Genomic DNA, 55089 nt, shown 5'->3' on the forward strand with positions numbered 1-55089 from the left:
GGTTGAGGGGGTGTGAGCGGCATGGATGCCGCGACCAAGCCTACATGGACGTATTCACGGCGTCCCCCTCAACCGGACCCACCCCGCCAACCCACGGAAAGCCAGCTCTTGCTGTTGAGGTTGCCGGCCAGCGGCCGGCACTACCGCAGGTGCAGGGCTGCAAGCCCTGCAAACCCAAACCCCTCAGTGAGCAGCAGGACGCGACGGCGGCAGCCAGGCGGCAATGATGCCCAGCAGCGGCAGGAACGCGGTCAGCTGGTACACGTACTCGATGCTCGTCTTGTCCGCCAGCACGCCTAGAACCGCCGCACCCAACCCGCCCATGCCGAACGCGAAACCAAAGAACAACCCTGACACCATGCCGATGCGGTGCGGCATCATCTCCTGCGCGTACACCACGATGGCCGAGAACGCCGACGACAGCACGAAGCCGATCAGCACCGCCAGCACCGTCGTCCAGAACAGATCCGCATGCGGCAGCGCCAGCGCGAACGGCGCCACGCCCAGGATCGAGGTCCAGATGATCGGCTTGCGGCCGATGCGGTCGCCCAGCGGGCCACCGAGGAAACCGCCGGCCGCCGACGCCACCAGGAACGCGAACAGGTGCAGCTGCGCCTGCGCCACCGGAATGCCGAAGTGGTGGATCAAGTAGAAGGTGAAGTAGCTGCCGATGCTGGCCATGTAGAAGTACTTGCTGAAGATCAGCACCAGCAGGATCGCCATCACCCGGGCCACGGTGCGGGTCGGATGACGCGGGGCGACCGTGGCCTGCCCGACCGGGCGCGGGGCGCCCAGATGCAGCGCATACCAACGGCTGACGTAGGTCAGCAGAGCGATGCCGATCAGTGCGGCGCCGGCAAACCACGAGGCGGCGTGCTGGCCGAACGGCACGATCACCGCCGCGGCGATCAGCGGGCCCAAGGCAGTGCCGAAGTTGCCGCCGACCTGGAACACCGACTGGGCAAGCCCGTGGCGGCCGCCGGAGGCCAGCCGTGCGATGCGCGAGGCTTCCGGATGGAAAATGGCCGACCCGATGCCGACCATGGCCGCGGCCAGCAGGACCATGGCGTAGTTCGGTGCGAAGCCGAGCAGCAGCATGCCGCACAGGGTCGAGGCCATGCCGATCGGCAGCGAGTACGGTGCCGGCTTGCGGTCAGTGACCAGGCCGACCAGCGGCTGGAAGATCGAAGCGGTCAGCTGGTAGGTCAGCGTGATCAGGCCGATCTGGGTGAAGCTGAGGTTGAAGCCTCCCTTGATCACCGGATAGATGGCCAGGATCAGCGACTGCATCATGTCGTTGACCATGTGGGAGGTGGAAATCGCCGCCAGCACGCCGCGGGTCGAGCTGCGGACGGTGGGGGCGGGTGTAGCCAGGCTGGACATGGTGCGCAGTCAGGTTGGGGGCGAGCCCTGCATGCTACGGTGCCCTCCCCCTCCCTTCCGCCGCGTTCTGGTCATGCCATATCGCAAAAAGGACACTCCCTGCGCGATCAGGGAATCCGCGCCCTGGAATGAAGTGCCCGGCCACCGGCCGGTGACCTGCCGGGTCAAGGACTACCCGGCCGGCACCCGGGTGTCGCCACACCGCCATCGCCGCCACCAGCTGGTCTACGCGATGTCCGGCCTGATGGTGGTGCGCTCGGAAGTCGGCCGCTGGGTGGTGCCGTCCACGCGCGCCATCTGGATGCCGGCCGGCATGGCCCACGCGGTGGACTGCATTGCCGATGTGCACATGCGCAGCCTCTACATCGATCCGGCGTTCGCCCCGCAGCTGGCCACCGAGGCATTTGCGGTACAGGTGGCGCCCCTGCTGCGCGAGCTGCTGCACGCGGCCACGCTGATCGAAGGCGAGCACCACGATGACAGCCGCGATGGCCGCGTGGTGCGCCTGCTGCTGGACGAGCTGCACCGCATGGACGTGCTGCCGCTGCACCTGCCGACGCCCACCGACCCGCGCCTGCAGCGCATCTGCCAGCACATCCAGAAGCACCCCGGCGACGAAGCCACCCTGCAGGACTGGGCCGAAGCGCTGGCAGTGGACGTGAAAACCATCCAGCGCCACTTCGCCAGCGAGCTGGGCATGACCTTCGGCCAGTGGCGGCAACAGGCACGCCTGCTGGCCGCGATGGAGCGCCTGGCCGTGGGCGAAAAGGTGATCGATGTGGCGCTGGCAATGGGATATGACAGCCCCAGTGCGTTCGCCAGCATGTTCAAACGCCAGTTGGGACAGACCCCGGCGGCATTTTTCCGATGATCGCCTGCCGGTCCCGCAGGCAGCTCCACGCGCTAACGATCCACGGATACGGCCGGCACATGCTGATGACGAATCAACAGGAATTCCCATCTGTTGTTGAACATCAGGGGGTAATTCAGCGGTGGCAGATCATCAGGCACACGTGCCTAGGTGGGAGCTGCTTCGACGCGGCAGCCATCGGGGCGCTGGAAACCGACCAGCTCGGTGACCATCAGACGGGGACTGTCGGTTTCCGCAGTCGGGTAGCTGCGATAGTTTGGATTGGCCTTGATGCTTCGCCGCAACACCACCCGCCCAACGCTTGGCGCGTACCAGCTGATGCTGCGTTCCATTCCGTCCACCGCACCACTACCCTCCAGGCGCATGTGTTTCATGTCATCCGAGCGGGGATTGGATTTGTGCCACCGCGCATCTCTCTCGATCCGGTAGGCATTTACGTCACCCAGCGCAGTCCGTACCGTCTCGACGGCCACGACTCGGCTACTGCTCTCCTCCACATAGTCATAGCGATAGCTGCCAAACGAAGCGCGGATTTCGCCCGGCTCCTCGAACCTGTCCTGCCACTGCGCGCCGACGGATAACGGGAAGCGCAGCAGGATCTTTTCCCCTTTGCGCAGCGGATTCACGTCTGCATAGGTCTCTCGCCATTCGTGCCGAACGGCCTCTCCATCAATCGAAAGCCCCAGCTGCTGCGGTTCCACCGTCTGCAGCTGCAACGTCAGTTCTGGACGCGATGCGCCGATGGAGTAGGTCCAGCGTGTACCAGGCAAAGGCGCAGGGGCTCCCTGCGGATCGATGATCGGCTCATCGAAGCCGCAAGCCGGTGCTGCCGAGACATGGGGTACGGTCAACACCGCCACCAGCATCGTAATGCCGATGGCGCCCTGGCAGCGCAGTCTTTTCAGGATGGATGGATTCATGCTTCCATTTTAGGCGGCAGGAATCGCACAGACGAAACGCCGGGCGTGCCGTAGGCATTCTCCGCAACCGGGCATAAGAGCCAAGCGTGTCGCAGTTCCGCTGCGCAACGGTGTGCTTCGATGACCTCCCACTGGCGAGGAAGCACGATGCATGTTGGCCGTGGGCGAAAAGGTGTTCGATGGAGCGCTGGCGATGGGCTATGACAGCCCCAGTGCGTTCACCAGCATGTTCACGCGGCAGTTGGGGCAGACGCCGGCGGCGTTCTTCCGCTGATTCGGCAAGCCGCATCCACGCATGGCGTGGATCTACCAGAGAACAGCACCCCTGGTAGCGCCGGGCCATGCCCGGCGGAATGCGTGCGATGCGCGCAAACGAAAACGCCGGGCATGGCCCGGCGCTACCGTTCTACGTTTCCGCTCAAGAACTCAGGACGTCATCCGGTCCCAGAAGCCCTTGACCCCATCCATGAAGGTGGCCGACTTCGGCGAATGCTTGCGCGCTTCCTCGCCGACGAAGGTGGCTTCGAACTGTTCCAGCAGCTTGCGCTGGTCGTTGGTCAGGTTCACCGGGGTTTCCACCACCACGCGGCAGTAGAGATCGCCTTCGCTGCGGCTGCGCACTGAACGCACGCCCTTGCCGCGCAGGCGGAACAGCTTGCCGGTCTGGGTCTCGGCCGGAATGCGGATCTCCGCTTCGCCGCCAAGGGTGGCCACGCGCACGGTATCGCCCAGCGCGGCCTGCGAGATGCGGATCGGCACTTCGCAGTGCAGGTCGTCGCCGTCGCGCTGGAAGATGTGGTGCTCGCGCACGCGCACTTCCACGTACAGGTCACCCGGCGGCGTACCGGCCGGGCCGGCCTCGCCTTCGCCCTGCAGGCGGATGCGGTCGCCGGTATCGACGCCGGCCGGCACCTTCACCGACAGCACCTTGTCTTCCTCGATGCGGCCGTTGCCGTGGCAGGTCTTGCAGGGCTTGGCGATGATCTGGCCACGGCCGTTGCAGTTGTGGCAGGCCTGCTGCATGGCGAAGATGCCGCGCTGGATGCGCACCTGGCCGCGGCCATGGCACACGTTGCAGGTCTCCACCTTGCCGTCTTCCGAGCCACTGCCATCGCAGTCGCCACATTCGGCCAGGGTCGGGATCTCGATCCGGCGCTCGACGCCGCGCACGGCTTCTTCCAGGTCCAGCTCCATCACGTAGCCGATGTCGGCACCGCGACGGGCCTGGCGCGGACCACCGCCGCCACCGCCAAAGATGTTGCCGAAGATATCGCCGAAGATATCGTTCATGTCCGGGCCGCCCGGACCGCCGCCGCCGCCCATGCCGTGCTCGAACGCGGCGTGGCCGTGGGCATCGTACATGCGGCGCTTGTTGCCGTCGGACAGCGTTTCGTAGGCTTCCTTGCACTCCTTGAAGGAGGCTTCGGCCGCCGCATCACCCGGGTTGCGGTCCGGGTGGAACTTCATCGCACAGCGACGGTAGGCCTTCTTCAGCTCTTCGTCGGTGGCGGTGCGGGCAACGCCCAGCACTTCGTAGTAATCGCGCTTGCTCATATCGTGGATCGCATTCCGGAAAGTCGGGATTCGTCAAAGCGGAAGAGCGGAACCAGGTCCGCTCTTGCGTCGGGCGCCCCGACACGCCGGTGGGCGGTCAGGACCCTGGTACGACAACGGGACGCTGGTGGCCAGCGTCCCGTGTCGGTCCGGATCAGGACTTCTTGTCGTCCTTGACTTCGGTGAACTCGGCGTCCACCACGTCATCCTGCGCCTTGCCTGCGTTGCCGGCGTCGGCACCCGGGGCGGCACCGCCCTGTTCGGCCGAAGCCGCGGCGAACAGCGCCTGGCCTGCTTCTTCCAGCACCTTCGACTTGGCTTCGATCTGTGCCTTGTCGTCGCCCTTCATCGCGGTTTCCAGGTCGGCCAGTGCCGCCTCGACCTTGCCGATGACATCGCCGCCGACCTTGCTGCCGTGCTCGGTGATGGCGCTGCGGGTGCCGTGGATCAGGGCATCGGCCTGGTTACGGGCCTGCACCAGTTCCTGGAACTTCTTGTCTTCTTCGCGGTTGGCTTCCGCGTCGGCGACCATGCGTGCGATCTCTTCCTCGGACAGGCCCGAACCGGCCTTGATCTCGACCTTCTGTTCCTTGTTGGTCTTCTTGTCCTTGGCCGACACGTGCAGGATGCCGTTGGCGTCGATGTCGAAGGACACTTCCACCTGCGGCAGGCCGCGCGGGGCCGGCTCGATGCCGGACAGGTCGAACTTGGCCAGCGACTTGTTGAAGCGGGCCTGTTCGCGCTCACCCTGCAGCACGTGCACGGTCACGGCCGACTGGTTGTCTTCAGCGGTCGAGAACACCTGCGACGCCTTGGTCGGGATGGTGGTGTTCTTCTCGATGATCTTGGTGAACACACCGCCCATGGTCTCGATGCCCAGCGACAGCGGGGTCACGTCCAGCAGCAGCACGTCCTTGACATCGCCGCCCAGCACGCCGCCCTGGATCGCCGCACCCAGTGCCACGGCTTCGTCCGGGTTGACGTCCTTGCGCGGTTCCTTGCCGAAGAACTCGGTCACCGCCTGCTGCACCTTCGGCATGCGGGTCTGGCCACCGACCAGGATCACTTCGCTGATGTCGCTCGAGCGCAGGCCGGCATCGTTCAGGGCGACGCGGCACGGCTCGATCGACTTCCTGATCAGCTCGTCCACCAGCGACTCCAGCTTGGCGCGGGTCAGCTTGATGTTCAGGTGCTTCGGGCCCGACGCGTCAGCGGTGACGTACGGCAGGTTCACTTCGGTCTGCTGGGCGCTGGACAGCTCGATCTTGGCGCGCTCGGCGGCGTCCTTCAGGCGCTGCAGGGCCAGCGGATCCTTGCGCAGGTCGATGCCCTGGTCCTTGTTGAACTCTTCGACCAGGTATTCGATGACGCGGTTGTCGAAATCTTCGCCGCCCAGGAAGGTGTCACCGTTGGTGGCCAGCACTTCGAACTGCTTCTCGCCGTCGACGTTGGCGATCTCGATCACCGAGACGTCGAAGGTGCCGCCGCCCAGATCGTACACCACGATCTTGCGATCCTTGTTGTCGCCCTTGTCCAGGCCATAGGCCAGCGCGGCCGCAGTCGGCTCGTTGATGATGCGCTTGACGTCCAGGCCGGCGATGCGGCCAGCGTCCTTGGTCGCCTGGCGCTGGCTATCGTTGAAGTAGGCCGGCACGGTGATGACCGCTTCGGTGACCTTCTCACCGAGGAAGTCCTCGGCGGTCTTCTTCATCTTTTCCAGCACCTTGGCCGAGATTTCCTGCGGCGCCATCTTCTTGGCATCGCTGGTGGACACCCAAGCGTCGCCGTTGTCATGGGCCAGGATGCTGTACGGGACGTGGGCGATGTCCTTCTGCACTTCGGCGTCGGTGAACTTGCGGCCGATCAGGCGCTTCACCGCGTAGAAGGTGTTCTTGGGGTTGGTGACGGCCTGGCGCTTGGCCGAGGCGCCGACCAGGACTTCGCCGTCCTTGGTGTAGGCGACGATCGACGGGGTGGTGCGATCGCCTTCCGAATTCTCGATGACGCGGGCCTTGCCGCCGTCCATGATCGCCACGCACGAGTTGGTGGTGCCGAGGTCGATACCAATGATCTTGCCCATGGGGGAGACTCCTGAAGAATGCTTGTTGGTGTCAGTCCGGCCGGTCGGCCGGTGGATGAATGGGATGTGGGGGAGGCTCGTGGAACATTCAAGCCATCACCCGAACGCTGTGTTCAACCGTTCAAGAAACGCCGGGCATGGCCCGGCGCTACCCGACGGCGGTGGGCCGTTGCCAGCCCGGCGCGTCAATCGGCGGCCACTACCACCAGCGCCGGCCGCAGCAGGCGCTCGTTGAGCAGGTAGCCCTTCTGGAACACGGTCACCACGCTGCCGGGGGCGGCACCGGGGGCCGGCACCTGGCTGATGGCCTGGTGGTGTTCCGGGTTGAACGGCTGGCCGGTCGGGTCCAGCAGGACCAGGCCGTTGTCGGCGGCGACCTTCAGCAGCTGCTTGTAGGTCATCTCCAGCCCCTCGCGCAGCGGGTTGGAATCGTCGCCGGCAGCCTTCAGGCCGGCATCCAGGCTGTCAAACACCGGCAGCAGCTCGCCCAGCAGCTTCTCGTTGGCGAACTTGCGGGCCTGGTCGATGTCGCGGGCCACGCGCTTGCGCTGGTTCTCCAGGTCGGCGCGCTCACGCAGCGCATCGGCCTTGACCTGCTCGACCTCGGCGCGCAGGCGCTCCAGTTCGTCATGGGTGCCTGCGGCAGCGGCCGCATCGGCGGCGCTATGCTGGGCTTCGATATCTGGATGTTCTTGGTTCATGTCTGGGTCCCTGGCGGTCACTCTCCGCCTCCACCCACCCTAGTGTGGGCGGGATGCTGCGTTTCAAGCGTCTGCCGGCCCCGGACCGCGTCCCGGGGGCGAAAAGGCCGCCCCGAGCACGTCCGCGGTGGCCTGGACCAGCGGAATCACCCGGTCGTAGGCCATCCGCTTGGGCCCGATCACCCCCAGCACGCCCAGCACCTGCCCGTTGGCGGTATAGGGCGCGGTGACCAGCGAGACCCCCTGCAGCGGCATCATCCCCGTCTCTTCACCGATGAAGATGCGCACGCCCGGGGCCTGGATGGTCCGCTCCAGCAGCTGCAGGATCTCGCGCTTGCTGGAGAACAGTTCGAACAGTTCGCGCAGGCGTTCCAGGTCGGACAGGTCCTGCACGCCCATCAGCCGGGTCTGGCCGGCCACCAGCATGTCGTCGGCCGGCGGCTGCAGGGCCTGCTCGGCCAACTCGATGCTGTGGGCCAGCAGCAGCTCCAGCTCGGAACGGGCGTCGCGCAGCTCCAGCAGCAGGCGGGTGCGGATTTCGGCCAGCGGCAGGCCGGCAAAATGGGCATTGAGGTAGTTGGCCACCTGTTCCAGCTGGCCAGGCTCGAAGTCCTGGCGGGTCTCGATGACCCGGTTCTGCACCTCGTTGTCGGCAAACACCAGGATCGCCAGGACCCGGCGCCCGTCCAGCGCCACGAAATCGATCTGGCGGAAGGCGAACTGCTCGCGCCGCGGCGCGCTGACCACGCCCACGAAGTGGCTCATGGCCGACAGCAGCTCCGAGGCGCTGCCCAGCAGGGCCTGGGTACTGCCGCCTCCGGCCAGTTCGTGGCGCAGGCGGGCCAGTTCACCCTCGCCCGGCGGCTGCATCTGCAGCAGGCTGTCCACGAACACCCGGTAGCCGTGCGCGGTCGGGATGCGCCCGGCCGAGGTATGCGGCGAGGCCAGCAGGCCCAGGTCCTCCAGGTCGCCCAGGATGTTGCGGATGGTGGCCGGACTGACCTCCAAGCCAGCCACGCGCGCCAGCGTCTGCGAGCCGACCGGCTCGCCGTCCTGGATGTAACGCGCGATCAGCGTGCGCAGCAGATGGCGCGCACGCGGGGCAAGCTGGTCAGCGGAACCGTGCATGGAATCAACCTGTGAGACACGGACACTAGATAATGGCGGTGCGTCGCCTTGGCAAGTCATTGGACCACCCCGCCGCGCGTGCTAGCGTTGCGCGGCTCAGACACCCCTGTACCCATGCTCAGACATCTTTCGATCAAGGATTTTGCCGTCGTCCGCGCCACCGAACTGGAATTCGGGCCCGGCATGACCGTTGTTTCAGGCGAGACCGGCGCCGGCAAGTCGCTGATGGTCGACGCGCTGGGCTTCCTGTCCGGCCTGCGCGCCGACAGCGGCGTGGTCCGCCACGGCGCCGCCCGCGCCGAGCTGTCGGCCGAGTTCGCCCTGGACCAGCTGCAGGCCGCACGCCAGTGGCTGGCCGACAACGAGCTGGACGACGAGGACCAGTGCCAGCTGCGCCGGGTGATCCGCGCCGACGGTGGCTCGCGTTCCTGGATCAACGGCCGCCCGGTGACCCTGGCACAGCTGGCCGAACTGGCAGGGCGGCTGGTGGAAATCCACGGCCAGCATGAGCAGCAGGCCCTGCTGACGCGCCCGTCACAGCTGGCCCTGCTCGATGCCTATGCCCGCAACGAGGCCGAGCGCCGCCAGGTTCGCCGCGCCGCCGCCGCGTGGCAGGCGCTGGTCGATGAATCACTGGCGCTGTCGCAACAGGGCGACGTTTCCGACCGCATCGGCTTCCTCGAGCACCAGCTGCGCGAGCTCGACCGCGAGGACCTGGAACCCGAATCGATTGCCGCCCTGGGCGCCAGCCACCGTCGCCAGGCCCACGCCAGCGCCCTGCTGAGCGCCTGCCAGGCGGCCAGCAACCAGCTTAACGGTGACGACGGCAGCTCGGCGCTGGACCTGCTGCAGCAGGTGCGCCACGAGCTGTCACGCCTGATCGAGCACGACCCGCGCCTGGGCGAGGTGGACGGCTTGATCGAGAACGCCTCGATCCAGCTGCACGAAGCCCTGTCGCTGCTGGACCGGGTGCACGACGATCTCGATGCCGACCCGGAGCAGTTCGAGGAGAACGAGCGCCGCCTCGGCCGCCTGCACGACCTGGCCCGCAAGCACCGCGTGCCGATGGACGAACTGGGCGCGCAGCGCGAGCGCATGCATGCCGAAGTGGAGCAGCTGCGCGGCGCCGACGAGCGCCTGCAGCGCCTGGCCGGTGAGATCGAGAAGGCTGCCGCCGCGTGGCGCGTGCAGGCCGAAGTGCTCAGCGGCAGCCGTCGCCAGGCTGCGGCCGAACTGTCGGCCACCACCACCGGCATCATCGCCGAGCTGGGCATGGGCGGCGGCCAGTTCCTGATCGAGCTGGAACCGCAGGACAGCGGAAAGCCCGACCCGCAGGGTGCCGAGCGCGTAGAGTTCCTGGTGGCAGCCAATGCCGGGCAGCCACCGCGTGCGCTGCGCAAGGTCGCCTCCGGTGGTGAACTGTCGCGCATCTCGCTGGCCATCGAGGTGGCTGCGCTGGACCTCGATGCGGTACCGACCATGGTGTTCGACGAAGTCGACTCGGGCATCGGCGGCGCGGTGGCCGACATCGTCGGCCAGAAGCTGCGCGCGTTGGGCGAGAAGCGCCAGGTGCTGTGCGTCACCCACCTGCCGCAGGTCGCCTCCAAGGGCCACGCCCATTACCGGGTCAGCAAGGCCCCGGTGGAAGGCATGACCCAGAGCGCAGTGGAGAAGCTGGATACCAAGGCACGCGAGGAAGAGCTCGCGCGCATGCTGGGTGGCGTGGAAGTGAGCAAGGAAGCGCGCGCCGCCGCCCGCAAGCTGCTCCAGGTGTAACGCAGGCCGAGCCGAGCATGGGCTCGGCTCTACAGAACAGCCCGAACGAAACCGACATGTAGAGCCGAGCCCATGCTCGGCTTCCGTCCGCCGGCGGTCTCAGCCCAACGGCCGCGCCAGATCCACGTGCTCCACCAGGAAATCGAGGAACGCGCGCACCCGCAGCGGCAGGTAACCGCCCTGCCCCAGGAACACCGCGTGTACCTCTTCCAGGTCACCCGGATTGGCATCTTCCAGCACCGGCAGCAGGCGCCCACCGGCTATGTCGGCCTGCACCTGGAACGCGGCCAGCCGCGCCATGCCCAGCCCACCCAGCACCAGCTGGCGCAGCGCGTCACCATTGCTGGCGCGGGCATTGCCGTTGGGCAGCACCATGCGCTCGCGGCCGTCCTGCAGCACCGGCCAGCCCTGCATCGCCCGCGCGTGGCCGATGTCCAGCCGGTTGTGCGCCAGCAGTTCCTCCGCCGTGCGCGGCAGTCCCTGCCGCTGCGCATAGGACGGCGCCGCCACGATCATCATCCGGGTCGAGCCCAGCCGCCGGGCCACCAGGCTGGAACTCTTCAGCGGCCCTGCACGCACGGCGACGTCGGTGCGCTGTTCCAGCAGGTCGATCACCTCGTCGTTCAGCGTCAGGTCCACGCCCACCTGGGGATTGCGCTGCAGGAACCGCGGCAGCAGCGGCAGCAGGAAGTGCTGGCCGAAGGGCACGTTGGAATTGACCCGCAGCCGCCCACGCGGCTCGGCATGGGCACTGGCACAGCGCTCGGCCTCCTCCAGGTCAGCCAGCACCCGCAGCCCGCGTTCGTAGAACGCGCAGCCTTCCGGGGTCAGTTGCAGCTGCCGGGTGGAACGCTGCAGCAGGCGCGTGCCCAGCCGCTGCTCCAGCCGCGCCACCAGCTTGCTGACCGCCGAAGGCGTCATGTCCAGCGAGCGCGCGGCGGCGGAAAAGCCGCCGGTCTCGATCACCCGTACGAACACTTCCAGTTCGCCGGATCGGTTGATGTCAGGTCGCGCCATGTCAGTGAATCCAGTTCACAGATGATTGTCCATCCGCAGTCTAGTTCACAGATGAGGCCGCAATCACCATGGCACTTCCTCCTGCCGGGATTGCCCGATGCACCGCCTCCGCCATATTGCCGCCACTGTCCTGATCGCCCTGTCCGACACCGCCAGCGCTGAACCAGCCAGCCCCAGCCACTGGGTCGCCAGCTGGCAGGCCAGCCCGCAGGCGGTCTGGGGCGCGGACTTCCTGTTTCCGACCCTGATCCCGCCCGCCCTGCAGGACCAGACCTTCCGCCAGACCGCGCGCATCAGCCTGGGCGGACCGCGGCTGCGGGTGCGGCTGAGCAATGCCCATGGGCAGCAGCCGCTACGGGTAGGCGCGGCCAGCGTGGCCAGCGCCGCCGGCAGGGCTCCCCTGGCCCTGCAGTTCGACGGCCAGCCCAGCGTGCTGATCGCCCCCGGCCAGGAGCGCCTGAGCGACCCGTTGGCCCTGCCCACCCGCGCCCTGCAGGCCGTCCAGGTCAGCCTCTACCTGCCAGCAGCCACGCCGCTGCACAGCTTCCACTGGGACGGCCGGCAGACCAGCTGGATCGCCCCCGGTGACCAGAGCCGAGCGACCACCCTGCACGGGGCCGAACCCACCACTGCACGCCTGGTACTGACCGGCATCGACGTCGAGGCGCCAGCCAGCGCGCGCAGCGTGGTGGTCATCGGCGATTCGATCACCGATGGCGCGACCGCCAGCCTGGACCAGGACCAGCGCTGGACTGACCATCTGGCCGCCCGCCTGGCTCCGCGCGGGGTGGCCGTAGCCAATGCCGGCATCTCCGGCGGCCGCCTGCTGCGCGACGGCATGGGCGAAGCCGCCCTCACCCGCTTCCCGCGTGACGTACTCGACCAATCCGGCGTGGCCAGCGTGATCGTGCTGCTCGGCATCAACGACATCAGCTGGCCGGGCACGGCCTTCGCCCGCGACGAGGCCCGCCCCACCCTGGGCCAGCTGCAGGCCGGCTACCGCACGCTGGCGCGGCAGGCCCACGGCCGGGGCCTGCGGATCCTCGGCGCGACCCTGCCGCCCTTCGCGGGCGCCCTCCCCGGTACGCCACTGGAGGACTACTACGCTGCGGACAAGGACGCGCTGCGCCGGCAGCTCAACGACTGGCTGCGCAGCGACAGCCCGTTCGACGCCGTGATCGACCTCGATGCGGCCCTGCGTGATCCCGCTGATCCGTCGCGGATGGCCCCCGCCTTTGACTCGGGCGACCACCTGCACCCCGGCGATGCCGGCAACCGGGCGATGGCCGAGGCGGTGGACCTGCAGGTGTTCATGGGGCCATCCACGCATGGCGCGGACCTGCCCTGACAAACGAAAAACCCCGGGCATGCCCGGGGTCTTCGCATATCCACTGCTGGCGCCAGCGCCTTACTTGCGCTTCTTGCGCACGTACAGCACCAGCGAATGCTCTTCCAGCTCGTAGCCGTGGTCTGCGGCGATCTTGCGCTGCAGCTCCTCGATCTCGTGGCTTTCGAACTCGATGATCTTCCCGCTGTCCACATCGACCATGTGGTCGTGGTGGCCGCCGCGATCCAGCTCATAGACGGCCTGGCCGCCTTCGAAGTTGTGCTTCAGCACCAGGCCGGCGGCCTCGAACTGGGTCAGCACCCGGTACACCGTGGCCAGGCCGATTTCATCGCCATGCTCCAGCAGCTGGCGGTAGATGTCTTCGGCGGTCATGTGGTGCTGGGCGTTGCGCTGCTCGAGCAGCGCCAGGATCCGCATCCGCGGATGGGTCACCTTCAGGCCGACTTTACGCAGGTCGTGGGTTTCCATAGGTCTCCGTTCATTGGCGATTTAGCGCCAGCTGCCTCGGATTGGGTCGCGGTGGCACGCCGGGAGTGTATCATCGGTTTGATTTCCCCAACCGCCAGTACCGATGCGCAATCTTCTGTTGGTCGCCGCCGTCGCCCTGTCCACCACCGGGTGCGGCATCATCTACAAGCAACCCATCTATCAGGGCAACCTGATCCGGGAAGATGCCGTCTCCAAGCTGCAGGTCGGGCAGAGCAAGCAGCAGGTGAATGCGCTGCTGGGCACCCCGTCCGTGCCGGACCCCTTCCACGCCCAGCGCTGGGATTACACCTCCAGCCAGCGCGTGAACCGTCTCGGCCGTACCGAAGTGAAGAACTTCACCGTGTACTTCGAGAATGACGCCGTCACCCGTTGGGATGGCGACTACTTCCCGGCCAACGACAAGGCCCTGGCCCAGCAGACGGTCCGCCAGTTCGGCCGCAACCTGGCCAAGGACAAGAAGAAGGGTCGCTGAGCCCACCGCCCGCCCTGCGGGGCGGGACCCTGGAATCAATCGCCGCGCGCGCGACGCCGGCGGTTTTCCTTGGGATCGGCCTGCAGCGGCCGCAGCAGTTCCACCCGATCACCGTCCAGCAGCGCCTGCTGCGGGCGTGCCAGCACGCCATGCACGGCGGCGGCCGGACACCCGGCACTGCCCTCGAGGGCGGCTGCGGCAATGGCCTCGGCCACGGTCGCACCTTCCGGCAGCTGCAACCGGCGTGACTGCACCTGTTGCGGCCAGGCCAGTACCACCTCGACCTCGATCATCGCTCAGCCCTCGTCGGCAACGCGGACGAAGTCGTTGACCATGCGGTCGGCCAGGCCCTGGAAACCGATCGCCAGCGCCGGTGCGAGCAGGCGCGATTTCGGCTCGAACTCCAGGGTGAGGGTGACCTTGCAGGCATCCTCGGCCAGCGCATGGAACTCCCAGCGGCCATGCAGCTGCTTGAACGGACCGTCGCGCAGCTGCATATCGATGCTGTGCGGGCGCTGCAGGGTGTTTTCGGTCTGGAACCAGGTGCTGAACGAGCCCAGGCCCAGATCCAGGCGGGCGACCAGGCGGTCCTCGCCCTGTTCCAGGATGCGGGCGTCCGAGCACCAGCGGAAGCGGCGCGGGTAGGCCTGGACATCGTTGACCAGGTCGAACATGCGCGCGGCCGAGTGTTCGACCAGGGCGCTGCGGCGGATAGTAGGCATAAAGACGGCGCGTTTCGGCAATCGACCGGGCGGGCCCGAATCGGAGACAATACGGAAATGAGCAAGAACAGCGGCAAGGATAAAGCAAAGAACGCGACGGCCAACAAAACCATCGCGTTGAACAAGCGTGCCCGCCACGAGTACCACATCGAGGAACGCTTCGAGGCAGGCCTGGCCCTGCAGGGCTGGGAGGTGAAGTCGATCCGCGCCGGGCGCGGCAACATCATCGACGCCTACGCCTACGTGAAGCAGGGCGAGATCTTCCTGATCGGCGCGCAGATCACTCCGTTGATCCAGGCCTCCACCCACGTGGTGGCCAACGACCGGCGCGAGCGCAAGCTGCTGCTGCACCGGAACGAGATCGACAAGCTGGTCGGCAAGGTCGAGCGCGATGGCTACACGATCGTGCCCACCGCCATGTACTGGAGCAAGAACAAGATCAAGCTCGAAGTGGCGCTGGCCAAGGGCAAGCAGACCCACGACAAGCGCGATGCCGCCAAGGACCGCGACTGGGCGATCGAGAAGCAGCGCGTGATGCGTCGCGGAAACCGCGACGCGTAACAGCTGTCTGTAGAGTCGAGCTCGCTCGACTGCGCAGATCAAAAACAGCCGAGCATGGGCTCGGCTCTACAGGTCGCGGGGCAGCCGAGCATGGGCTCGGCTCTACAGAAAGGGGGGCGATCAGCCGGCCAGCATGCCCTGCCCGCGCATCCGCGGCGCCAAGGCCGCGTGCATCACCGCCAGGTGCATCACCACCGCCAGCTCTGGCGCATGCCGGTCATCGCCGGCCCGCCACTGCTTTGCCAGCTGGGCCGCATCATCCGGCAACAGGGCCAGCAGCTGCTGGTCATCGAGCGCGTCGGCCCGGTGCTGCAGCTGCTGCGACAGCGCCCAGCTGCGACGGACATGGGTCAGCATGCTCAACGAGGCCAGGGTCAGCAGGGCCACCGCCGCGCCGTGCTCGAACCATTGCGCGATGACATCTGGACCCCAGACCATCACCGCCAGCACGGCCAGGGCCAGCATGCGCCAGCCCGGCACCAGGGCCTGGTCGCGACGCGGCCAGTACACCACCACCGCACTGGCCACCAGGAACACCGCCGCCGTCGCCGGCAGCGCGGTCAGGCAGGCCGCAGTGACGATCGCGGCCAGTACCGCCCATACCCAGCCGGGCGGCAACGCGCGTCGGCGGTAGTCGGCGCCTACCGGCCCGACCAGCTGTCGCAGGCTGCGTTGTGGGATGGTGTCAGTCACCCGGGGGTCTCCGTGTCGTTCCTGGCTCGGATGTTGGCCGCCAGTGTGTCGCAAAATCGTGCCAATGAAGTTAGCAATCCGCTATGACAACCGCTCTACAACTTGTTGCGGATTGCCAAGGTGACTGTTCAGCTGTTTTGCCGTAGCATGACAACTGTTGGGCAGGCCCTGCACGTGGCAACACGCACTTGGCCTTGTACCTTGCAGAACTTGAAGAAACCGGGGGTGCATTGGTTTCGACGGGGGTTGTGAAGTCGCCTGGCGCATGCCGAGGGGGTAGCTGTCCTCGTAAATCCAGCTGCAAAACTCTAGTTGCCAACGACGACAACTACGCTCCGGTCGCTCTCGCAGCCTAAAAACTGCGGTGCGTGACCTTCTGCCGACTTAGGCGGAGCCTCGAAACTGCTTGTGTCCATGCTCGCAGCGTAGAGTCATTATCATGGAATCGCGCTGGGCGGCTGCCTGTCAGTCCGGCACTAGAACACAACAGGCTGGTTCCCGGGTGCGCTTTGCACACCGTGCTGCTCGGGGATGAGATTCAACGGTGAGCTAAGCATGTAGTGCTGGGGATGGAGTGCCTTCGGACGGCGGTTCAATTCCGCCCACCTCCACCATCTGTACCGCCCTTCGGGGCACGAAAAGCCGGACACTCCCGTCGATTGGGGTCCGGCTTTTTTGTTGCCTGCGCCCTGCCCTACAGCCAGCGCCGCACCCCGCGCCGGAAGGCGGCATAGTCCTCCCCGAACCGGTCGGCCAGCACCCGCTCCTCCGGCAGGATCTGGAAACGCGTGATCCAGCCGACGAATAGCGGCACCACCAGCAGCGCCGCAGCACTGCCCAGCCACAGCACTCCCCCCAGCAGCAGCAGCGCCTGCCCCAGATACATCGGGTTGCGGGTGTGGCGGTAGATGCCGCCGGTCACCAGCGACGTGGCGGCAGCCGGGCGCAGTGGATTGACCGTGGTCCGCGCGCGGCGGAAGGTCAGCTTGGGCAGCAGGTTCAGCCCCACCCCTGCCAGCCCCACCAGCACTGCAACCCAGCCAGGAACCGGCAGGACGGGCCACGGCCAGGCGCCGGCCAGCGCATAGCCGAGCGCCCCGCACAGCAGCATCACCAGCGGCGGTGGAATGCGCGTTTCCATCAGGTGCATCGTCATTCCCTGAAAAGCACTGCCAGCGATGGTGTCACAGTCCACCCAGCGCGCGTTTATCCACGTGCTTCCGCCTTGACGCTCCGCCCGCTAGAGTGGCGCCACCGCGCCGGAGGATCGCATGGCAACCACGGGCTTCGGCGTCATCCGCCACACGACCCTCGTCTTCATCGCGCTGCTCCTGCTGAGCGGCTGCGCCACGCTGCGCCAGTTCGGCCCCTCGGTGCAGGTGGCCACGGTCACCCCGGGCCAGTACATCGCCCTCAAGCGCGGCGACATCCTCACCAGCGGCAGGCTGAGCGCGGCGACCACCGAAACGCTGCGGGTGGCCGGCCTGGATGAAACCGCCTGCGCCAAGCCCGGCCCGTCGTGCATCGAGGCGATGGAAGCGAGCATCGTGGTGCGTGAGGAGGACAAGCGCTCGGCGCTGGCCGAACTGTGGCTGCAGCAGGCGATGGCGATGCCCATGCCGAAGGCCCGGCGCGGCACGACGCCGGAGATGCTGGTGGCCGATCCCGGCTTCCAGCCGCGGCTGGATGCGTGGATGCACGTCGCCCGGCAGGCCTATGCGTATCTGTTCTTCACCGAACGCACGGCCAACCAGCGCGGCTTCGAAGACCGCCAGACCCAGGTGCGCGACTACTACAACCTGGCCGTGCAGGAAGCTGCGGTGATGCTGTTCGATGCCTATTCCAGCCATCAGGTGGGCAACGACAGCGGCCGCTTGCGGCTGGGCCGCTGGACCTTCGTGCTGGCCCAGCCCGATGCAGACACCACGCAGGACACGCGCGAGCCGATCGAGCTGGTCGCGGCCGCGTCGATGTCCTTTACCGGCACGCTGCGCAGCGTGCATCGCCGCGATGGCTTCGGCGCCGAGCTGGTGGCGGTGATGGCCGACCCGGCCACGACCGGTCTGGCCGCTGCAGCGCATGCCGACCGTCCGGGCCAGGACGCCGCGCCACCTGAGCGCAGCTGGAGCGAGATGCCCTCGCCCTCGATGACCGTGCTGCTGCGTTTTTCCGGCGCCAACCTGTGGGAGATGCTGCACGACGACGAGCCGGAGCTGGAGATCCACGACCCGTACCAGATCTCGATGGTGCAGCTGCATGGCGAGCAGGTGCCGCTGGCTGCCAATTTCACCGCCGGCTATGCGCTGTGGCTGGCCCGTTCCAACTTCAGCCGGCAGTCGCTGCGCTCGCTGTTCGGCGGCAAGGGCGGCATCGACCGCCCGCATCTGTTCATGATGCAGCCCTACGACCCCAACCGCCGCGTGCTGCTGATGATCCACGGCCTGGCCAGCAGCCCCGAGGCCTGGGTGAACGTGGCCAACGAGCTGATGCGCGACGACGAGATCCGCCGCGATTTCCAGGTCTGGCAGTTCTACTACCCGACCAACATGCCGATCGCGCTGAGCCACGATGCGATCCGGCGCACGCTCGAGGACGTGATGCAGCACTACGATCCCAGCGGCAAGGCGGTGGCTTCGCATGACATGGTGCTGGTCGGGCACAGCATGGGCGGGGTGATCTCGCGGCTGATGGTGTCTTCGTCGGGCGACCACCTGGTGGACACGCTGCTGGCCACGACCCAACTGAGCCCGGCACAGCGCGAACTGCTGCGCAGCAAGGGCCCGCCGCTGCTGACCTTCCAGCCCGAACCGGAAATCTCACGGGTGGTCTTCATCGCCACCCCGCACCGTGGCACCGACGTGGCCGGCACGCGCCTGGGCCGCTGGATCGGCCGCCTGGTGCGGCTGCCGCTGACCGTGCTGGAAGACGCCGCCAACGTCGCCAAGGACGGCCACATCGACCGCGACGATGGCAAGCACGGTTACCAGATGAACAGCATCCAGAACCTCGACAAGGACGATCCGTTCGTGAAGGCGGTGGCCGATCTGCCGATGTCACCGCGGGTGCGCTACCACTCCATCATCGCGCGCGCCAGCGCCGACGGGCCACTGGAAAAAACCAACGATGGCCTGGTTCCCTACTGGAGCTCGCACCTGCCCAATGCGGTATCGGAGAAGGTGATCGTGTCCGGGCACAGCGTGCAGGAAGCCACGCCGGCGATTGTCGAGCTGCGGCGCATCCTGCACGAGGACATGCAGGCGCATGATGGCGGGCAGAAATAATCCTGCCCGCGCGTCGCGCCTCAGAAATCCAGGCTGTAACCCAGCGTCACCGTCCGTCCACGCCCGGCGAAGTACCGCGCCGGTTCGATCAGCGCGCTCTGCGAGTAGTAGGTGATGTACTGGCGGTCGAGCAGGTTGGCGATGCCCAGGTTCACCTTGCCCTTGGCGAGCCGGTAGTCAACGCCAACGTCGAACAGCGCGTAGCCGCTGAATTCCTTGGCAGCCTCGTCGAAGTTGCGGCTGAAGGCGTACTGCCCCTGCACGAAGGTCGACAGCTCCGGCGTCCACTGCGCCGACCAGGTCGCGATGACGCGGTTCGGTGCGATGTTCAGGCCATCCAGGCGCGCGTCGAGCCGGCCATCTGCATTGCTGTCGTAGCGCCCGCGGGTCCAGGCATAGGACAGCCCCAGCCGGTGGGCATCATTCAACCGATAGCGCACGCTCGCATCGAGGCCCTCGATGGCGGTCTTTTCGCGGGCGAGCTGGAACGCGCCGTCGACCGCGATCACGCGCGTGCCGTACTCCGAGCGTGACTGGAATGCACTGGCCTCGGCCTCCCACGACGGCGAGCGGTAGCGCACGCCGATCTCGCTGTTGCAGGTCAGCAGCGGCTGCAGCGAGCGCAGCGATTCCACGTTGGTGCCCGGCGTGTTGATCGAGCGCAGCACGCGGCCGACGTCGGGCATGCCGAAGCCTTCGGAATAGCTGGCGAAGGTGTTGAAGCGCTCGGTCGGCGCGTACACCAGGCCGATGTTGCGCAGGTTCTGCTGGAACTTCAGCTTGCCGCCCTGCACCGCCACGCGGTTGTAGCGGTACAGCGTGGTGTAGCTGTCGATGCGCAGGTCGGCCTCTTCGCGGCGCCAGCCACCCTGCACGGTCAGCTGCGGCAGCAGTCTGTAGTCGGCCTGCACGAAGCCGGCCACGCTGCTGTAGCGCGAATCGGGCACGTAGGTGCGGCCGGTGCCGTACAGGTCCTGCTTGCCGCTGTCGCGCAGCGTGTCCACGCCGGCGGTGATCTTCAGGTCGCCACCGAGCAGGTCATCGCGGCCCAGGCTGGTCTTGCTGCCCCACTTGGAAGCGGTCGAGCGCGACTGGTCGTACAACGTCCCGACCGGCGCGATGCGCGGGTCCTGGAAGGTGGACGAGTTGTCGGCGCCGAACAGGCCTTCGAACTCCTGGTTGAACACCATCGCCTTCAGCTCCATGCCGGCCAGGTCGTGGTGGGTGTAGCTGAGGCCGGTGGTCCAGGCATCGTTCCAGGCCGGCGTACCCGGCGGTGTGCCGCGCACCGAGGTGGTGGCAACGCCCAGATCGCGGTTGCCGGCAACCGGCACATACTCGGCCTTGGACTTGATGCGGTAGCGGTTGCTGCTGAACTGCAGCTCCTGGTTGTCGTCGATCCAGTAGCCCAGCTTGGCGTGCAGGTCGTAGGCACGGGTGGACATCAGGTCGCCCTGGGTGACGTCCACGCCGATCGGCGTGCCCTCGCCATCCACCCACAGGCCCTGGTCTTCATAGCCGGCGCCGACGAGGTAATCCCACTTTCCCTTGCTGCCGCTGATACGGTAATCGGCGCGGTAGCCGGTGGTTTCACCGCGCACTTCAGAGGTCGGCAGCGTCGTCTGCACGCCGAAGTGCTGGTTGACCGCACCCGGTTCCGGGCGCCGGGTGATGAGGTTGATGGTGCCGCCGGTAGCGCCCAGGCCGTTCATGGCGTTGGCGCCTTGGATCACCTCGATGCGCTCGACCAGCGCGTAGTCGATCGTATGCGCCTCGCGGCCAGTGGGGCGCAGCGGGTTCGACTGCGGGATGCCATCGACCAGGATCAGCGGCGTGCGCCCGCGCAGGGTCTCGCCACTGCCGTTCATCTTGCCGCGGCTGGGCGTGTACGAAGGCAGCAGGCTGGACAGCACATCGGACGAATTACTGCTGAGGCGCAGCTGCTGCTCGATCTGCTCCTTGCCGATGATCACCACCGTCTGCGGGGCGGTGGCGGCGTCCTGGCCGGTACGCGAGGCCGTCACGATGACCTTGTCCAGCGTCTGCGGCGCGGGCAGGGCCTGCTCGGCGTGGGCGTGGGCGCAGACCAGCAACGAAATGGCGACCGTCAGCCGCGAATATCTCAGCACGTGAACTCCTCTTGGGGGGAGGGCGTGGCGATATGGCTGGCCCGGAACAGGGGCGTATCTTTCCCGACGTGTCCGGATGCGTCAAATCGTGCCGCCCCAATCCATGCTGCCCTGCGACTACCCGCCCTGCCCGCCCCTTGCTACACAGGTCCGGCGCATCTGCGCGATTGCAGAAAGCGCGCTCAACATCCCTGACATAAGGAGTGTGTTCGATGCTGCACAGGAAGATGCTTGCGTGTTCGTTCGGCGCCGTGCTGGCGCTGGCTGCGATGGCCCCCTCTGCACCGGTGCAGGCGGCCGAGCTCGTCGGGCTGGACGAGCAGTGTGTTCCCTTCCACGCCGGCTTCGGCGTGCACCAGCGTTGCACGTTATATGCGATCTATGACGACGGCACCCGCGTCGAGCAGGATCACTACAACCGCGACGAGAACGGGATGATGTACGACCCCTGATCGCGCGTCCTGCGGTCTGCCGGGCGGTCCCAGCGTCCGCCCGGCCCTCGCCAGCCACCCATCCCGGCACACCCCCTGCCCTGCGTTCCGTGGCATGCTCCGTGAAACCGTTTTCATGGAATGGAGGGATTCCACGATGTTGTCGCGTCTTCGCCGGCCCGCACTGTGCGCGCTGCTGGCACTTGCTCTGCCTGCCGCTGCCTCGGCAGCCCAACCGCCCGCCCCACTGAAGGTGATGTCCTTCAACGTGCGCACCCCCGCCGATACCGAACCGGGCAAGCGCTGGGACGACCGTCGCGATGCGATGGTCAAGGTCATCCTCGATGCGCACCCGGCCGTGGTCGGCACCCAGGAACTGGTGCAGGAACAGGCCACCTACCTGGCCGCCCACCTGCCCGGCTACCGCTGGTTCGGCGAAGGCCGCCGCGGTGGCGAGGGCGATGAGCACATGGGCGTGTTCTACGACAGCAAGGTGCTGGCCATCGAGGAATCCGGCAACTTCTGGCTGTCCGATACCCCGGACGTGCCCGGCAGCATCACCTGGGGCAACCTGTACCCGCGCATGGTCACCTGGGCGCTGTTCCGCCGCCTCGATGATGGCCGCCGCTTCTACTTCATGGACACCCACCTGCCCTACCGCGACGAGGACGAGCCGCGCCGGATCAAGGGCGCCGAGCTGATCGCCAAGCGCCTGGATACGCTGCCCGCCGACCTGCCGGTGGTGCTGACCGGTGATTTCAACACCGAGCCGGGCAGCGAAACCTACAAAGCGTTCACCCGCGTGCTGCAGGACACCCGCACCCAGGTGAAGGCGCCGAAGGGCCCGCGCGAAACCTTCCACGATTTCACCGGCAAGGCCACCGTGCAGCTGGACTGGGTGCTGGTGCGCGGCTTCCATGCCCGCAGCTTCACCACCGATGACCGCCGCATCGGCGGCGTGCTGCCGTCGGACCACTTCCCGCTGGTGGTTGAGCTGGACTGGCCGAAGCGCTGACGGCCGCAGACAACAAGGGGACGGATGCCTGCGCATCCGTCCCCTCGTCGTTGTTGCAGTCCCGCGGTTACTGCGCCTGCGCCACGCTCGGCGCCTGCGGCGACTGTCCCCAGCCGCCCAGGGCCTTGTAGACGCCCACCACGCTGACGTTGACCTCCGCCTCGGCCGCGGCCAGTGCATCGTCGGCGGCCAGCTGCGTGCGCTGCGCATCCAGCAGGGTCAGGAAGTCCTCCGAGCCCTCGCGGAAGCGGATCTGCGCCAGCGACTCGGCACGCCGTGCCGCCTGCGCCTGCTCGACCACGATGGCCAGCCGCGCCTGCTGCTTGGAGTAGCGGGTCAGCGCGTTCTCGGTGTCTTCCAGCGCCAGCAGCACGGCCTGTTCGTACTGCGCGGCCACGCCCTCGGCCTCGGCCTTGCTGGCACGCAGGCGTGCACGCACGGTGCCGAAGTCGAACGCAGCCCAGCTCAGCGACGGAGTCAGCGACCAGGCCTTGTTGTTGCCGTTGACCAGGCCGCTGGCATCGCCGCCGAGGAAGCCGACGAAACCGGACAGCGACAGCCGCGGGAACAGATCGGCCGTGGCCACGCCCACGCGTGCGGTGGCAGCGGCCAGGCGACGTTCGGCCACGCGCACGTCGGCGCGCTGGCGCAGCAGCTCGCGGGTGTCACCCAGCGGCAGTGCCTTGGCAAAGGCCGGCACATCCTGCGGCGCCAGCATCGCGGTCAGCACTTCCGGACGCTGGCCCAGCAGCACCGCCAGGCGGTTGCGCGACTGTGCCTCGGACACTTCCAGCAGCGGGATGTCGGCCTCGATCGCCTTCAGGCGGGCGCGGCTGCTCTGCACATCCAGTTCGCTGCCGGCGCCCAGTTCCCAGCGCGCCTCGGTCAGCTTCTGCGTATCGCGCAGGTTTTCCAGCGTGTGCTGGGCCACCGCGATGCGCTTCTGCGTGCCACGCAGCTCGAAGTAGTTGCGCGCCACTTCGGCGGCGACCAGCACCTGGGCATCGGCCAGGTTGGCCTGCTCGGCACCGAGATCGGCGCGTGCGGCTTCTGCAGCGCGGCGCTTGCGGCCGAACAGATCCAGCTCCCAGCCGGCGTCGAAGCCGAGCTGGTAGCTTTCACTGAACACCCGCTGCCCACCCAGCTGCGGATCAGGTTGCTTGCGGCGATCGTAGCTGCCGCCAGCGGTGACATGCGGGGCCTGGTCGAAGCGGCTTTCGACGAACACCGCACGGGCCTGGCTGACGCGGGCCACAGCCACGCGCAGGTCCAGGTTCTCCGACAGTGCGCCGTGCACCAGTTCTTCCAGCACCGGATCATCGAACTGTGCCCACCAGCTGGCCACCGGCGAGGCGGTGCTGAACACCGCCTGCTGTGCGCCCTGCAGGACCACCGGCTCCTGCGCCGGGGCCTTGTAGTTGGGGCCGACGCTGACACACCCTGCCAGCACCAGGCTGGAGATGGCCATCGCCAACGTGCGGATCACCATGGCAGCACCTCACCCAGGTAGGTGAAGCTGCCGCTGGCACCGGCTTCGCCGATCAGCGCCATTTCCACGCTGGAACGCGCGCCTTCGCTGATCTCGATCTCGCCGTTGCCACCGTTCATGTCGGTCTTCACGTAGCCCGGATGCACGGTGTTGACCTTGATCGGCGTGTTGCGCAGCTCGTACGCCAGGGCCAGGGTCCAGCTGTTCACGGCCGCCTTGGACGCGTTGTACGCGGGAACCTTGAAATCGTAGATGCCCGAGTTCGGATCGGCATGCAGGGTCTGCGAGCCGAGCATGCTGGACACGTTGACGATGCGGCCGGACTTGGCCTGCTTGACCAGCGGCAGGAACGCCTGGGTGACTGCAACCAGCGCGTAGACGTTGGTGTCGAAGGTGCGGTGCCAGGTCTCCAGCGACTGCTCGGACGGCGCCTGCGCCGGGTTCTCGATCATGATGCCGGCGTTGTTGACCAGGATGTCCAGGCGGCCGTGGCGCTGGCGCACCTGCTCGACCGCTTCGGCGATGCTGGCAGCATCGGTCACGTCCAGCTGGATGGCTTCCACCGGCAGGCCTTCGCCCTGCAGCAGCAGTGCCTGCTCCACCGCGGTCTCGCGCTTGCGGCCGGCCAGCAGCGTGTGCACGCCGGCCTGGGCCAGCTGGCGCACGGTTTCCAGGCCGATGCCACGGGTGGCGCCGGTGACCAGTGCAATCTTGTTCTGATGGGTGTTCATGGATTCACGCCTTGGTTTGGGGGAAGCGGTCGCCAGCCAATGCCGGCGACCGCGGGGTGCATGTCAGTGGGGAATGGTGGGCTCGCCGTGCTGCACCAGCTGGCCACCGCCGTTGCGGGTGACGAACTTGCGCAGGGCCACGTAGAACACCGGGGTCAGGAACAGGCCGAACAGGGTCACGCCCAGCATGCCGGCAAACACCGTGATGCCGGTGACAGAGCGCACTTCGGCGCCTGCACCATGGGACAGGACCAGCGGCACGGTGCCGGCGATGAACGCGATGGAGGTCATCACGATCGGGCGCAGGCGCAGTCGGCAGGCTTCCAGGGCCGACTCAACGATGCCCTTGCCGCCCATTTCCAGTTCGCGGGCAAATTCGACGATCAGGATCGCGTTCTTGCACGCCAGGCCCATCAGCACCACCAGGCCGACCTGCACGAACACGTTGTTGTCGCCGCCGGTCATCCACACACCGAACAGGGCCGACAGCAGGGTCATCGGCACGATCAGGATCACCGCCAGCGGCAGCGACCAGCTTTCGTACAGCGCTGCCAGCACCAGGAAGGCCAGCATGATCGCCACCGGGAACACGATGAAGGCGGCCTTGCCCTGGGTGGCCTGCTGGTAGCTCAGGTCGGTCCATTCGGTGGTCATGCCCACCGGCAGCACCTTGTCGGCGATCTCGGTCAGCTTGTTCATCGCTTCGGCCGAAGACAGCAGGCGCGGATCGGCCTCACCGGCCAGGTCGGCCGCCGGGTAACCGTTGAAGCGCAGCACCGGGTCCGGGCCGAAGGTCTGCTTGATGGTGACCATCGAACCGATCGGCACCATCTCGCCGCGGTCATTGCGGGTACGCAGCTTGCCGATGTCTTCGACGCTCTCGCGGAACGGGCCGTCGGCCTGGGCGATCACCTGCCAGGTACGACCGAACTGGTTGAAGTCGTTGACGTAGGCCGAACCGAGGTAGGTCTGCAGGGTGTCGAACAGTTCGGTGAGCTGCACGCCCTGGGCCTTGGCTTTCACGCGATCCACTTCCGCATCCAGCTGCGGCACGTTGGCCTGGTAGCTGGAAATCGGGAAGGCCATGCCCGGGGTCTGCGCAACGGCACCCTGCATCGACTGCACGGCATTCTGCAGCGCGCCGTAACCCAGGTTGCCACGGTCCTCGATGAACATCTGGTAGCCGTTGCCGTTACCCAGGCCGAGGATCGGCGGCGGCATCAGGGCGAAAGCAAAGCCTTCCTGCAGGCCGGCGATCTTCTGGTTGATCTCGGCGTTGATCTGCGCGGCGGTACGGCCATGGCGCTCGTTGAACGGCTTGAGCGGAATGAACGCCACGCCGGTGTTGGGCGTATTGGTGAACTGCAGCGCGTTGAGGCCGGGGAACGAAATGGTGTGGGCCACACCATCGGTTTCCTGGGCGATCTTGGCGACCTTGCGCAGCATTTCATCGGTACGCGCGATCGACGAACCTTCCGGCAGCTTCACGCCGGCGATCAGGTACAGCTTGTCCTGGGTCGGGATGAAGCCCGGCGGCACCAGCTTGAAGATCACGCCGGTACCGACCAGCAGGATCGCGTAGACCACGAACACTGCACCGCGACGGCCGAGGATCTTCGACACGCCACGCTCGTACTTCTCCGAGCTGGACTTGAAGAAGCGGTTGAACGGGCGGAACACCCAGCCGAACAGGCGGTCGATGATGCGCGTCGGCGCATCCTTGGCGGCGTCATGCGGCTTCAGCAGGCGCGCGGCCAGGGCCGGCGACAGGGTCAGCGAGTTGATGGCCGAGATCACCGTGGAGATGGCGATGGTGACGGCGAACTGCTTGTAGAACTGGCCGGTGACGCCGGACAGGAAGGCCATCGGCACGAACACGGCGCACAGCACCAGCGCGATCGCGATGATCGGGCCGGACACTTCGCGCATGGCCTGGTGGGCCGCAGCCAGCGGGGTGAGGCCTTCCTCGATGTTGCGTTCAACGTTTTCCACAACCACGATCGCGTCATCGACCACGATGCCGATCGCCAGCACCAGGCCGAACAGGCTCAGCGTGTTGATCGAGAAGCCCAGCAGGTACAGCGCGGCAAAGGTACCCACGACCGACACCGGCACGGCGATCAGCGGAATGATCGAGGCACGCCAGGTCTGCAGGAACAGGATCACCACCAGCACCACCAGGGCGATGGCTTCGAGCAGGGTGGACACCACGGCCTTGATCGAATCGCGCACGAAGATGGTGGTGTCATACACCGCTTCATACTTCACGTCGGCAGGCATGGTCTTCTGCATCTCGTCCATGGTGCCGATGACCGCATCACGGATCTCAAGCGCATTGGCACCCGGCGACTGGAAGACGCCGATGCCGACCGCGTTCTTGCCATCCAGCTGCGAACGCAGGGTGTAGTCGCCGGCGCCCAGTTCCACGCGGGCCACATCGGACAGGCGCACGATCTCGCCATCGGTGCCGCTCTTGAGCACGATGTCGCCGAATTCCTTTTCGCTCTTCAACCGGCCCTGGGCATTGATCAGGGTCAGGAACTGGCTGTTGGGTAGCGGCTCGGCACCGAGCTGGCCGGCCGAAACCTGCACGTTCTGCTCGCGCATGGCGCGCACCACGTCGCTGGCGGTCAGGCCACGCGAGGCCACCTTGTCCGGGTCCAGCCAGGCGCGCATGGCGTAGTCACCGCCACCGAAGATCTGTGCATCGCCCACGCCCGGGATACGGGCCAGCGCGTCCTTGACGTGCAGGCGGGCGTAGTTGCGCAGGTACAGGGTGTCGTACTTGCCATTGGGCGAGGTCAGGTGCACCACCATCAGGAACGTCGGCGACTGCTTCTGGGTGGTCACACCCTGCCGGCGCACGTCCTCGGGCAGGCGCGCCTGCGCCTGCGCCACGCGGTTCTGCACCTTCACCGCTGCGGCGTCCGGGTCGGTGCCCGGGCGGAAGGTGACGGTCATCTGCAGCACGCCATCGGAGCCGGCCACCGACTTGAGGTACATCATGCCCTCGACGCCGTTGATCGCCTCTTCCAGCGGGGTGGCCACGGTTTCAGCGATGACCTTGGGGTTGGCGCCGGGGTAGACCGTGCGCACGACCACCGAGGGTGGCACCACTTCGGGGTACTCGCCGATCGGCAGCAACGGGATCGAGATCAGGCCTGCGGCGAAGATCACGATCGACAGCACCGCCGCGAAGATCGGCCTGTCGATGAAGAAACGGGAAAAGTCCATGGAGGAATTCCTGGGAAATGCCGCCGACGGGCAACAGCCGCCCTGCCCCTCGTCAAAATGACGAAGGCAGGGAAGGCTGTCGCTGGCGCCGACAGCTAAGCGGACACTTGGATCAGGAGACGGCGGATCAGTGGTTCAGGGCGGCGGTGGCATCGCGGCCCGGTGCGGGCGCCGGCGAGGGCTGCATCGCCACCGCCTTGGCCTGCACCGGCATGCCCGGCATGAAGACCTTCTGCACGCCGTCGATGATGACCTTGTCACCGGCGGCCAGGCCGCTCTGGACGATGCGCAGGCCTTCGGCGGTGCGGCCGAGCTGGATGTCGCGGCGCTGGGCCTTGCCATCCTTGTCGACCACGTAGACGTACTTGCGGTCCTGGTCGGTCAGCACGGCCTTGTCGTCGATCAGCATGGCCTGGAACTGGCCGCTGCCCAGCAGCTGCACGCGGGCGAACAGGCCCGGGGTGAACTGGCGGTCGGCGTTGTCCAGCAGTGCGCGGACGCGGATGGTGCCGGTGCTGCGGGCCACCTGGTTGTCGAGGAAATCGACCTTGCCGGTGTGCGGGTAACCTTCTTCACCGGACAGGCCGACCTTCACCGGCAGCTCGCTGTCACGCTCGCTCGGGCGTTCGCCCTTGCGGGCCATCTGGGCGTAGCGCAGGAAGGTGCTTTCGTCGGCATCGAAGTACACGAACACCGTATCCAGCGAGACCAGCGTGGTCAGCACGCTGGCGCTGTCGCCGGCGGTGACCAGGTTGCCGGCGGTGACCATCGCGCGGCCGGCGCGGCCGTCGATGGGCGCGCGCACCTTGGTGAATTCCAGGTTGAGGCGCGCGGCATCCAATGCTGCCTGCGCAGCCTGCACCGCCGCACCGGACTGGTCAGCCGCAGCGCGACGCTGCTCGGCGGTCTCGGTGGAGATGGCCTGCTGCTCGGACAGGCGCTTGGCGCGCTCGGACTCGCTGCGGGCCAGGCTGGCCTGGGTGCGGGCACGGGCCAGTTCGGCGGCGGCGCGATCGTACTCGGCCTGGTAGCTGCGGGCGTCGATGGTGAACAGGACAGCGCCCTTCTTCACTTCTTCGCCTTCAACGTAATTGACCTTGTCGATGTAGCCGGACACGCGCGGGCGCAGCTCGACGCTCTGCACGGCCTCGACGCGGCCGCTGAACTCGTCCCACTGGCTGATCGGCTTGACCAGCACCGGGGCGGCACTGACCTGCGGCGGCGGCGGTGCGCCGGCCTCTTCGGCATGGCCGCCACTGCAGGCGGCCAGCACCGCGGCTGCGAGGATCGACACGCCGGCCATCGCCAGGCGATGGCTGAAACGGTGTGAGGTGGTGTTGGGGGAAGTCATGGCATGCATCCGTACGGAAGGGGTGGTACAGCGTAGGAATCGAAGATCGGTAAATCGGCGGCGTAGCCTGCGACCTCAACGATGGTTGAGGTCAAGCAACGCCTGCGGTGTCGCGCCACAGCGGTGGCAGGTCGAGGTTCAACAGGCCGCGCGGCAGTTCCGCATCGCTGTTGTCGCAGCGGACGATGGCGCGGTTGTCGCGGCATCCGTCCAGCAGGGACACCACGCGGCGGCCAACCAGCAGCGAGCTCGGCCACTCGATGCAGGCATTGGCCGCATTGGCCGGCGTGCAGACCGGGCTGCACACTTCCAGCATCTGCGCACGCACGCCCAGTGCCTGCGCTTCCTGGTGCACCACCTGCGCGTACATGCGCAGCGCAGCGGTGGTGATGGAAGTTTCACCGTAGCCCGCCCAAGGCTTGGCACCGGCGGGGCTGCCGATCATCACGTAGCGGCGGGCATGCGGGTTGTCCTGCAGCAGTGGCATCAGGTGGCGCACCGCATGGGCGTGCGGCATCAGGTCGGCCTGCATCGCACCCAGCAGCGCATCGCCGCTGCGGTCGATGACACGGCCGCGGTTGTACGGCCCGCCCATCGCCGCGACCACCGCGGCCAGCGGGCGCGGACGCTGCGCCACGCGTTCGGCCAGCACCTTCGCCGAGCCGTCGTCACTGAGCGAGCCCAGCATCGTCTGCAGGCCCGGCTCATCGGCGAACTGCTCGTGCAGTGCCGCCAGTCGGCCCGGGTCGCGCCCCACCACCAGGACCGGACTGCCGGCCTCCAGCAGAGCGCCGACCACGCCCTGGCCGACGGCACCGGTGCCGCCGAGAACCAGGACTTCAGGCGTCAGAATCCCATTCACGGGACATTTCCTCCCAAATCCGGGATAGTCCCAATTCGACGCAGTCGATCGCCCTGCTGGGCGGACAGGCGGATCGAGCTGCCGCGCTGGTTACGCATGGGCGCGGTGAACTCCCGGAAATCCTTGTGTACCAAGGAACTGGGGCGGGCTTCGACGGTCATTGCCAGGTCCAGAGCGTTCTGGCCGGCACGCCGGAAGTGGGCAAGAATGTTGCGCAGGCTCATGGGGGACGAGCTCCATTTCACGAATGGCGCCACGATAGACCTCAAACCTTTACTTGATTAGTCCGGATTAAGGGGAATAATCATCCCGTCCCCGGTCCAATCGATCTGTCACGATTGTCCCATCCCCGCCGTCCAGGATCCCGACCATGTCCCACGATCTCAACGAGACGCTGATCTTCGTCAAGGTGGTCGAGCAAGGCAGCTTCATTGCCGCTGCCAAATCGCTCGGCCTGCCCAAGACCACGGTCAGCCGCAAAGTGCAGGAGCTGGAAACGCGCCTGGGCGCGCGCCTGCTGCACCGGACCACGCGCCGCCTCGGCCTGACCGAAGCCGGTTCGATCTATCACGAGCACTGCCAGCGCATCGCGCGCGAACTGGAAGAAGCCGAGAGTGCGGTGAGCCAGCTGCAGTCCGGCCCGCGTGGCTGGCTGCGTTTCACCGTGCCCTACTCCATCGGCATTACCTGGATCGCGCCGCTGCTGGGCCAGTTCCACGCGCAGTACCCGGAAATCCGCCTGGACATGCACCTGGGCAACGAGAAGCTGGACCTGATTGCAGGCGAAGCCGATCTTGCCCTGCGCGTGGGTGCGCTGCCCGATTCCAACCTGGTGGCGCGCAAGCTGGGCAGCCTGCGCACGCAGGTGTTTGCCAGCCCGGCCTACATCGAACGCTACGGCGAACCGCTGCACCCGGAGGAACTGCAGTTCCACCGCATCCTGGCCATGCGCAAGCCGTACCACACCGGCAATTCGCCGCGCTTCACCTGGCAGCTGGGCGAGAACGGTGGCGAGCTGCGCGATTTCCCGGTGACGCCGCTGATGACCGCCAACGACATGTCGGCGTTGAACGGCGCGCTGGTGTGCGGCGAAGGCCTGCTGCTGACCGGCGACGTGATGGCCAAGCCGTTCGTCGAATCGGGCATGGTGCGCCGCGTGCTGGCCGGCTGGACCGGGCCGGAAGTGGACTTCAACGCGGTGTTTGCCGGCGGCCGCCTGGTCTCGCCGAAGGTGCGTGCCTTCGTTGATTTCCTGGTGGAGAAGCTCAACTTCGACGCCAACTACATGCTGGCGCAGTGCCCGGCGGCGAAGCTGGCACGGCAGCAGCAGGAAAAGGAAGATGCCGCGCTGGAAAACAGCGGCAAGCGCATCCTCGAGAAGGTCACTGCTGCGGCATGATCGACGGTAGTGCCGGCCGCAGGCCGGCACGTCACCGCCCATCAACCCAATACGTGCTCGACCAGCGCGCGCAGCTTTGGTTCGGCCTGGCGGCGGCTCGGGTAATACAGGAAAAAGCCCGCGAAACGCGGGCAGTACGGCTCCAGCAGCGGCACCAGTTCGCCGCGCTGCAGCCACGGCCGCCACGTCTCTTCCATGCCGAAGGCGATGCCCGCGCCGGCCACCGCCAGGCGCGCCATCACGCCCATGTCGTTGCTGGTGATTTCCGGCTGCACATCGACACTGAACTCCCGTCCGCGCTCTTCGAATTCCCAGCGATACGGCGCCTTGCCCGGCGCACTGCGCCAACCGATGCAGCGATGATCGGCCAGCTCGCGCGGATGCGTGGGCAGCGCATGCTGATCGCGGTACGCCGGCGCGCACACCACCAGCTGCCGCTGCCGTGCCGACACCGGTACCGCCACCATGTCCTGGGCGATGACTTCGCCCAGGCGCACGCCGGCATCGAAGCCCGCACCGACGATGTCGAATTCCTCGTCGCTCACCGTGATGTCCAGCTGCAGCGCCGGGTGCCGCGCCGCGAAGCTGGCCAGCATCGGCCCGGCCAGAAAGGCTTCAGCGATGGAGGACACCGCGAGCCGCAATTGCCCGGATACGGCAGCCTGGCGACGCTGGGTCGCCTCCAGCGCGGTATCCAGTTCTGCCAGCGCCGGCCGCACCGAGGACAGCAGCGCCTGCCCTGCATCGGTCAGGTTGACGCTGCGCGTGGTGCGCAGGACCAGGGCGATGCCCAGCGCCTGTTCCAGCTTGCTGATCGTCTGGCTGACCGCAGACCGGGTCACGCCCAGCTGCTCGGCGGCGCCGGTGAAGCTGCGGCATTCGGCCACCCGCTGGAACACCGCAAGGGCATTGAGATCCACGGACATTGGTTAGCAGTCCTTAACAGGCTGATCGGCAATCGGCATCTTATCGCGACAACGTGGGGGATCTACCGTGGCGGCACCGGGTCCAGACCGACCCTTTCCCCGTCCAGGAGTCCTGCCATGAGCCTTTCCCGAACCATCCTCATCACCGGCGCATCCAGTGGCATCGGTGCCGGCATCGCCCGAGCACTGGCCCAGCCTGGCGCGCGCCTCGTGCTCGGCGCACGCCGCCTCGACCGGCTGCAGGCACTCGCCGACGAACTGCGCGGACAAGGTGCGCAGGTGCGGGTGCAGGCACTGGACGTGACCCAGCGCGCGCAGGTCGAAGCGTTCGCTGCGATGGCGCTGGCGGAGTTCGGCAGTATCGACGTGATCGTCAACAACGCTGGCGTCATGCCGCTCTCGCCGATGGCCTCGCTGAAGGTGGACGAGTGGGACCGGATGATCGACGTCAACATCCGCGGCGTGCTGCACGGCATCGCCGCCGTGCTGCCGCACATGCAGGCGCGTGGCCAGGGCCAGATCATCAACATCGCCTCGATCGGTGCGCTGTCGGTGGTGCCGACGGCAGCGGTGTACTGCGCGACCAAGTACGCCGTGCGCGCGATCTCCGAGGGACTGCGCCAGGAGCATCGCGACCTGCGGGTGACCTGCATCCACCCGGGCGTGGTGGAAAGCGAGCTGGCCGACACCATCACCGACCCGGTCGCCGCGGAGGCGATGGTGCAGTACCGCGCCATCGCGCTGCAGCCTGATGCGATCGGCCGCGCAGTGCGGTTCGCGATCGAGCAGCCGGGCGACGTGGACGTGAACGAGATCGTGGTGCGGCCGACGGCGGCGGGGTGATGTGTCGACGCTCTCGTAGTGGTCGAGCTTGCTCGACCGCTTTTTGTAGAGTCGAGCCATGCTCGACTGCAGACGCCATGGCGTGCCGAGCAACGCTCGGCACCCACAAAAATGCCGCCTGCAAGGGCGGCATTTTCGTTCCGGCCCAAGGCCGGACCGGCTCAAGCAGTAACGCTGCGCGTTACTGCTTGAGCGGAATCACACGAATCTCCACGCGGCGGTTCTGCGCGCGGCCGGCGTCGGTGCTGTTGTCGGCAATCGGATAGGCCTTGCCGGCGCCCAGGGTTTCAATGCGCACCTGCTGCACGCCCTGGCCGACCAGATACTGGGCCACCGAATCCGCGCGCTCCTTCGACAGGCGGTTGTTCACCGCGTCGCTGCCGATGCTGTCGGTGTGGCCGACCACTTCGATCATGGTCTGGTTGTACTCATTCAGCGTGCTGGCAACACCGTTGAGCGAGCCGTAGAACTGCGGCTTCAACGCCGACTTGCCGAAATCAAAGGTGATGCCGTCCGGCAGGTTCAGGGTGATGTTGTCGCCCTGGCGCTGCACGTCGATGCCGGTGTTGGCGGTGCGCTCACGCAGGGCGCGTTCCTGGCGATCCTGGTAGTTGCCGATGGCCGCGCCACTCAGCGCGCCGATGCCGGCGCCGACCAGTGCGTGCTGGCGACGTTCGGTGGCACTGTTGCCGCTCAGCAGGCCAGCGGCCACGCCGACGGCGGTACCGATCAGGGCGCCACGACCGGTGCGGTTCTGCTGTTCGGTCGGGTTGCCGTACTGGTCACTCTGCACATAGGAGCCGCCGGTGGCGCACGCCGTCAGCGCGGCAGCGGTCATCAGGGCCAGGGCGACGTTGCGGGTGGTATTGCGGATCATGGTGGTCTCCTTGGATGCCGGCCAGTGCGGCGTGCGAACGACCCGGAGGATATACAGCCCGGCGCGATGCCGGGATGATGGATGTGAAGGCCGGACGTGCTGCATTCAGCTTTCTGAGCCGGCCTTCATCGGCGACCTTTACGCGCCGCCCGTGCTCCGGTAGGCCGCCAGCGCGGCGTCGCGGCCTGCAGCCAGGTCCACCAGCGGGGTGCGCGGGTAGCCCGGCGCCTTGTCGGCAAGCAGCAGCGGATGCTGCCACGGCGCGAAGCGCGCCTTGACCGGCAGCGCCGCCAGTTCCGGCACCCAGCGGGTGATGTAACGGGCCTGCGGATCGAACTTCTCAGCCTGGGTGACCGGATTGAACACGCGGAAGTACGGCGCCGCGTCGGCCCCGGTGCCCGCCACCCACTGCCAGCCCATCGTGTTGTTGGCCAGGTCGGCATCGACCAGCGTGTCCCAGAACCAGCGCGCGCCGTGCAGCCAGTGCGCGCGCAGGTGCTTGCACAGGTAGCTGGCAACGATCATCCGCACCCGGTTGTGCATGTAACCGGTATGCCACAGCTCGCGCAGGCCCGCATCGACGATCGGCACGCCGGTGTTGCCACGCTGCCAGTCGTGCAGCTGCGCGCCACTGGGGTTGGCCCAGGGGAAGCGATCAAAGCGCGGATTGAGGTTCTCGTTCGGCGTCTTCGGGAAGTGGTGCAGCAGGTGATAGGCGAAATCACGCCAGCCGAGCTGGCGCAGGTAGCCGTCGATATCGGCATCGGTGCCGGCACTGCGCAGGCCTTCCAGCGCATGGGCGATGCGCCACGGTGCAATTTCACCAAAATGCAGGTGCGGCGACATCCGCGAGGTGCCTACACGGTCCGGCAGGTCACGCTGCTCGCGGTACCCGCGCAGGGCGCCATCCTCGAACACCGACAACGCCTCCAGCGCACCCGCTTCGCCGGGCTGCCAGTGCTCCCAGAAGCCGGTGTCCCAGTCCAGCGCCGGCGCCAGCTGCAGTTCCTCCAGCGCGAGGCTGGCGACGCCGTGCGATGCCAGCTTCTTCGGCGCGGGTTGCAGCGCAGGCAAGCGCCAGTGGCTGAGCACGTTGCGCCAGTACGGGGTGAACACCTTGTACGGCTGCCCCTGCTGGGTGGCGACGTCCCACGGCTCGAACAGCAGGCTGCCGTTGCAGCTCTGCGCATCAACGCCCTGCTCGCGCAGGGTGCGCTTGATGCTGGCGTCGCGCGGCTGGGTGGCCGGCTCATACTTGCGGTTCCAGTAAACGACCTCGGCGCCCGTCTCTTCGATCAGCGCCTGCAGCGCGTCCAGGCTGTCGCCGCTGCGCAGCACCAGGGCAGAACCACGCGCGCGCAGGTCAGCATCGAGCGCGGCCAGCGAGCGGTTTCGCCAGGCATCCGACGCTGCGCCAGGCACCCATTCGCCCTCTTCCTGCGGCGCATGAATGTAGACCGGCACCACGTCATGGCCGGCATCGAGCGCGGCCTGCAGGGCCGGATTGTCCTGCAGCCGCAGATCGCGGCGGAACCACACCAACGCTACCGACACGTGCATCGCCTTCGTTCTTGATGGCGCACATGATAGCCAGCGGCGGTGAAGGCATTGCACGCAGGGCCGTCTGCTAGGCTGCCGGGCCCATTACCGGAACAACGTCGCCATGGATGACCTGCACGCTGCCTTCGCCCGTTTCGGCCCGTTGCAGGCCCAGGACGGACAGGACTGGGACGGTCCCTTCCCGCTGCCGCCTGTGTTGGCGCGTTTCTACGCGCAGGTCGGGCCGCTGGGGCGCGAGATCAATGCCAAGGTCGGCCGTGCCGGCATCACCATCCCCGGCCTTGAGGTGTGGGTTCCCCCGCTGCAACGCCTGTGGCGCCACCAGGCGGGTTATCGCTGGAATGGCATCAGCGGCGAGCCGATCGACAGCTGGCCGTCGAAATGGCTGGTAATTGCCGACCGCGGCGCGGATCCCTTCATCCTCAACCTGGATGACGGACGCGTGTTGTTCAGCCACCACGGCGCCGGCCTGCTGGAGGCCGGCGAGATCGCTACGGATGTGCCGACTCTGATGGCAGCGCTGGCGGCGGCCGGCACGGTGTATCTGGAAGCCGGCGACGATCTCTACAACGATGACGACGACGGCGGCATCCGCGCCGAGCACCAGGAAGCGGCCCTGCAGGCGGTGGCCCAGGTGCTGGGCGACCGGATCGACGCGGAGTCATTCATCGAGACGCTGCAGGGCTGAATCCACGCAGGGCGTGGATCTACAGGCCGCGTTCGCGCTGGCCGTCCCAGGCATGGGCGATCATCGCCCGCCGATAGACCGAAGCCGCCTGCTCGGCCAGTTGCCGGTCATCGAGCAGCAGCAGGTAGCGCAGGAAACCACGCTGCAGCCGCTCGGCATGATCCAGCCCCAGCCCTCGTCGATCGGCAGCATCCATGACCTGCCAGTGGCTGCGCGCCAGTTCCTCGATCATGGCCGGGTCGGCAAGATCGATCTGCCCATAATCCCGCGACCGCGGCCTGATGGCTGCGACTGCCTGCGGCAGCACTGCGGGCTCCGGGTCCGGACCGGGTTTCCAGCGTCGCCCGCGAAGCACGCGCTGCAGGCGCACGGGGATGGTCATCAGCACCACGGCCAGGGGAAACGGCAGCAGCACGAAACCAGCGGGGCCATGCCCCAGATCCTGCAGGCCCTCGCCCAGTTCCGGGCGCAGCGAAGACAATCCGTTGCCCAGGTGCATCAGCAGTACGGCCGCGATGAGGTGGAATCACGGGTACAACACGGCACGGTTCAGCCAGCGCCGCCAGAGACGAGGCGAGGAAAGGTCCGCCTTGTAGCGCCCGCCGAAGAAAAAGCCCGGTAGCAGCATCCAGACGAGCACCAGCCCGATCACCCAGTTCGCATCCATCCGTGTGCCGCTCCCCCGCGGCACAGCACCGCGCTGCGGCAGCCTATCCGGTTGCCGCAGCGTGTGCCATTCCCTCTCAACGCGTCGGGACAGCCTCGAAGCGCTTCATCGCCTCGCTGATCAGCGCGCGGGCCTCAGCGGCATTGCCCCAGCCATTGAGCTGCACCGGGTTGCGGCCGGCCGGCAGGTCCTTGTAGACCCGGAAGAACGCCTCGATGCGCTGCCGTTCGATCTCAGGCAGATCGGACAGGTCGCGGATGTTGGCGTAGGTCGGGTCGACCTTGTCGGTGGGCACGCCGATCACCTTCTCGTCGTGCTCGCCGCCATCGATCATCTTCAGGTAGCCGATCGGACGGAAGCGCACGATCACGCCGGGGTGCAGCGGTTCGCGGGTCAGCACCAGCGCATCCAGCGGATCGTTGTCACCGGCCAGCGTGCGCGGCATCGAGCCATAGTTGGCCGGATAGGCCACCGGCATCGACTGGAAGCGATCCACGTGCACCAGGCCGTCTTCCTTGATCTCGTACTTGGTGAAGCTGCCGGCCGGGATCTCCACCGCCAGGTTCACTTCGGCCGGGGCCTGCTTCGGCTGCGCGGCCAGGAACGGGTGCAGCACGCTGTCGGCGGCGGTCACGGCACCGGCCACCAGCAGCAGGGCTGCGCCCAGGGCGGCCAGCGGGGCGATGCGTCGGGATGCATTCATGCGGTCACTCCTCCTCATTCCCAGCAACGGTCGGCACGGCCCTTGGCGGTCTGCGCACGCGGGCAGTCGCGCGGGGCGATGCGGTCTTCGCGCAGCTCCACCCGCTGCTTGCCGCCAGCGGCGTCGCGGCGCAGCTCGAAGGCATCGTACAACCGGCCGGTGACGGTGCGGGCTTCGTAGCGCAGGTGCTGCGGGTCGATCTTCAGCACCTGGAACAGCTGGGTGTCCTCGGCCACCGGGTCCATGGTCCGGCGTGCCTCGTCGGACAGGCGGTACTGCTTCGGGCCAGCCACCGTCACCACGTACTGCGGCGTAGCGGCCTGCCCTTCGCCGCGGCGGCCGTAGGTGTGGTCGTGGCCCTGCAGCACCAGGTCGACGTTGTGGCGGCGGACCACCGGCAGCAGCACGTCGCGCAGCGCCGCGTTCTCGCGGCCTTCGCGCGGCGAATAGAACGGCTGGTGCAGCAGCACGATCGTCCACGGGTGCGGGTTGTTGGCCAGCACCTTGTCCAGCCACTGCGCCTGCGCCTTGGCCGTACCCAGATCGAGTGCGGACGTGCCATCGAGCACGGCCACGCGCACGTCCTGCACGTCGAACCAGTAGGTGCTGCTGGCCGCGGCTGCGGCGCCGTTGCCCGGCAGCGCGAACGTCACCGGCCAGTGCTTGCCCAGCACGCGGCGTTCCTGCGGGGTGTCCTCGAACTCTTCGAAGTACTCGTGGTTGCCGATGGCCGGGGCCACCAGGGTTTCCTGCGCCAGCCAGCTGGTGGCGGCGAACCACTCGCCCCATTCGCTGTCATCGGCACCGTCGCCACCGCTGACCAGGTCACCGGCGAACAGGCTCATGCGTGCCTCCGGTGCGGTCTTCTGCGCGGCACGCACCACGCGGCTGACATGGCTGAGGTTCTTGTTCTGGGTATCGCCGAAATACAGCAGGGTCAGCGGCTCGCCGGCCTTGCCCAGCGTGCTTAGCTGGTTCCAGGCACTCCAGCTGCCATTGCCCTGCACGCGGTACACGTACAGGGTGTCCGGCTTCAGTCCATCAACTTCGGCGCGATGGTGGTGCGACACGCCGTTCTCGGTCTTCAGTTCCTGGGTCTTCGCGCGCACCTGGCGGATGCCCTCGATGGCCGGCGAATCACCGGCCAGGGCGATTTCCAGCAGCGGCGCCTGCACGCTGCCGTCGGTACGCCAGGCCACGGCGAAGCCCTGGCTGGGGTCGACCGACGGCGAGGCGACGATGCGGTCCGGCACGGTCGTAGCTGCATAGTGGTGGCTGCCCACCGGCACCTGGGTGTTCGGTTCGGCGGCGGCAAAGCCCAGCGCGGGCACCGCCAGCAGCAGGCCCAGCGCGAGGGCATTCATGCAACGACGGCTCATGCGCCACACTCCAGCGGCAGCGACAGCTGTTTGGCGATGGCCTCCCAGTCGAAGGCGACCACGCCCTGGTCGTCATGCACGGCGTAGAGCGCGCCATGCGGGAAGCGCGGGCTCGGCTGCTGCATCATCCAGATGCCATCGGTGTTGGCCACGGTATTGCCCTGGAAGGCACCCACCGGCTTCAGCGTATGGCGGTCGAACAGGTGGAACACGCTGCGCTGCTTGCCCTGCTCGGTGGTGATCCACCAGCCGTCCTTGCCGCAGGTGCGCAGCATCACGCCTTCGGCCTGCGCCTTGAACACATCGCGGCCAAAGGTGGTGCCGGTGAAACGGCCAGCCAGCGTGTAGACCTTGAACTCGCTGGCGTAGCTTTCGTCTTCCTCGGCGATCAGCAGGCGATCGTTGGCCGGGTCGCCCCAGATCGATTCGACCACGCGCAGTGCGCCGGCCTCGCTGGTATCGCCGATGCTGGCCGCCAGGGTCGCTTGAACCTTGGCGCCATCGCGGGTGACGTGGTACTGGCGCACGCGCTTGTCCAGCTCGGCCAGCGGCGGCAGGATGTCCTTGCCCTGTGCATCCTCGCCGTTGTCCCACGAATCGGTGACGTACACGCTGTAGCCATCGGCGCGGCGGTCGACCCACAGGCCATACGGCTTGCGCAGGTCGTCGGCACCGAACACCGCCAGCGGGGTGAAATCGGGCAGCGAGAACACCTGCACGCGGTGGTTGTCACGCTCGACGATCCACAGCAGGTCGTCGGTGACCGCGATGCCGTTGGGGCGGTCGAACTGGCCCAGCGCGGTGCCGGCGGTGCCGACGTCGCGCAGGTGCTGGCCGGTGCTGCCGTCATACACCACCAGCTTGTCGGTGGCCTTGGCCGTGGCGATCAGCCAGGTCTTGCCGTCCGGCGCCTTCCACGCAGCGGGCGAGTCGATGTTGTCGTCCGGGGTCATCGGGCTGAGGAACGCCTCGGCGATGGTCGACACCGAGCGCGCGGCCTCAGCCGGTGCCTTCGCGGCGGCACCGGTATCGGCACCGGCCGGAGCCTCCGCCGGCGTGCAGCCAGCGGCAAGGCAGGCAGCCATCGCGGCGGCCAGCAGGGTCATGCCACGCGCCATCACAGGGCCACCTTCAGGCCGATGGCGTAGGTGCGGCCGTACTCTTCCATCTGCAGGGTGCGCGAACGGGTGCCCTGGTAGAGCTCCAGCGGTTTGTCGAGCAGGTTCTGCGCTTCGAAGTACATGCTGATGCGCGGGGTGAACTTGTAATCCAGCGAGAAGTCGAGCTGGGTGTTGGGCGCGACGTAGATGTCGAACGCGCGGCCCGCACCGACGGTGTCCAGGTACTCGCTGCGGTAGACCGCGGCCAGGCGCGTGCTCAGGCCGTACTTCTCGTAGCCGATGTGCGCGCTGTAGACGTGCTTGGAAGCGCGCGGCAGCATGAAGTCCTCGCCCTCGCGGCCGTCGATGCCTGCATCGAACTTGGTGTCCAGCCAGGTGCCGCTGGCACCGACCAGCAGGCCGTCCAGCGCGCCGGGCAGGAACGCCAGCTGCTGCTGCCAGTTGAACTCGGCACCGCGCACGGTGGCCTTGCGGCCATTGATCGGGCGGGTCACGTCGAGGCCGTCATAGGCCGGATCGTTCTGGCTGACGGTTTCCACGATGTAGCCGTCGATGGACTTGTGGAATAGGCCCAGCGAGACGATGCCGGTGCTGCCGATGTACTTTTCGACCGACAGGTCGATGTTCTTCGATTCGTAGGGATCCAGTTGCGGGTTGCCCAAGCGCAGCTCTTCGTCACCGGCGTTCAGCGCGCGGCGCGGCGAGATGTCACCGAAGGACGGGCGCGAGACCGTCTTGTTGGCCGAGGCGCGCAGCACCCAGTCGTCGGCCGCGTCGTAGCGCAGGTGCAGGCCCGGCAGCACGTTGGTGTAGCTGCGGTTGGCCTGCACCGGGTTGACGGTGTAGCCGTCATCGTCGTCCAGCTCGACACTGTTGCCCGTGGCCTTGAAGCGGGTGTTTTCCACGCGCACGCCACCGATGATGCGCAGCGCACCGATGTCCCAGGTGCCCATCGCGTAGCTGGCGAAGATGTCTTCGCTGGCGGTGTAGTCCTCTTCCAGCGAGGTGGCGGCGTTGCCGGCAACGTCCTGCGGGCGGGCGGTGTAACGGCTGCCATTCTGCGCCCAGTAGCGGCGCATGGCCGCCGAGCTCATGCCCTGCCCCATCACGCCGTGGCGGTGTTCCGGGTCGGCGGCGGTCCAGGTGGTCAGGTCGATGTCCGGGCCGCGGCGCAGCTCGCTTTCGTCCACGTTGACATCACGGTCGCGCCAGCGGCCCAGCAGGCCGAACTTGATGCTGCTGCTGTCGCCGTCGAAGCGCACGTTGACCTGCGCGCTGCGTTCTTCGTCGTTGACCTGCTTGGGCGAGATCACGAAGCGGTCGAACGCGTAGTTCGCGTTGTCCATCCAGTCGTTGCTGCTGAGCGTGTAGGTCGGCAGGCGGCTGCGCTGGTCCAGGGTGCCGGACATGTCGTCGGCATCCAGTTCGAAGCGCGCTTCCATCTCGTCGTTGACGCGCTCTTCGGTACGGGTGTAACCGATCTTGTAATCGACCACCGCGTTGGTCAGCTTGTTCTCGCCACCCAGGCTGGCAGCAAAGGTGTTTTCCTTCTTGGTGCGGTAGCGCATGCGCTTCTGGATCGCATCCGACGGCAGGTCGTCCAGGCGGAACTGGTCGGTGCCGGTGGCGACCATGTCGGCGTCGTCGAAGTTGTAGATCACGCGCTGGCGCGTTTCGGCATCGTCGAACTGGCTGTACAGCGTGCGCAGGTAGTACTTGCTGTCCTCGTCCGGGCGCCAGTCCATGTTGAGGTTGGCACCGATGCGCTTGCGCTCGATCTCGTACTTGCGGTTCTGCAGGTTGATCGCGGTGACATCGCCCGGAGCGGCATCCTTCTCACCGTCGTACTCGACTTCGGTGTTGTCCGACTCGAACTTGCGGTTCTGGTAGTTCACGCCCAGCGCCACGCCGAAGGTATCGGCGAACACTTCGCTGTAGTTGAACGAGGCCTTCGGGCTGGTCTCGCCGGACAGCTGCTGGTGGCTGGCTTCGATCTTGCCACGCAGGCTGCGGCCGTCGCGGTCGAAGGCCGAGGCCGATTCAACCAGCACCGCGCCGCCGATGGCATCACCGGGCATGTCCGGGGTGGGCGACTTGACCACGCGCAGGCGCTCGGTCGAATCGGAGGGAATGACGTCCAGCGGCGCGGCGCGGCTGGAATCTTCCGGGGTACCCACGGCGATGCCATCGATGCTGACGCTGTTGAGGTTGGCATCCAGGCCGCGGATGACCACGAAACGGCCTTCGCCCTGGTCGCGGGTCACGCTGATGCCCGGCAGGCGCTGCAGCGATTCGGCGACGTTCTTGTCCGGGTACTGGCCCAGGGCATCGGAAGACACGGCGTCTTCGATGGCGTCGCTGCTGCGCTTGAGGTCGACCGCGCGGATCTGCGATTCGAGCTGGGCGCGCACTTCGATGCGGTCCAGGTCGACGGCATCGGCGGCAACCGCGCCGGTGGCGGCCAAGGCCTGCTGCCCGGCGGCCTGCAGCGGTGCTGCGGCCCCCAGCGCCAGGGTCACGGTGATGGCCATGGCCAGCGGAGTCTTGATGTGCACGGTGGAGTCCCATACCTGTGAAGAATGGGTCTGCACGGTATGTCCGCAAGATTGCATGGCGGTGACACTGTTCAGCACATTCATTGCATGCGGCGTGGGCTTCGCAGCGCCGATCCGGCAAAATGGGGGCCTCTCTCCATTCCCCTTCCCGACCATGAAGATCGTCGAAGTGCGCCACCCGCTGGTGCAGCACAAGATCGGCCTGATGCGCAACGCCGCGCTCAGCACCAAGGATTTCCGCGAGCTGGCCAACGAACTGGGCACGCTGCTGGCCTACGAGGCCACCGCTGACCTGGAGACCGAGCCGCACACCCTGCCCGGCTGGGCCGGCCCGGTCACCGTGCAGCGCATCGCCGGTGCCAAGATCACCGTGGTGCCGATCCTGCGTGCCGGCCTGGGCATGCTCAGCGGCGTGCTGTCGCTGATCCCGGCCGCGCGCGTGAGCGTGGTCGGCCTGCAGCGCGATGAGGAAACCCTGCAGCCGGTGCCCTATTTCGAGCGCCTGACCGGCCGCCTGGAAGAGCGCGACGCGCTGATCCTGGACCCGATGCTGGCCACCGGCGGCACCCTGATCGCCACCATCGACATGCTCAAGCGCGCCGGCGCGCGCCGCATCAAGGGCATCTTCCTGGTCGCGGCGCCGGAAGGCATCGAAGCGGTCAAGGCCGCCCATCCGGACGTGGAGATCTACACCGCGGCCATCGATGCCCAGCTCAACGACAAGGGTTACATCCTGCCGGGCCTGGGCGATGCCGGCGACCGTATCTTCGGTACCCGCGTGGTGTGATCCGGTTCAAGGGGTCGGAACCCTTTCGCAGAAAGGGCTCTGACCCCGAGTCTTTACAACCCGGCCGCCAGCGCTTCCAGCTGGTCGATGGCCATGTTCCAGCCCTCAAAGAACCCCATCTGTTCGTGTTGGTCACGGACTGTCTTGTCCGGGTGCATCACCTGCGCGGTGTAGCGGCAGCCCTGCCCTTCGTCTGCCAGGGTGATGATGGCGGTGAAGCCCAGCCATGGCGTCTGCGGGCGCCAGCCACCGCCCAGCATCGAGGTGAACACCAGGCGCTGCTGCGGCACCACCTCGACGAAACACCCGGGGTTATCGCTGCTGCCGCCCTCGGGGCCCTGCATGAAGGTGTGGAATGCCCCACCCGCGCGCAGTTCGAACGCGCGCACTTCAGTGGTCCACGGCCGCGGGCACCACCACTGCCGCAGCAGGTCAGGCTCGGTCCACGCCCGCCACACCGCCGCCCGCGGCGCGGCCAACACGCGGCTGATGACCAGGTCGGTGTCCGGATGCTGGTCGGCATCGGCAGTCATGGGCGTACTCCTGTGCGAACGGTCGGGTGCCCACCGATACGCCGATCGCCCCGCCCAGGCAAGCGTTACCGGGACGATCGCGGATCTTCACGTCGTTTTCCAGCCAGCAGGCGAATGCTCCGCGCACCCGCACCGCTCGCCCTGGAGATGCCATGAACGCCTCGTTCCTGCTGGCCGCCGCCCTGCTGATCGGCCTGCCCCTGGCGGCCACCGCCGCCACCCCGCAACAGCAGCGCATGGCCGACTGCTCGGCCAAGAACAAAGGGCTGAAGGGCGACGCCTACAAGACCGCGCAGAGCGCCTGCCTGAGCGGCCACGCCACCGAAACCAAGGCCGCCACCCCGCAGGAGCGCATGAAGCAGTGCAATGCCGATGCCGCGACGAAGAAACTCGCCGGCGACGCCCGCAAGACCTTCATGAGCAGCTGCCTGAAAGCCTCGTAAGAGAGTCCATCGACTTCACCCGACCCCATTTGAATATCGATATCTGACAGATGTGCCGACCAACGGTCGGCACCCACCAACAGCCACCGGCCAACTGTCAAAGGTGGGGCGGTGTGGGCTTGCAGGACCGCAGGCGCCATGGATGGCGCCTACGAGCCCCCATGGATGGGTTTACGGCGTGTCCTGCAAGCCCACACCGCCCCGCCATCCCACGGAAAGCCCGCTTCGGCTTTTGACGTTGCCGTTGCATTGAGCAGGTGCAGGGCTGCAAGCCCTGCCGAACGAACACCCCTCACCCCAGCGCGCGCGCCTTCAGCTCCCCCTGCTCATGCAGGGTCACAAAACGCCCCTTCTCATCCCGCCCCAGCTGCGCCAGCGCCACCTGCGGGTCATGGGTGAAGAACAGATGCACGTTGCGCGCCAGCTTGTCTTCCAGGAAGCGCCGCTTCTCGTCGATCAGCAGCTCGGCATTGCGGTCGTAGCCCATGGTGATCGGCACGTGCACCCACGAGCGCCCCGGGATCAGGTCGGCGCAGAACACCACGCCACCATGCGCATCCTCGCCGGCATGCGCATGGCCCACGATCTCGGCCAGCATCAGGCCCGGGGTATGCCCATCGCTGTAGCTGAAGCGCACGCTGTTGCCCAGCGCCTGCGAATACTCGCCATCGACCACTTCCAGGCGCCCACTGGCCTGCAGCAGGCCCGGCAGCTCCGGAATGAAGCTGGCGCGGTCGCGCGGATGCGGCTGCAGCGCCCGCTGCCAGTGCTGCGCACCGACCACGAAGGTCGCGTTGGGAAACAGCAGCTCCGGCCCGCGCCCTTCGCTCCACGCCGCCAGCAGGCCGCCCGCGTGGTCGAAATGCAGGTGGCTGAGCACCACCACGTCGATGTCCTCGTGCTCGAAACCCGCCTCGCGCAGCGAATCGATCAGCACGTGCTGGCTTTCCTGCACGCCGTAGCGGTCACGCATGCGGGGATCGAAGAACGCACCGATGCCGGTCTCGAAGAGCACGGTCTTGCCATCCAGCGGGCTGGCCAGCAGCGCACGGCAGGCCAGCTCGATGCGATTGAGCTCGTCCGGTGCCGCCCACTTTTCCCACACCGCACGCGGCGCGTTGCCGAACATCGCGCCGCCATCCAGGCGCTGCGAGTTCCCACGAATCGACCATAGTTTCATGCGGCAATTATCGAGGGCACCCCGTTAAATAATCGCTAGCCGCAAAATGCAGAACCCCGCCGGGTGGCGGGGTCTGGTGATTCCTGCTTCGCCGGGCATGGCCCGGCGCTACCGCCACATCAGTGCGCCGGCACGACCTGGGCGCTGCCCACCGGGTTGCGCGGATCGCTGCCACCGTACAGCTTGTTGGCCTTGCGGTCCCACTCCACCGTCTGCAGGTTGCCCCAGACGTGGCTGGAGCCGCGGCCGCCGGCGGCGACGTCGCCCGGCAGGTCGATCTTGTGGCCCATCGCCTGCAGCTGCTTCACGGTGCCTGCGTCGAAGGCATCGCTCTCGGCCTCGATCAGGTCCGGCAGCCACTGGTGGTGGTAGCGCGGCAGGGCGGCCACCTGCTGTGCGTCCAGGCCGGCGTCATAGCCGAGGATGCCCAGCAGCACCATGGTGATGATGCGGCTGCCACCGGGGGTGCCCAGCACCACCACCTTGTCGGCGTTCTCCATGAAGGTGGGCGTCATCGAGCTGAGCATGCGCTTGCCCGGCTTCGGCGCGTTGGCCGCGTAACCCATCACGCCGAAGGCGTTGGGGGTACCCGGCTTCAGCGCGAAGTCGTCCATCTCGTTGTTCAGCAGCACGCCGGTGCCCTTGGGAATCAGGCCCGAGCCGTACAGCAGGTTGACGGTCTGGGTGGCGCCGACGCGGTTGCCATCGCCGTCGATGATCGAGAAATGCGTGGTCTCGTCATCTTCCAGCGGGGTCGGGTTGCCCGACAGCAGGTCGCTCGGGGTGGCCTTTTCCGGGTGGATCGTGGCCCGCAGGCCCTGCGCGTAGTCCTTGCTGGTCAGCACTTTCTGCGGGATCTGCACGAAGTCCGGATCGCCCAGGAAGAAGGTGCGGTCGCGGTAGGCGCGGCGCATGGCTTCCACCACCAGGTGGGTACGGTGGGCCGCATCCATCTGCTTGATGTCCCAGCCTTCAAGGATCTGCAGCATGCTGGCCAGGGCGATGCCACCGGACGACGGCGGCGGCGCGGTGGTGATCTTCCAGCCGTTGTAGTCGAACACGATCGGTTCGCGCAGCTTGACCTGGTAGCCGGCCAGCTCGTCGGCCGTCCACTTGCCGCCGGCCTGCTTCACGCCTTCCAGCAGCAGCTTGCCGGTCTGGCCCTTGTAGAAGCCATCACGGCCACCTGCGGCGAGGCGCTCCAGGGTCTGCGCCAGCTCCGGCTGCTTGAACAGATCGCCGGTGGCGATCGGCTTGCCGTTGCGCAGGTAGACCTCGCGCGTACCGGGGAAGCGTTCCATCACCTCACGGCGCGAGGCGTAGCCCTTGGCCATGCGGTCATAGACCGGGAAACCTTCGCGGGCAATGCGGATGGCCGGCTGCAGCGAGGCCGACAGCGGCAGCTTGCCGTGCTTGGCCGACAGTTCCACCAGCGCGGCGGGCAGGCCCGGGATACCGGCCGACCACGGGCCGTTGACCGAACGGTCGCGGTCCAGGTTGCCCTGCTTGTCCAGGAACGCCTGCGGGGTCGCGGCCGCCGGGGCGGTCTCGCGCGCATCCAGCATGATGTCCTTGCCGGTGGCCGCATCGTGCAGCAGGAAGAAGCCACCGCCGCCCAAGCCCGAACTGATCGGCTCGACCACGGCCAGGGTGGAGGACACCGCCACGGCCGCATCGAAGGCGTTGCCGCCCTGCGCCAGGATGTCGATGCCGGCCTGGGTGGCCAGCGCATGACCGCTGGCGATGGCCGCGCCATCGGGGCGCTCGGCACGGGCGGTGGTTTCAGCCCACGCCAGCGGGCTCAGCACCAGGCCGAGCAGCAGCAGGGGACGGACGATCAGCGTCTTCATTCGGATGGGGGCTCCGCATAGAGTTCGGGGTGATCGTGCTGCAGTCGGCGCAACTTGGTCAGCAGCTGGACTTCCGTTTCCACGATCTCCGGGTCCGGGTCGATGCATTCGACCGGGCAGACGACCACGCACTGTGGTTCGTCGAAGTGACCCACGCATTCGGTGCAGCGCGCAGGGTCGATCAGGTAGATGGTTTCACCCATCGAAATGGCCTGGTTCGGGCAGGCCGGCTCACAGACGTCACAGTTGACGCAGAGCTCGTTGATTTTCAGCGACATGGCGATACTCCTCGCCCGCGCCTTGGGACAAGGACCGGCCCGCGCGGGCGCGCGGGCCGGTCAGGTCATCGGCAGTGCCACCGGGGTGGCAGCGCCCGGGCCATGCCGGAGCATGGCCGCCATGGCTCGGTCTTACTTGGCTTCGACGAAAATGTACTCGGCGCCGGTCGGCTGCACGACAGCCTGCACGCGGGCGTTGTCTGCGGACTGGCCGATGAAGACGACGCGCACGCCCTTCATCGAATCCGGCGAGACGTCCTTGAACACGGCCTGGATCATGTCAGCCATCTTGCCGGAGGCCGACGAACCGAAGGCCAGCATGTTGCCCGGCTGCACGCCACGGGCCACGGCCTGGGTCGCGCTTTCGGTCTGGCGCTCGTACTTGGCCTGGAAGTCCGGATCCGATTCCGGCGAGAGGTAATACAGGAACGGGCTGTTGGTGATGGTGCCCATGTTCTGGATCGCCACTTCCTGCAGGTACTTCTTCCAGCCTGCATCGTCTTCCTTGGCCGGAGCGACCAGGGCCTGCTTGGCGTCTTCGACCGGAGCGGCCTCTTCCTTCTTGCAGGCGGTGAAGGCCAGGGCAAACGAAGCGATCAGCATCGCGCGCATGGTGGTGTTCATGGGTTTCCTCCCGAGTGGTGCGTGTGGTTTACGTAATGGGGGTGCGTGGTACTACTGGCCCTGCCGCGGCGGGCAGGATTTACGACTGCGCCGACTTCGCTTCGCGGACCTTGCGCAGCGCCTCAAGCACGGCGGCCGGCACGAAACCGGACACGTCGCCACCGAGGCGGGCGATCTCGCGGACCAGCGAGGACGAAATGAAGCTGTGCTGCTCGGCCGGGGTCAGGAACAGGGTCTCGACCTCCGGGATCAGGTGGCGGTTCATGCTCGCCATCTGGAATTCGTATTCGAAGTCGGACACCGCGCGCAGGCCGCGCAGCAGCACCCCGCCCTGGACCGAACGTACGAAATGGGCCAGCAGGGTATCGAAGCCGATGACTTCGACATTGCTGTGGTGGCCCAGGGCACCCCGGGCCAGCTGCACGCGCTGCTCCAGCGGCAGCGCCGGGCCCTTGGACGGGCTCTGCGCCACGCCCACCACGACCTTTTCGAACAGCGGCGCGGCCCGGCTCACCAGGTCGATATGACCGTTGGTGATGGGGTCGAACGTGCCGGGGTAGACGGCAATGCGGCGGTTGGCCACGGTCATGGGCGGATGCAGATGTTCAGATGAGGTCAAAGTGTAGCAGCGGCGCGGCGGTACAGGGCAAAGCGCACCTCGCGGGTGCCGCCCTCGCGGTGCATCAGCCATTCCGGCGGCAGCACGGGCACGTGGCCGGCCGGCGATTCCAGGTACAGCCAGGCATCGGCGGCCAGGTGGCGTGGCAGCTGGGCCAGCACGTCCTGCCAGAGGCCATCGGCGAACGGCGGGTCGATGAAGACCAGATCAGCCTGCTGCGCCTGCGCGCCCTGCAGCCAGCGCAGGGCATCGGCCTGGACCACGGTGACCTGCCCGGCGGCCTGCAGCTTGGCGACGGCGGCCGACAGGTTGCGGCCGAGCTGGGGATCGCGCTCGACCAGGGTGGCGTGCGCCGCACCGCGGGAGACGGCTTCCAGGCCCAGCGCGCCGCTGCCGGCGAACAGATCCAGCACCCGCGCCCCGCCCAGCCGGGGCATCAGCCAGTTGAACAGCGTTTCGCGCACGCGGTCGCTGCTGGGCCGCAGGCCCGGCAGGGTCGGCACCGGCAGGCGGGTATTGCGCCAGCGCCCGCCGATGATGCGGACCTGGCCGTCATTGCCACCGCGGCCGCTCACCGGCGGCCCCGGCGGGGGTTGTTCGAGAAATTCACCATGAGCGGGATTGTAGTTCGGCCGGGCGGCGCCCGGGTACGCGCCAACGCATGCGCGCTGTCGCTCCCACGCTTCGCTGCGCGAAACGCGGGCCCCCTTACCAACTCCCATACCCCCGCCGCTTCGCGGCCGCCCCCTGACTCAGGGGGCTCTGCCCCAGACGCAATCCGATGCCCGTCATGCAGGTGCGGTCAGATCCGTTTTCCGCAGGAAAACGGATCTGACCCCATTTGATGTATCGATATCTGAAAGATGTGCCGACCAACGGTCGGCACCCACCAACAGCAGGTTCCATCAGCCGCGTGAACCTGTCGAAGGCGGGGCACTGTGGGTTCGCGGGGTGTGAGCCGCATGGATGCGGCGACCAAGCCCCCATGGACGGGTTCACGGCGTCCCCGCGAACCCACAGTGCCCCGCCATCCCACGGAATGCCGCTCTGGCTTTTGACTCTAAGGCTGCCGGCCAGCGGCCGGCACTACCGGCAGGTGCAGGGCTGCAAGCCCTGCCAGACCAACCCCTTGATTTCGGGACAATCAGCCATACCCCTTGGCCAGGCCGCACGCGCTGGCGCGGCATTGCACACGGAGCCCTATCGATGACCGAGACCCCCCAGACCGAAACCCTTGGCTTCCAGACCGAGGTCAAGCAGCTGCTGCAGCTGATGATCCACTCGCTGTACTCCAACAAGGAAATCTTCCTCCGCGAGCTGGTCTCCAATGCCGCCGACGCCGCCGACAAGCTGCGCTTCGAAGCCCTGACCCAGCCCGCCCTGCTGGAAGGCGACAGCGAGCTGCGCGTGCGCGTCAGCTTCGACGCCGCCGCCCACACCATCACCATCGAAGACAACGGCATCGGCATGAGCCGCGCCGAAGCCATCGCCCACCTCGGCACGATTGCAAAATCCGGCACCGGCGACTTCCTGCGCCAGCTGTCCGGCGACCAGAAGAAGGATTCGCAGCTGATCGGCCAGTTCGGCGTCGGCTTCTACAGCGCCTTCATCGTCGCCGACGAAGTGGAAGTGACCTCGCGCCGCGCCGGCCTGGCTGCAGGCGAAGGCGTGCGCTGGACCTCGCGCGGCGAAGGCGACTTCGACGTGGCCACCGTCGACAAGGCCGAGCGCGGCACCCGCATCGTCCTGCACCTGAAGGACGGCGAGCATGATTTCGCCGATGGCTGGCGCCTGCGCAGCATCCTCAAGAAGTACTCCGACCACATCGGCCTGCCGATCCAGATGCCGAAGGAAGGCGAAGAAGGCGCTGCCGGTGAATGGGAGACCGTCAACCGCGCCAGCGCGCTGTGGACCCGCCCGCGCACCGAGATCAGCGACGCCGAGTACACCGAGTTCTACAAGCACGTGGCGCACGACCACAGCGACCCGCTGGCCTGGAGCCACAACAAGGTCGAAGGCAAGCTGGAGTACACCTCGCTGCTGTTCGTGCCCGGCCGCGCGCCGTTCGACCTGTACCACCGCGATGCGCCCAAGGGCCTGAAGCTGTACGTGCAGCGCGTGTTCGTGATGGACCAGGCCGAGCAGTTCCTGCCGCTCTACCTGCGCTTCATCAAGGGCGTGGTCGATTCCAACGACCTGTCGCTGAACGTCTCGCGCGAGATCCTGCAGTCCGGCCCGGTCATCGATTCGATGAAGGCAGCGCTGACCAAGCGCTCGCTGGACATGCTGGAGAAGCTGGCCGCCGACAAGCCGGAGCAGTACGCCACGTTCTGGAAGGAATTCGGCCAGGTGCTGAAGGAAGGCCCGGCCGAGGACTACAACAACCGCGAGAAGGTGGCCGGCCTGCTGCGCTTTGCCTCCACCCGTGGCGAGGCTGATGCGCAGACCGTGTCGCTGGCCGATTACATCGGCCGCATGGCCGAAGGCCAGGACAAGATCTACTACCTGACCGGCGAGAGCTACAGCCAGGTGCGCAACAGCCCGCATCTGGAAGTGTTCCGCAAGAAGGGCGTGGAAGTGCTGCTGCTGACCGACCGCATCGACGAGTGGCTGATGGGCTACCTGACCGATTTCGACGGCAAGGGCTTCGTCGACATCGCCCGCGGCGACCTCGACCTGGGCGCGCTGGAAAGCGAAGCCGACAAGCAGGAACAGGAAGCGGCAGCGAAGGACAAGCAGGGCCTGGTCGAGCGCCTGAAGGCCGTGCTGGGCGATGACGTGGCTGAAGTGCGCGTCTCGCACCGCCTGACCGATTCGCCGGCGGTGCTGGCGATCGGCGAACAGGATCTGGGCCTGCAGATGCGCCAGATCCTGGAAGCCAGCGGCCAGAAGGTGCCCGACAGCAAGCCGGTGCTGGAGATCAACCCGGGCCACCCGCTGATCGCCAAGCTCGATGCGGAAGCCGACGGCGCGCGCTTCGACGACCTGGGCCGGGTGCTGTTCGACCAGGCCGCGCTGGCCGCCGGTGACAGCCTGAAGGACCCGGGCGCCTACGTGGCGCGCCTGAACAAGCTGCTGCTGGAACTGTCGGCCTGATCGACAGCGGGGCGCCGGGCATGGCCCGGCGCTACCGGGCGATGCTCTGGTAGAGGCCAACCTTGGTTGGCGCTCCAAAGGCGTGTCAACCAAGGTTGACACCTACCAGGGCGGGCTTCTCAGGCTTCCCGATCCAACAGCGAGCCCAGCATCTGGTCCTGGCGGCGTATCACTGCGGCGTTGGCGGCGAAGGCCACCACTTCAGCCTTGGCCGCCAGCAGGTCACCCAATGGCGCGGTGGGGTCTGGGTCGGCAGCAACGACCGTCGTCTCTACCCCGCCCTGCCCGGCCGCGCCGCGCTGCAATTGCAGACGCTGGGCATCCGGGGTGGCGACGTTGGCCACGTTGTGTGCGGCAACCTGCACGCCCTGCTGGGCCGCACGCATTCCGGACAGCGCAGTCTCCATCACGTTCATCGGCGGTCTCCGGGCTGCCCTGCGCAGCCCCTCGGACCGGTTAACGGCCCCGCACGCGCAACCTTGAGTCCACATCGGGCCGACAGGCCCGAGTGGTAGCATATCCCTCTGATTTCAGCGCCTTTTGCCAATGCTCAGTTTTTTCCGCCGCAAGAAGCCCCAGGACGCCGCCACGACGGACGCGCCCAAGACCCAGCATTACTCGGCTGACGAGCTGGCGGCGGCGTTCCCGTCTGCCGCTCCGGTCGAGGAGGCACCCGCCGCACCGGTAGCCACGCCGGCCACCGTCGAGGCCGCTGCGCCTGCGCCCGTCGCCGCGCCCGAGCCGCCGGTTGCCGCTGCACCGGCAACCCCGGTCCAGGAACGGGTCATCGCGCCGGAGGACTTCGAGGCCGAGGCCCTGGCTGCCGCCGCCGTGCTCGCACCGCTGGCGCCGGTGACCCCGGCCGAGGCTCCGGCCGCGCCCGCCGCTGATCTGCCGGTGCTGGTCGATGCCGCCCCGGCCCCGGCCGGCAAGCCCGGCTGGCGCGAGCGCCTGCGCAACAGCGTCATCGCCCGCAGCTTCGGCGGCCTGTTCTCGCGTAATCCCAAGCTCGACAACGACCTGCTGGACGAACTGGAAACCGCACTGATCACCGCCGACGTCGGCGTGGGCGCCACCACCGACCTGGTCGAGGGCCTGCGCAAGCGCATGAAGTCGCGCGAGTTCGTCGATGCCAATGCGCTGCTGGCCGCACTGCGCAGCGAGCTGATCGCGATCCTGCAGCCGGTGGCCAAGCCGCTGGTGATCGACCGCAACGCCAAGCCCTTCGTGGTGCTCACCGTCGGCGTCAACGGCGTCGGCAAGACCACCACCATCGGCAAGCTGGCCAAGCGCTTCAAGGATGAGGGCCACAGCCTGATGCTGGCTGCCGGCGATACCTTCCGTGCTGCGGCCGTGGCCCAGCTGCAGGCCTGGGGCGAGCGCAACGGCGTGGCCGTGGTCGCCCAGGGGCAGAACGCCGACGCCGCTTCGGTGGCCTACGACGCGCTGCAGGCCGGCAAGGCGCGCGGCACCTCGGTGCTGATTGCCGACACCGCTGGCCGCCTGCATACCCAGTCCGGCCTGATGAACGAGCTGGGCAAGATCCGCCGCGTGCTCGGCAAGATCGACGAAACCGCGCCGCACGAAGTGCTGATGGTGATCGACGGCACCACGGGCCAGAACGCGCTGTCGCAGCTGCGCCAGTTCAATGCCGCAGTGAAGGTGACCGGCCTGGTGGTGACCAAGCTGGACGGCACCGCCAAGGGCGGCGTGGTCTTCGCCCTGGCCCGCGAGTTCGGCATTCCGATCCGCTTCGCCGGCATCGGCGAGCGCCCGGAAGACCTGCGCGTGTTCGATCCGGAAGCCTTCGTCGACGCCCTGCTGCCTGAAGCGCTGGGCGCCTGATACGCCGTGCAGCCACGCATGGCGTGGCTCTACTGCACCGCAACCGCAATCCAGTAGAGCCACCCCACGGGTGGCTGCCTTCCCCGGAACACCCATGCCCCGCCAGCCGCACGCCAGCGCCGGAACCGCCCCCGCAGACGACTTCGTCGCCCACCTGCTGCACTGGTTCGACGACCACGGCCGCCACGACCTGCCCTGGCAGCACCCGCGCAGTCCCTACCGGGTCTGGCTGTCGGAGATCATGCTGCAGCAGACCCAGGTGACCACGGTCATCCCGTATTTCCAGCGCTTCCTGCAGCATTTTCCGACCCTGCCCGACCTGGCCGCCGCCAGCAACGACGAGGTGATGGCGCAGTGGGCCGGCCTGGGCTACTACGCCCGTGCACGTAACCTGCATGCTGCGGCCAAGCGCTGCGTGGAACTGCACGACGGCGACCTGCCGCGCGATTTCGATGCGCTGCATGCCCTGCCCGGCATCGGCCGCAGCACCGCTGGCGCCATCCTCAGCCAGGCCTGGAACGACCCGTTCGCGATCCTCGATGGCAACGTCAAGCGCGTGCTGAGCCGCTATCACGGCATCGAGGGCTTTCCCGGCCTGCCGGCCATCGAGAAGCAACTCTGGGCGCTGGCCGAAGCACATGTGGCGCAGGTACCCGCCGGGCGCATGGCCGACTACACCCAGGCACAGATGGATCTGGGCGCGACCGTGTGCAGCCGCGCCAGGCCGGCCTGCGTGATCTGCCCGATGCAGGAAGACTGCGTGGCTCGCCGCGAAGGCCGCACCGCCGAACTGCCCACGCCGAAACCCGGCAAGATCCTGCCCGAGCGCGAAGCGGTGGCCCTGCTGCTGCGCGATCCGCAGCAGCGCGTGCTGCTGC

The 55089-nt window shown here is 67.3% G+C and carries 52 protein-coding genes, 1 other RNA gene and 1 pseudogene (1 of these 54 only partly in view); 18 read left to right on the forward strand and 36 right to left on the reverse strand.

Features of this window, described 5'->3' with window-relative positions:
* Positions 1-183: 183 nt before the first annotated feature.
* A complete protein-coding gene (locus AC3WL7_RS12605; protein ID WP_492750529.1) occupies positions 184-1383 on the reverse strand; it encodes an MFS transporter in 1200 nt (399 codons plus the stop codon).
* A 73-nt stretch (positions 1384-1456) separates the two neighbouring features.
* On the opposite strand from AC3WL7_RS12605, the gene AC3WL7_RS12610 reads away from it, so the two are divergent.
* Complete coding sequence (locus tag AC3WL7_RS12610; protein ID WP_492750531.1) at positions 1457-2254, forward strand: AraC family transcriptional regulator; 798 nt, start codon at positions 1457-1459, stop codon at positions 2252-2254.
* A 146-nt stretch (positions 2255-2400) separates the two neighbouring features.
* Here AC3WL7_RS12610 and AC3WL7_RS12615 read toward each other — a convergent pair whose 3' ends face one another.
* Positions 2401-3174: a hypothetical protein gene (locus AC3WL7_RS12615; RefSeq protein ID WP_492750532.1), complete on the reverse strand. Its 774-nt coding sequence runs from the start codon at positions 3172-3174 to the stop codon at positions 2401-2403.
* 154 nt (positions 3175-3328) lie between these two features.
* On the opposite strand from AC3WL7_RS12615, the pseudogene AC3WL7_RS12620 reads away from it, so the two are divergent.
* Positions 3329-3448 (forward strand): annotated as a pseudogene (locus AC3WL7_RS12620) (AraC family transcriptional regulator); the annotation flags it as partial.
* 152 nt (positions 3449-3600) lie between these two features.
* Here the strand turns inward: AC3WL7_RS12620 and dnaJ are convergent.
* The 4 genes from dnaJ to hrcA form a co-directional block, all read right to left on the reverse strand.
* Positions 3601-4728, reverse strand: coding sequence for a molecular chaperone DnaJ (gene dnaJ / locus AC3WL7_RS12625; RefSeq protein WP_079221558.1), 1128 nt, complete (start codon positions 4726-4728; stop codon positions 3601-3603).
* Positions 4729-4882: 154 nt separating this feature from the next.
* On the reverse strand, positions 4883-6808 hold the full coding sequence (dnaK, locus tag AC3WL7_RS12630) for a molecular chaperone DnaK (RefSeq protein ID WP_108746502.1): 1926 nt from the start codon (positions 6806-6808) through the stop codon (positions 4883-4885).
* Between the two features lie 185 nt (positions 6809-6993).
* Entirely contained in the window at positions 6994-7509 is a 516-nt protein-coding gene (gene grpE, locus AC3WL7_RS12635) for a nucleotide exchange factor GrpE (protein WP_492750535.1), read from the reverse strand.
* A gap of 63 nt (positions 7510-7572) precedes the next feature.
* Positions 7573-8637, reverse strand: coding sequence for a heat-inducible transcriptional repressor HrcA (gene hrcA, locus AC3WL7_RS12640; protein WP_079221555.1), 1065 nt, complete (start codon positions 8635-8637; stop codon positions 7573-7575).
* 114 nt (positions 8638-8751) lie between these two features.
* Here hrcA and recN point away from each other — a divergent pair, with 114 nt between their 5' ends.
* Positions 8752-10413 (forward strand): DNA repair protein RecN, encoded by a 1662-nt coding sequence (recN, locus tag AC3WL7_RS12645; protein ID WP_492750537.1) that lies wholly within the window; start codon positions 8752-8754, stop codon positions 10411-10413.
* Positions 10414-10512: 99 nt separating this feature from the next.
* Here recN and AC3WL7_RS12650 read toward each other — a convergent pair whose 3' ends face one another.
* Positions 10513-11430 (reverse strand): LysR family transcriptional regulator, encoded by a 918-nt coding sequence (locus tag AC3WL7_RS12650; RefSeq protein ID WP_200733729.1) that lies wholly within the window; start codon positions 11428-11430, stop codon positions 10513-10515.
* 97 nt (positions 11431-11527) lie between these two features.
* Here AC3WL7_RS12650 and AC3WL7_RS12655 point away from each other — a divergent pair, with 97 nt between their 5' ends.
* Positions 11528-12778, forward strand: coding sequence for an SGNH/GDSL hydrolase family protein (locus tag AC3WL7_RS12655; RefSeq protein WP_492750539.1), 1251 nt, complete (start codon positions 11528-11530; stop codon positions 12776-12778).
* Positions 12779-12838: 60 nt separating this feature from the next.
* Here the strand turns inward: AC3WL7_RS12655 and fur are convergent, their stop codons facing one another.
* A complete protein-coding gene (gene fur, locus AC3WL7_RS12660; protein ID WP_005409235.1) occupies positions 12839-13246 on the reverse strand; it encodes a ferric iron uptake transcriptional regulator in 408 nt (135 codons plus the stop codon).
* A 103-nt stretch (positions 13247-13349) separates the two neighbouring features.
* Between fur and AC3WL7_RS12665 the strand changes: the two genes are divergently transcribed.
* Positions 13350-13739: an outer membrane protein assembly factor BamE gene (locus AC3WL7_RS12665; protein WP_200733728.1), complete on the forward strand. Its 390-nt coding sequence runs from the start codon at positions 13350-13352 to the stop codon at positions 13737-13739.
* Between the two features lie 35 nt (positions 13740-13774).
* Here the strand turns inward: AC3WL7_RS12665 and AC3WL7_RS12670 are convergent, their stop codons facing one another.
* Together AC3WL7_RS12670 and AC3WL7_RS12675 are read right to left on the reverse strand one after the other, a co-directional pair.
* Positions 13775-14032 (reverse strand): RnfH family protein, encoded by a 258-nt coding sequence (locus tag AC3WL7_RS12670; protein WP_492750565.1) that lies wholly within the window; start codon positions 14030-14032, stop codon positions 13775-13777.
* A 3-nt stretch (positions 14033-14035) separates the two neighbouring features.
* On the reverse strand, positions 14036-14461 hold the full coding sequence (locus AC3WL7_RS12675) for a type II toxin-antitoxin system RatA family toxin (RefSeq protein WP_108759463.1): 426 nt from the start codon (positions 14459-14461) through the stop codon (positions 14036-14038).
* Positions 14462-14518: 57 nt separating this feature from the next.
* On the opposite strand from AC3WL7_RS12675, the gene smpB reads away from it, so the two are divergent.
* Entirely contained in the window at positions 14519-15022 is a 504-nt protein-coding gene (gene smpB / locus AC3WL7_RS12680; protein WP_079221548.1) for an SsrA-binding protein SmpB, read from the forward strand.
* A gap of 120 nt (positions 15023-15142) precedes the next feature.
* On the opposite strand, the gene AC3WL7_RS12685 is transcribed toward smpB, so the two are convergent.
* Positions 15143-15715, reverse strand: coding sequence for a hypothetical protein (locus AC3WL7_RS12685; RefSeq protein WP_492750569.1), 573 nt, complete (start codon positions 15713-15715; stop codon positions 15143-15145).
* Between the two features lie 221 nt (positions 15716-15936).
* On the opposite strand from AC3WL7_RS12685, the gene ssrA reads away from it, so the two are divergent.
* Positions 15937-16329: a transfer-messenger RNA gene (gene ssrA / locus AC3WL7_RS12690) on the forward strand.
* An 80-nt stretch (positions 16330-16409) separates the two neighbouring features.
* Here ssrA and AC3WL7_RS12695 read toward each other — a convergent pair.
* On the reverse strand, positions 16410-16865 hold the full coding sequence (locus AC3WL7_RS12695) for a methyltransferase family protein (RefSeq protein WP_492750571.1): 456 nt from the start codon (positions 16863-16865) through the stop codon (positions 16410-16412).
* 121 nt (positions 16866-16986) lie between these two features.
* Here AC3WL7_RS12695 and AC3WL7_RS12700 point away from each other — a divergent pair, with 121 nt between their 5' ends.
* The gene (locus tag AC3WL7_RS12700) at positions 16987-18996 is read left to right on the forward strand and encodes an esterase/lipase family protein (RefSeq protein ID WP_492750573.1); all 2010 of its coding nucleotides are present in this window, start codon (positions 16987-16989) and stop codon (positions 18994-18996) included.
* Between the two features lie 20 nt (positions 18997-19016).
* On the opposite strand, the gene AC3WL7_RS12705 is transcribed toward AC3WL7_RS12700, so the two are convergent.
* Positions 19017-21125, reverse strand: a complete 2109-nt coding sequence (locus AC3WL7_RS12705; RefSeq protein WP_492750575.1) for a TonB-dependent receptor — start codon at positions 21123-21125, stop codon at positions 19017-19019.
* Between the two features lie 212 nt (positions 21126-21337).
* On the opposite strand from AC3WL7_RS12705, the gene AC3WL7_RS12710 reads away from it, so the two are divergent.
* On the forward strand, positions 21338-21577 hold the full coding sequence (locus AC3WL7_RS12710) for a hypothetical protein (RefSeq protein ID WP_200733722.1): 240 nt from the start codon (positions 21338-21340) through the stop codon (positions 21575-21577).
* Positions 21578-21713: 136 nt separating this feature from the next.
* Positions 21714-22571, forward strand: coding sequence for an endonuclease/exonuclease/phosphatase family protein (locus tag AC3WL7_RS12715; protein WP_492750577.1), 858 nt, complete (start codon positions 21714-21716; stop codon positions 22569-22571).
* Between the two features lie 67 nt (positions 22572-22638).
* Here the strand turns inward: AC3WL7_RS12715 and AC3WL7_RS12720 are convergent, their stop codons facing one another.
* The 6 genes from AC3WL7_RS12720 to AC3WL7_RS12745 all read right to left on the reverse strand — a co-directional run bounded on the left by AC3WL7_RS12720 (position 22639) and on the right by AC3WL7_RS12745 (position 30462).
* Positions 22639-24060, reverse strand: coding sequence for an efflux transporter outer membrane subunit (locus AC3WL7_RS12720; protein ID WP_108746495.1), 1422 nt, complete (start codon positions 24058-24060; stop codon positions 22639-22641).
* Positions 24054-24791, reverse strand: a complete 738-nt coding sequence (locus AC3WL7_RS12725) for an SDR family oxidoreductase (RefSeq protein ID WP_079221536.1) — start codon at positions 24789-24791, stop codon at positions 24054-24056. The genes AC3WL7_RS12720 and AC3WL7_RS12725 overlap by 7 nt, the downstream gene beginning before the upstream one ends.
* A 63-nt stretch (positions 24792-24854) precedes the next feature.
* Entirely contained in the window at positions 24855-28025 is a 3171-nt protein-coding gene (locus tag AC3WL7_RS12730) for an efflux RND transporter permease subunit (RefSeq protein WP_492750580.1), read from the reverse strand.
* 127 nt (positions 28026-28152) lie between these two features.
* Entirely contained in the window at positions 28153-29376 is a 1224-nt protein-coding gene (locus AC3WL7_RS12735) for an efflux RND transporter periplasmic adaptor subunit (protein WP_174208682.1), read from the reverse strand.
* A gap of 91 nt (positions 29377-29467) precedes the next feature.
* The gene (locus AC3WL7_RS12740) at positions 29468-30238 is read right to left on the reverse strand and encodes an SDR family NAD(P)-dependent oxidoreductase (RefSeq protein WP_492750582.1); all 771 of its coding nucleotides are present in this window, start codon (positions 30236-30238) and stop codon (positions 29468-29470) included.
* The gene (locus tag AC3WL7_RS12745) at positions 30235-30462 is read right to left on the reverse strand and encodes a hypothetical protein (RefSeq protein ID WP_108746491.1); all 228 of its coding nucleotides are present in this window, start codon (positions 30460-30462) and stop codon (positions 30235-30237) included. Before AC3WL7_RS12745 ends, AC3WL7_RS12740 begins: the two co-directional genes overlap by 4 nt.
* Before the next feature lie 146 nt (positions 30463-30608).
* Between AC3WL7_RS12745 and AC3WL7_RS12750 the strand changes: the two genes are divergently transcribed.
* A complete protein-coding gene (locus AC3WL7_RS12750) occupies positions 30609-31637 on the forward strand; it encodes a LysR family transcriptional regulator (protein WP_108746490.1) in 1029 nt (342 codons plus the stop codon).
* 41 nt (positions 31638-31678) lie between these two features.
* Here AC3WL7_RS12750 and AC3WL7_RS12755 read toward each other — a convergent pair whose 3' ends face one another.
* Positions 31679-32563 (reverse strand): LysR family transcriptional regulator, encoded by an 885-nt coding sequence (locus AC3WL7_RS12755; protein WP_492750584.1) that lies wholly within the window; start codon positions 32561-32563, stop codon positions 31679-31681.
* 117 nt (positions 32564-32680) lie between these two features.
* Between AC3WL7_RS12755 and AC3WL7_RS12760 the strand changes: the two genes are divergently transcribed.
* Positions 32681-33406, forward strand: a complete 726-nt coding sequence (locus AC3WL7_RS12760; protein ID WP_108759470.1) for an SDR family oxidoreductase — start codon at positions 32681-32683, stop codon at positions 33404-33406.
* Positions 33407-33587: 181 nt separating this feature from the next.
* Here AC3WL7_RS12760 and AC3WL7_RS12765 read toward each other — a convergent pair whose 3' ends face one another.
* Together AC3WL7_RS12765 and AC3WL7_RS12770 are read right to left on the reverse strand one after the other, a co-directional pair.
* Positions 33588-34283, reverse strand: a complete 696-nt coding sequence (locus tag AC3WL7_RS12765; protein WP_079221528.1) for a YiaD family glycine zipper/OmpA-like lipoprotein — start codon at positions 34281-34283, stop codon at positions 33588-33590.
* 138 nt (positions 34284-34421) lie between these two features.
* Complete coding sequence (locus tag AC3WL7_RS12770) at positions 34422-35837, reverse strand: cryptochrome/photolyase family protein (RefSeq protein ID WP_492750586.1); 1416 nt, start codon at positions 35835-35837, stop codon at positions 34422-34424.
* A gap of 109 nt (positions 35838-35946) precedes the next feature.
* Between AC3WL7_RS12770 and AC3WL7_RS12775 the strand changes: the two genes are divergently transcribed.
* Positions 35947-36531, forward strand: a complete 585-nt coding sequence (locus tag AC3WL7_RS12775; RefSeq protein ID WP_492750587.1) for a hypothetical protein — start codon at positions 35947-35949, stop codon at positions 36529-36531.
* Between the two features lie 19 nt (positions 36532-36550).
* On the opposite strand, the gene AC3WL7_RS12780 is transcribed toward AC3WL7_RS12775, so the two are convergent.
* From AC3WL7_RS12780 to AC3WL7_RS12805, 6 genes are all read right to left on the reverse strand, one after another.
* Positions 36551-37030: a hypothetical protein gene (locus AC3WL7_RS12780; protein WP_492750589.1), complete on the reverse strand. Its 480-nt coding sequence runs from the start codon at positions 37028-37030 to the stop codon at positions 36551-36553.
* 27 nt (positions 37031-37057) lie between these two features.
* Positions 37058-37198, reverse strand: a complete 141-nt coding sequence (locus AC3WL7_RS12785) for a hypothetical protein (RefSeq protein WP_492750591.1) — start codon at positions 37196-37198, stop codon at positions 37058-37060.
* A gap of 76 nt (positions 37199-37274) precedes the next feature.
* Positions 37275-37901, reverse strand: coding sequence for an inorganic diphosphatase (locus AC3WL7_RS12790; RefSeq protein ID WP_492750593.1), 627 nt, complete (start codon positions 37899-37901; stop codon positions 37275-37277).
* 14 nt (positions 37902-37915) lie between these two features.
* Positions 37916-39265 (reverse strand): purple acid phosphatase family protein, encoded by a 1350-nt coding sequence (locus tag AC3WL7_RS12795; protein WP_492750669.1) that lies wholly within the window; start codon positions 39263-39265, stop codon positions 37916-37918.
* A gap of 11 nt (positions 39266-39276) precedes the next feature.
* Entirely contained in the window at positions 39277-40398 is a 1122-nt protein-coding gene (locus tag AC3WL7_RS12800) for a phytase (protein ID WP_492750595.1), read from the reverse strand.
* Positions 40398-42932: a TonB-dependent receptor gene (locus AC3WL7_RS12805; RefSeq protein ID WP_234458683.1), complete on the reverse strand. Its 2535-nt coding sequence runs from the start codon at positions 42930-42932 to the stop codon at positions 40398-40400. The genes AC3WL7_RS12800 and AC3WL7_RS12805 overlap by 1 nt, the downstream gene beginning before the upstream one ends.
* Before the next feature lie 178 nt (positions 42933-43110).
* Between AC3WL7_RS12805 and upp the strand changes: the two genes are divergently transcribed.
* Positions 43111-43743 (forward strand): uracil phosphoribosyltransferase, encoded by a 633-nt coding sequence (gene upp / locus AC3WL7_RS12810; RefSeq protein WP_079221521.1) that lies wholly within the window; start codon positions 43111-43113, stop codon positions 43741-43743.
* A gap of 53 nt (positions 43744-43796) precedes the next feature.
* Here upp and AC3WL7_RS12815 read toward each other — a convergent pair whose 3' ends face one another.
* Positions 43797-44276 (reverse strand): SRPBCC family protein, encoded by a 480-nt coding sequence (locus AC3WL7_RS12815; protein WP_079221520.1) that lies wholly within the window; start codon positions 44274-44276, stop codon positions 43797-43799.
* A gap of 152 nt (positions 44277-44428) precedes the next feature.
* Here AC3WL7_RS12815 and AC3WL7_RS12820 point away from each other — a divergent pair, with 152 nt between their 5' ends.
* Positions 44429-44719 (forward strand): PsiF family protein, encoded by a 291-nt coding sequence (locus AC3WL7_RS12820; RefSeq protein WP_108746485.1) that lies wholly within the window; start codon positions 44429-44431, stop codon positions 44717-44719.
* A 292-nt stretch (positions 44720-45011) separates the two neighbouring features.
* Here the strand turns inward: AC3WL7_RS12820 and AC3WL7_RS12825 are convergent, their stop codons facing one another.
* The 6 genes from AC3WL7_RS12825 to rsmD form a co-directional block, all read right to left on the reverse strand.
* Positions 45012-45899: an MBL fold metallo-hydrolase gene (locus AC3WL7_RS12825; RefSeq protein ID WP_079221518.1), complete on the reverse strand. Its 888-nt coding sequence runs from the start codon at positions 45897-45899 to the stop codon at positions 45012-45014.
* 119 nt (positions 45900-46018) lie between these two features.
* The gene (gene ggt, locus AC3WL7_RS12830; RefSeq protein ID WP_492750599.1) at positions 46019-47749 is read right to left on the reverse strand and encodes a gamma-glutamyltransferase; all 1731 of its coding nucleotides are present in this window, start codon (positions 47747-47749) and stop codon (positions 46019-46021) included.
* Entirely contained in the window at positions 47746-48027 is a 282-nt protein-coding gene (locus AC3WL7_RS12835) for a YfhL family 4Fe-4S dicluster ferredoxin (RefSeq protein WP_492750601.1), read from the reverse strand. Before AC3WL7_RS12835 ends, ggt begins: the two co-directional genes overlap by 4 nt.
* Before the next feature lie 132 nt (positions 48028-48159).
* Positions 48160-48651 (reverse strand): hypothetical protein, encoded by a 492-nt coding sequence (locus tag AC3WL7_RS12840; protein ID WP_079221515.1) that lies wholly within the window; start codon positions 48649-48651, stop codon positions 48160-48162.
* 79 nt (positions 48652-48730) lie between these two features.
* A complete protein-coding gene (gene coaD / locus AC3WL7_RS12845) occupies positions 48731-49240 on the reverse strand; it encodes a pantetheine-phosphate adenylyltransferase (protein WP_008267036.1) in 510 nt (169 codons plus the stop codon).
* 26 nt (positions 49241-49266) lie between these two features.
* On the reverse strand, positions 49267-49845 hold the full coding sequence (gene rsmD / locus AC3WL7_RS12850) for a 16S rRNA (guanine(966)-N(2))-methyltransferase RsmD (RefSeq protein WP_492750603.1): 579 nt from the start codon (positions 49843-49845) through the stop codon (positions 49267-49269).
* Between the two features lie 631 nt (positions 49846-50476).
* Here rsmD and htpG point away from each other — a divergent pair.
* A complete protein-coding gene (gene htpG, locus AC3WL7_RS12855) occupies positions 50477-52366 on the forward strand; it encodes a molecular chaperone HtpG (protein WP_313420237.1) in 1890 nt (629 codons plus the stop codon).
* Positions 52367-52485: 119 nt separating this feature from the next.
* Here htpG and AC3WL7_RS12860 read toward each other — a convergent pair whose 3' ends face one another.
* Positions 52486-52782, reverse strand: a complete 297-nt coding sequence (locus AC3WL7_RS12860) for a flagellar basal body protein (protein WP_312739289.1) — start codon at positions 52780-52782, stop codon at positions 52486-52488.
* 130 nt (positions 52783-52912) lie between these two features.
* Here AC3WL7_RS12860 and ftsY point away from each other — a divergent pair, with 130 nt between their 5' ends.
* A complete protein-coding gene (ftsY, locus tag AC3WL7_RS12865) occupies positions 52913-54211 on the forward strand; it encodes a signal recognition particle-docking protein FtsY (RefSeq protein WP_492750607.1) in 1299 nt (432 codons plus the stop codon).
* Positions 54212-54305: 94 nt separating this feature from the next.
* Positions 54306-55089, forward strand: the 5' portion of a protein-coding gene (mutY, locus tag AC3WL7_RS12870) for an A/G-specific adenine glycosylase (RefSeq protein ID WP_492750609.1). 341 nt of this gene lie beyond the right edge of the window; 784 of the gene's 1125 nt are visible here — the first part of the coding sequence; its start codon is at positions 54306-54308; its stop codon lies off the right edge, out of view.

The organism is Stenotrophomonas sp. FW305-3-2-15-E-LB1 (assembly GCF_058787375.1).

Excerpts from the sequence above, each read along its gene's own strand:
- AC3WL7_RS12605 (WP_492750529.1), bottom strand. The coding sequence starts at position 1,383 with ATGTCCAGCCTGGCTACACCCGCCCCCACCGTCCGCAGCTCGACCCGC.
- AC3WL7_RS12610 (WP_492750531.1), top strand. The coding sequence starts at position 1,457 with ATGCCATATCGCAAAAAGGACACTCCCTGCGCGATCAGGGAATCCGCG.
- AC3WL7_RS12615 (WP_492750532.1), bottom strand. The coding sequence starts at position 3,174 with ATGAATCCATCCATCCTGAAAAGACTGCGCTGCCAGGGCGCCATCGGC.
- dnaJ (WP_079221558.1), bottom strand. The coding sequence starts at position 4,728 with ATGAGCAAGCGCGATTACTACGAAGTGCTGGGCGTTGCCCGCACCGCC.
- dnaK (WP_108746502.1), bottom strand. The coding sequence starts at position 6,808 with ATGGGCAAGATCATTGGTATCGACCTCGGCACCACCAACTCGTGCGTG.
- grpE (WP_492750535.1), bottom strand. The coding sequence starts at position 7,509 with ATGAACCAAGAACATCCAGATATCGAAGCCCAGCATAGCGCCGCCGAT.
- hrcA (WP_079221555.1), bottom strand. The coding sequence starts at position 8,637 with ATGCACGGTTCCGCTGACCAGCTTGCCCCGCGTGCGCGCCATCTGCTG.
- recN (WP_492750537.1), top strand. The coding sequence starts at position 8,752 with ATGCTCAGACATCTTTCGATCAAGGATTTTGCCGTCGTCCGCGCCACC.
- AC3WL7_RS12650 (WP_200733729.1), bottom strand. The coding sequence starts at position 11,430 with ATGGCGCGACCTGACATCAACCGATCCGGCGAACTGGAAGTGTTCGTA.
- AC3WL7_RS12655 (WP_492750539.1), top strand. The coding sequence starts at position 11,528 with ATGCACCGCCTCCGCCATATTGCCGCCACTGTCCTGATCGCCCTGTCC.
- fur (WP_005409235.1), bottom strand. The coding sequence starts at position 13,246 with ATGGAAACCCACGACCTGCGTAAAGTCGGCCTGAAGGTGACCCATCCG.
- AC3WL7_RS12665 (WP_200733728.1), top strand. The coding sequence starts at position 13,350 with ATGCGCAATCTTCTGTTGGTCGCCGCCGTCGCCCTGTCCACCACCGGG.
- AC3WL7_RS12670 (WP_492750565.1), bottom strand. The coding sequence starts at position 14,032 with ATGATCGAGGTCGAGGTGGTACTGGCCTGGCCGCAACAGGTGCAGTCA.
- AC3WL7_RS12675 (WP_108759463.1), bottom strand. The coding sequence starts at position 14,461 with ATGCCTACTATCCGCCGCAGCGCCCTGGTCGAACACTCGGCCGCGCGC.
- smpB (WP_079221548.1), top strand. The coding sequence starts at position 14,519 with ATGAGCAAGAACAGCGGCAAGGATAAAGCAAAGAACGCGACGGCCAAC.
- AC3WL7_RS12695 (WP_492750571.1), bottom strand. The coding sequence starts at position 16,865 with ATGCACCTGATGGAAACGCGCATTCCACCGCCGCTGGTGATGCTGCTG.
- AC3WL7_RS12700 (WP_492750573.1), top strand. The coding sequence starts at position 16,987 with ATGGCAACCACGGGCTTCGGCGTCATCCGCCACACGACCCTCGTCTTC.
- AC3WL7_RS12710 (WP_200733722.1), top strand. The coding sequence starts at position 21,338 with ATGCTGCACAGGAAGATGCTTGCGTGTTCGTTCGGCGCCGTGCTGGCG.
- AC3WL7_RS12715 (WP_492750577.1), top strand. The coding sequence starts at position 21,714 with ATGTTGTCGCGTCTTCGCCGGCCCGCACTGTGCGCGCTGCTGGCACTT.
- AC3WL7_RS12720 (WP_108746495.1), bottom strand. The coding sequence starts at position 24,060 with ATGGTGATCCGCACGTTGGCGATGGCCATCTCCAGCCTGGTGCTGGCA.
- AC3WL7_RS12725 (WP_079221536.1), bottom strand. The coding sequence starts at position 24,791 with ATGAACACCCATCAGAACAAGATTGCACTGGTCACCGGCGCCACCCGT.
- AC3WL7_RS12730 (WP_492750580.1), bottom strand. The coding sequence starts at position 28,025 with ATGGACTTTTCCCGTTTCTTCATCGACAGGCCGATCTTCGCGGCGGTG.
- AC3WL7_RS12735 (WP_174208682.1), bottom strand. The coding sequence starts at position 29,376 with ATGACTTCCCCCAACACCACCTCACACCGTTTCAGCCATCGCCTGGCG.
- AC3WL7_RS12745 (WP_108746491.1), bottom strand. The coding sequence starts at position 30,462 with ATGAGCCTGCGCAACATTCTTGCCCACTTCCGGCGTGCCGGCCAGAAC.
- AC3WL7_RS12750 (WP_108746490.1), top strand. The coding sequence starts at position 30,609 with ATGTCCCACGATCTCAACGAGACGCTGATCTTCGTCAAGGTGGTCGAG.
- AC3WL7_RS12755 (WP_492750584.1), bottom strand. The coding sequence starts at position 32,563 with ATGTCCGTGGATCTCAATGCCCTTGCGGTGTTCCAGCGGGTGGCCGAA.
- AC3WL7_RS12760 (WP_108759470.1), top strand. The coding sequence starts at position 32,681 with ATGAGCCTTTCCCGAACCATCCTCATCACCGGCGCATCCAGTGGCATC.
- AC3WL7_RS12765 (WP_079221528.1), bottom strand. The coding sequence starts at position 34,283 with ATGATCCGCAATACCACCCGCAACGTCGCCCTGGCCCTGATGACCGCT.
- AC3WL7_RS12775 (WP_492750587.1), top strand. The coding sequence starts at position 35,947 with ATGGATGACCTGCACGCTGCCTTCGCCCGTTTCGGCCCGTTGCAGGCC.
- AC3WL7_RS12780 (WP_492750589.1), bottom strand. The coding sequence starts at position 37,030 with ATGCACCTGGGCAACGGATTGTCTTCGCTGCGCCCGGAACTGGGCGAG.
- AC3WL7_RS12785 (WP_492750591.1), bottom strand. The coding sequence starts at position 37,198 with ATGGATGCGAACTGGGTGATCGGGCTGGTGCTCGTCTGGATGCTGCTA.
- AC3WL7_RS12790 (WP_492750593.1), bottom strand. The coding sequence starts at position 37,901 with ATGAATGCATCCCGACGCATCGCCCCGCTGGCCGCCCTGGGCGCAGCC.
- AC3WL7_RS12795 (WP_492750669.1), bottom strand. The coding sequence starts at position 39,265 with ATGAATGCCCTCGCGCTGGGCCTGCTGCTGGCGGTGCCCGCGCTGGGC.
- AC3WL7_RS12800 (WP_492750595.1), bottom strand. The coding sequence starts at position 40,398 with ATGGCGCGTGGCATGACCCTGCTGGCCGCCGCGATGGCTGCCTGCCTT.
- AC3WL7_RS12805 (WP_234458683.1), bottom strand. The coding sequence starts at position 42,932 with ATGGCCATCACCGTGACCCTGGCGCTGGGGGCCGCAGCACCGCTGCAG.
- upp (WP_079221521.1), top strand. The coding sequence starts at position 43,111 with ATGAAGATCGTCGAAGTGCGCCACCCGCTGGTGCAGCACAAGATCGGC.
- AC3WL7_RS12815 (WP_079221520.1), bottom strand. The coding sequence starts at position 44,276 with ATGACTGCCGATGCCGACCAGCATCCGGACACCGACCTGGTCATCAGC.
- AC3WL7_RS12820 (WP_108746485.1), top strand. The coding sequence starts at position 44,429 with ATGAACGCCTCGTTCCTGCTGGCCGCCGCCCTGCTGATCGGCCTGCCC.
- AC3WL7_RS12825 (WP_079221518.1), bottom strand. The coding sequence starts at position 45,899 with ATGAAACTATGGTCGATTCGTGGGAACTCGCAGCGCCTGGATGGCGGC.
- ggt (WP_492750599.1), bottom strand. The coding sequence starts at position 47,749 with ATGAAGACGCTGATCGTCCGTCCCCTGCTGCTGCTCGGCCTGGTGCTG.
- AC3WL7_RS12835 (WP_492750601.1), bottom strand. The coding sequence starts at position 48,027 with ATGTCGCTGAAAATCAACGAGCTCTGCGTCAACTGTGACGTCTGTGAG.
- AC3WL7_RS12840 (WP_079221515.1), bottom strand. The coding sequence starts at position 48,651 with ATGAACACCACCATGCGCGCGATGCTGATCGCTTCGTTTGCCCTGGCC.
- coaD (WP_008267036.1), bottom strand. The coding sequence starts at position 49,240 with ATGACCGTGGCCAACCGCCGCATTGCCGTCTACCCCGGCACGTTCGAC.
- htpG (WP_313420237.1), top strand. The coding sequence starts at position 50,477 with ATGACCGAGACCCCCCAGACCGAAACCCTTGGCTTCCAGACCGAGGTC.
- AC3WL7_RS12860 (WP_312739289.1), bottom strand. The coding sequence starts at position 52,782 with ATGAACGTGATGGAGACTGCGCTGTCCGGAATGCGTGCGGCCCAGCAG.
- ftsY (WP_492750607.1), top strand. The coding sequence starts at position 52,913 with ATGCTCAGTTTTTTCCGCCGCAAGAAGCCCCAGGACGCCGCCACGACG.